At 69.7% G+C, this 56,489-nt stretch carries 54 protein-coding genes and 1 tRNA gene (2 of these 55 running past the window's edge); 22 read left to right on the top strand and 33 right to left on the bottom strand.

The genetic code is table 11. The features are described from left to right. Positions 1-412, top strand: the final stretch of a protein-coding gene (locus QSK25_RS13325) for a helix-turn-helix domain-containing protein (RefSeq protein ID WP_285638432.1). Its footprint begins 827 nt before the window's first position; the window shows 412 of its 1,239 coding nt (coding positions 828-1,239); its start codon lies beyond the left edge, outside the window; its stop codon occupies positions 410-412. Between the two features lie 243 nt (positions 413-655). On the opposite strand, the gene QSK25_RS13330 is transcribed toward QSK25_RS13325, so the two are convergent. Genes QSK25_RS13330 through QSK25_RS13340 form a run of 3 tightly spaced genes read right to left on the bottom strand, consistent with a single transcriptional unit; the run spans position 656 to position 3,749 of the window. Continuing rightward, positions 656-1,966, bottom strand: coding sequence for a response regulator transcription factor (locus QSK25_RS13330; RefSeq protein WP_285638434.1), 1,311 nt, complete (start codon positions 1,964-1,966; stop codon positions 656-658). Positions 1,967-1,995: 29 nt separating this feature from the next. Further along, positions 1,996-3,495 carry an AMP-binding protein gene (locus QSK25_RS13335; RefSeq protein WP_285638436.1) on the bottom strand — a complete coding sequence of 500 codons (1,500 nt, stop codon included), beginning with the start codon at positions 3,493-3,495 and terminating at the stop codon, positions 1,996-1,998. Positions 3,496-3,548: 53 nt separating this feature from the next. Next, the gene (locus QSK25_RS13340) at positions 3,549-3,749 is read right to left on the bottom strand and encodes a hypothetical protein (RefSeq protein ID WP_285638438.1); all 201 of its coding nucleotides are present in this window, start codon (positions 3,747-3,749) and stop codon (positions 3,549-3,551) included. A gap of 176 nt (positions 3,750-3,925) precedes the next feature. Here QSK25_RS13340 and QSK25_RS13345 point away from each other — a divergent pair, with 176 nt between their 5' ends. Further along, a complete protein-coding gene (locus tag QSK25_RS13345) occupies positions 3,926-5,113 on the top strand; it encodes an NAD(P)/FAD-dependent oxidoreductase (RefSeq protein ID WP_285638440.1) in 1,188 nt (395 codons plus the stop codon). Here QSK25_RS13345 and QSK25_RS13350 read toward each other — a convergent pair. Further along, positions 5,110-5,583: a MarR family winged helix-turn-helix transcriptional regulator gene (locus tag QSK25_RS13350; RefSeq protein ID WP_285638442.1), complete on the bottom strand. Its 474-nt coding sequence runs from the start codon at positions 5,581-5,583 to the stop codon at positions 5,110-5,112. The two genes, QSK25_RS13345 and QSK25_RS13350, sit on opposite strands and share 4 nt — an antisense overlap. A gap of 82 nt (positions 5,584-5,665) precedes the next feature. Between QSK25_RS13350 and QSK25_RS13355 the strand changes: the two genes are divergently transcribed. The 7 genes from QSK25_RS13355 to QSK25_RS13385 all read left to right on the top strand — a co-directional run bounded on the left by QSK25_RS13355 (position 5,666) and on the right by QSK25_RS13385 (position 12,972). Beyond that, on the top strand, positions 5,666-6,247 hold the full coding sequence (locus QSK25_RS13355; protein WP_285638444.1) for an FMN-dependent NADH-azoreductase: 582 nt from the start codon (positions 5,666-5,668) through the stop codon (positions 6,245-6,247). Positions 6,248-6,257: 10 nt separating this feature from the next. Then, the gene (locus QSK25_RS13360) at positions 6,258-6,650 is read left to right on the top strand and encodes an NUDIX hydrolase (protein ID WP_285638446.1); all 393 of its coding nucleotides are present in this window, start codon (positions 6,258-6,260) and stop codon (positions 6,648-6,650) included. A gap of 141 nt (positions 6,651-6,791) precedes the next feature. Further along, complete coding sequence (gene rox, locus QSK25_RS13365) at positions 6,792-8,219, top strand: rifampin monooxygenase (RefSeq protein ID WP_285638448.1); 1,428 nt, start codon at positions 6,792-6,794, stop codon at positions 8,217-8,219. Between the two features lie 80 nt (positions 8,220-8,299). Then, positions 8,300-9,253, top strand: coding sequence for a tetratricopeptide repeat protein (locus QSK25_RS13370; protein ID WP_285638450.1), 954 nt, complete (start codon positions 8,300-8,302; stop codon positions 9,251-9,253). Next, positions 9,253-9,576 (top strand): hypothetical protein, encoded by a 324-nt coding sequence (locus QSK25_RS13375; protein WP_285638457.1) that lies wholly within the window; start codon positions 9,253-9,255, stop codon positions 9,574-9,576. The genes QSK25_RS13370 and QSK25_RS13375 overlap by 1 nt, the downstream gene beginning before the upstream one ends. Positions 9,577-9,656: 80 nt before the next feature. Next, complete coding sequence (gene secD / locus QSK25_RS13380; protein ID WP_352235807.1) at positions 9,657-11,777, top strand: protein translocase subunit SecD; 2,121 nt, start codon at positions 9,657-9,659, stop codon at positions 11,775-11,777. A 34-nt stretch (positions 11,778-11,811) separates the two neighbouring features. Continuing rightward, a complete protein-coding gene (locus tag QSK25_RS13385; RefSeq protein WP_285638464.1) occupies positions 11,812-12,972 on the top strand; it encodes a lactate 2-monooxygenase in 1,161 nt (386 codons plus the stop codon). 46 nt (positions 12,973-13,018) lie between these two features. On the opposite strand, the gene QSK25_RS13390 is transcribed toward QSK25_RS13385, so the two are convergent. Genes QSK25_RS13390 through QSK25_RS13405 form a run of 4 tightly spaced genes read right to left on the bottom strand, consistent with a single transcriptional unit; the run spans position 13,019 to position 16,135 of the window. Continuing rightward, positions 13,019-13,798 (bottom strand): ESX secretion-associated protein EspG, encoded by a 780-nt coding sequence (locus tag QSK25_RS13390; RefSeq protein ID WP_285638466.1) that lies wholly within the window; start codon positions 13,796-13,798, stop codon positions 13,019-13,021. Between the two features lie 10 nt (positions 13,799-13,808). Further along, a complete protein-coding gene (locus tag QSK25_RS13395; RefSeq protein ID WP_285638468.1) occupies positions 13,809-15,134 on the bottom strand; it encodes a PPE domain-containing protein in 1,326 nt (441 codons plus the stop codon). A 4-nt stretch (positions 15,135-15,138) separates the two neighbouring features. Beyond that, positions 15,139-15,708: a DUF3558 domain-containing protein gene (locus tag QSK25_RS13400; RefSeq protein ID WP_285638470.1), complete on the bottom strand. Its 570-nt coding sequence runs from the start codon at positions 15,706-15,708 to the stop codon at positions 15,139-15,141. Positions 15,709-15,724: 16 nt separating this feature from the next. Further along, the gene (locus QSK25_RS13405) at positions 15,725-16,135 is read right to left on the bottom strand and encodes a hypothetical protein (RefSeq protein ID WP_285638472.1); all 411 of its coding nucleotides are present in this window, start codon (positions 16,133-16,135) and stop codon (positions 15,725-15,727) included. A 148-nt stretch (positions 16,136-16,283) separates the two neighbouring features. Here QSK25_RS13405 and QSK25_RS13410 point away from each other — a divergent pair, with 148 nt between their 5' ends. Then, positions 16,284-17,111, top strand: coding sequence for a hypothetical protein (locus QSK25_RS13410; protein WP_285638474.1), 828 nt, complete (start codon positions 16,284-16,286; stop codon positions 17,109-17,111). On the opposite strand, the gene QSK25_RS13415 is transcribed toward QSK25_RS13410, so the two are convergent. From QSK25_RS13415 to QSK25_RS13430, 4 genes are all read right to left on the bottom strand, one after another. Then, entirely contained in the window at positions 17,093-17,734 is a 642-nt protein-coding gene (locus QSK25_RS13415; RefSeq protein ID WP_285638476.1) for a helix-turn-helix domain-containing protein, read from the bottom strand. The genes QSK25_RS13410 and QSK25_RS13415 overlap by 19 nt on opposite strands. A 386-nt stretch (positions 17,735-18,120) precedes the next feature. Beyond that, positions 18,121-18,192 (bottom strand) — tRNA-Val (locus QSK25_RS13420). 55 nt (positions 18,193-18,247) lie between these two features. Further along, positions 18,248-19,627 carry a carbohydrate-binding protein gene (locus tag QSK25_RS13425; RefSeq protein ID WP_285638478.1) on the bottom strand — a complete coding sequence of 460 codons (1,380 nt, stop codon included), beginning with the start codon at positions 19,625-19,627 and terminating at the stop codon, positions 18,248-18,250. A gap of 135 nt (positions 19,628-19,762) precedes the next feature. Next, positions 19,763-21,406: a bifunctional 3'-5' exonuclease/DNA polymerase gene (locus tag QSK25_RS13430; RefSeq protein WP_285638480.1), complete on the bottom strand. Its 1,644-nt coding sequence runs from the start codon at positions 21,404-21,406 to the stop codon at positions 19,763-19,765. Between the two features lie 191 nt (positions 21,407-21,597). Between QSK25_RS13430 and QSK25_RS13435 the strand changes: the two genes are divergently transcribed. Further along, complete coding sequence (locus QSK25_RS13435; protein WP_285638482.1) at positions 21,598-24,006, top strand: tetratricopeptide repeat protein; 2,409 nt, start codon at positions 21,598-21,600, stop codon at positions 24,004-24,006. On the opposite strand, the gene QSK25_RS13440 is transcribed toward QSK25_RS13435, so the two are convergent. Both QSK25_RS13440 and pruA read right to left on the bottom strand, forming a co-directional pair. After that, a complete protein-coding gene (locus QSK25_RS13440; protein WP_285638484.1) occupies positions 23,993-24,916 on the bottom strand; it encodes a proline dehydrogenase family protein in 924 nt (307 codons plus the stop codon). The genes QSK25_RS13435 and QSK25_RS13440 overlap by 14 nt on opposite strands. Before the next feature lie 88 nt (positions 24,917-25,004). Beyond that, the gene (gene pruA / locus QSK25_RS13445; protein ID WP_285638486.1) at positions 25,005-26,630 is read right to left on the bottom strand and encodes an L-glutamate gamma-semialdehyde dehydrogenase; all 1,626 of its coding nucleotides are present in this window, start codon (positions 26,628-26,630) and stop codon (positions 25,005-25,007) included. 111 nt (positions 26,631-26,741) lie between these two features. Between pruA and QSK25_RS13450 the strand changes: the two genes are divergently transcribed. Further along, positions 26,742-28,250, top strand: a complete 1,509-nt coding sequence (locus tag QSK25_RS13450; protein ID WP_285638488.1) for a PucR family transcriptional regulator — start codon at positions 26,742-26,744, stop codon at positions 28,248-28,250. On the opposite strand, the gene QSK25_RS13455 is transcribed toward QSK25_RS13450, so the two are convergent. The 7 genes from QSK25_RS13455 to QSK25_RS13485 form a co-directional block, all read right to left on the bottom strand. Beyond that, on the bottom strand, positions 28,232-28,849 hold the full coding sequence (locus tag QSK25_RS13455) for a YidC/Oxa1 family membrane protein insertase (RefSeq protein ID WP_285638490.1): 618 nt from the start codon (positions 28,847-28,849) through the stop codon (positions 28,232-28,234). The two genes, QSK25_RS13450 and QSK25_RS13455, sit on opposite strands and share 19 nt — an antisense overlap. Positions 28,850-28,891: 42 nt before the next feature. Further along, positions 28,892-29,176: a DUF6412 domain-containing protein gene (locus tag QSK25_RS13460; protein WP_285638493.1), complete on the bottom strand. Its 285-nt coding sequence runs from the start codon at positions 29,174-29,176 to the stop codon at positions 28,892-28,894. 10 nt (positions 29,177-29,186) lie between these two features. Further along, positions 29,187-30,014 carry a hypothetical protein gene (locus tag QSK25_RS13465; RefSeq protein ID WP_285638495.1) on the bottom strand — a complete coding sequence of 276 codons (828 nt, stop codon included), beginning with the start codon at positions 30,012-30,014 and terminating at the stop codon, positions 29,187-29,189. A 151-nt stretch (positions 30,015-30,165) separates the two neighbouring features. After that, positions 30,166-30,798: a nucleoside/nucleotide kinase family protein gene (locus QSK25_RS13470; RefSeq protein ID WP_285638497.1), complete on the bottom strand. Its 633-nt coding sequence runs from the start codon at positions 30,796-30,798 to the stop codon at positions 30,166-30,168. After that, positions 30,750-31,307: a ribonuclease FAU-1 family protein gene (locus QSK25_RS13475; RefSeq protein ID WP_285638498.1), complete on the bottom strand. Its 558-nt coding sequence runs from the start codon at positions 31,305-31,307 to the stop codon at positions 30,750-30,752. Before QSK25_RS13475 ends, QSK25_RS13470 begins: the two co-directional genes overlap by 49 nt. After that, a complete protein-coding gene (locus QSK25_RS13480; protein ID WP_285638500.1) occupies positions 31,285-32,559 on the bottom strand; it encodes an FAD-dependent oxidoreductase in 1,275 nt (424 codons plus the stop codon). The genes QSK25_RS13475 and QSK25_RS13480 overlap by 23 nt, the downstream gene beginning before the upstream one ends. Positions 32,560-32,619: 60 nt before the next feature. Continuing rightward, positions 32,620-34,080 (bottom strand): GAF domain-containing protein, encoded by a 1,461-nt coding sequence (locus QSK25_RS13485; protein ID WP_502881840.1) that lies wholly within the window; start codon positions 34,078-34,080, stop codon positions 32,620-32,622. Between the two features lie 105 nt (positions 34,081-34,185). Between QSK25_RS13485 and QSK25_RS13490 the strand changes: the two genes are divergently transcribed. Beyond that, positions 34,186-35,523, top strand: a complete 1,338-nt coding sequence (locus QSK25_RS13490; protein WP_285638504.1) for an aldehyde dehydrogenase family protein — start codon at positions 34,186-34,188, stop codon at positions 35,521-35,523. Here the strand turns inward: QSK25_RS13490 and QSK25_RS13495 are convergent, their stop codons facing one another. Together QSK25_RS13495 and QSK25_RS13500 are read right to left on the bottom strand one after the other, a co-directional pair. Further along, on the bottom strand, positions 35,524-37,089 hold the full coding sequence (locus tag QSK25_RS13495) for a beta-N-acetylhexosaminidase (protein ID WP_502881841.1): 1,566 nt from the start codon (positions 37,087-37,089) through the stop codon (positions 35,524-35,526). A gap of 228 nt (positions 37,090-37,317) precedes the next feature. Next, a complete protein-coding gene (locus QSK25_RS13500) occupies positions 37,318-38,790 on the bottom strand; it encodes a CYTH and CHAD domain-containing protein (protein ID WP_285638506.1) in 1,473 nt (490 codons plus the stop codon). A 150-nt stretch (positions 38,791-38,940) separates the two neighbouring features. On the opposite strand from QSK25_RS13500, the gene QSK25_RS13505 reads away from it, so the two are divergent. After that, positions 38,941-39,750 carry a hypothetical protein gene (locus QSK25_RS13505; RefSeq protein ID WP_285638507.1) on the top strand — a complete coding sequence of 270 codons (810 nt, stop codon included), beginning with the start codon at positions 38,941-38,943 and terminating at the stop codon, positions 39,748-39,750. Here the strand turns inward: QSK25_RS13505 and QSK25_RS13510 are convergent. Both QSK25_RS13510 and QSK25_RS13515 read right to left on the bottom strand, forming a co-directional pair. Continuing rightward, positions 39,716-41,287, bottom strand: a complete 1,572-nt coding sequence (locus QSK25_RS13510) for an amidohydrolase (protein WP_285638510.1) — start codon at positions 41,285-41,287, stop codon at positions 39,716-39,718. The two genes, QSK25_RS13505 and QSK25_RS13510, sit on opposite strands and share 35 nt — an antisense overlap. Continuing rightward, positions 41,284-42,534: a lysine N(6)-hydroxylase/L-ornithine N(5)-oxygenase family protein gene (locus QSK25_RS13515; RefSeq protein WP_285638512.1), complete on the bottom strand. Its 1,251-nt coding sequence runs from the start codon at positions 42,532-42,534 to the stop codon at positions 41,284-41,286. Before QSK25_RS13515 ends, QSK25_RS13510 begins: the two co-directional genes overlap by 4 nt. A 93-nt stretch (positions 42,535-42,627) precedes the next feature. On the opposite strand from QSK25_RS13515, the gene QSK25_RS13520 reads away from it, so the two are divergent. After that, a complete protein-coding gene (locus tag QSK25_RS13520) occupies positions 42,628-43,575 on the top strand; it encodes a methionyl-tRNA formyltransferase (protein ID WP_285638514.1) in 948 nt (315 codons plus the stop codon). Positions 43,576-43,638: 63 nt separating this feature from the next. Beyond that, the gene (locus tag QSK25_RS13525) at positions 43,639-44,289 is read left to right on the top strand and encodes an HNH endonuclease family protein (protein WP_285638516.1); all 651 of its coding nucleotides are present in this window, start codon (positions 43,639-43,641) and stop codon (positions 44,287-44,289) included. On the opposite strand, the gene QSK25_RS13530 is transcribed toward QSK25_RS13525, so the two are convergent. Both QSK25_RS13530 and QSK25_RS13535 read right to left on the bottom strand, forming a co-directional pair. Continuing rightward, positions 44,286-44,747 (bottom strand): hypothetical protein, encoded by a 462-nt coding sequence (locus QSK25_RS13530; protein ID WP_285638518.1) that lies wholly within the window; start codon positions 44,745-44,747, stop codon positions 44,286-44,288. The two genes, QSK25_RS13525 and QSK25_RS13530, sit on opposite strands and share 4 nt — an antisense overlap. A 100-nt stretch (positions 44,748-44,847) precedes the next feature. Further along, the gene (locus QSK25_RS13535) at positions 44,848-45,528 is read right to left on the bottom strand and encodes a hypothetical protein (RefSeq protein WP_285638520.1); all 681 of its coding nucleotides are present in this window, start codon (positions 45,526-45,528) and stop codon (positions 44,848-44,850) included. A gap of 328 nt (positions 45,529-45,856) precedes the next feature. Here QSK25_RS13535 and QSK25_RS13540 point away from each other — a divergent pair, with 328 nt between their 5' ends. Then, positions 45,857-46,075, top strand: coding sequence for a hypothetical protein (locus QSK25_RS13540; RefSeq protein ID WP_285638522.1), 219 nt, complete (start codon positions 45,857-45,859; stop codon positions 46,073-46,075). Between the two features lie 196 nt (positions 46,076-46,271). On the opposite strand, the gene QSK25_RS13545 is transcribed toward QSK25_RS13540, so the two are convergent. Continuing rightward, on the bottom strand, positions 46,272-46,541 hold the full coding sequence (locus QSK25_RS13545) for a DUF2277 domain-containing protein (RefSeq protein ID WP_285638524.1): 270 nt from the start codon (positions 46,539-46,541) through the stop codon (positions 46,272-46,274). A 7-nt stretch (positions 46,542-46,548) separates the two neighbouring features. Further along, complete coding sequence (locus QSK25_RS13550) at positions 46,549-47,109, bottom strand: helix-turn-helix domain-containing protein (RefSeq protein WP_285638526.1); 561 nt, start codon at positions 47,107-47,109, stop codon at positions 46,549-46,551. Positions 47,110-47,159: 50 nt separating this feature from the next. Here QSK25_RS13550 and QSK25_RS13555 point away from each other — a divergent pair, with 50 nt between their 5' ends. Then, positions 47,160-47,975 (top strand): NAD(P)/FAD-dependent oxidoreductase, encoded by an 816-nt coding sequence (locus QSK25_RS13555; protein WP_285638528.1) that lies wholly within the window; start codon positions 47,160-47,162, stop codon positions 47,973-47,975. Here QSK25_RS13555 and QSK25_RS13560 read toward each other — a convergent pair. Together QSK25_RS13560 and QSK25_RS13565 are read right to left on the bottom strand one after the other, a co-directional pair. Then, positions 47,956-49,692, bottom strand: coding sequence for a sensor histidine kinase (locus QSK25_RS13560; protein WP_285638529.1), 1,737 nt, complete (start codon positions 49,690-49,692; stop codon positions 47,956-47,958). The two genes, QSK25_RS13555 and QSK25_RS13560, sit on opposite strands and share 20 nt — an antisense overlap. Continuing rightward, a complete protein-coding gene (locus QSK25_RS13565; RefSeq protein ID WP_285638532.1) occupies positions 49,689-50,354 on the bottom strand; it encodes a response regulator in 666 nt (221 codons plus the stop codon). Before QSK25_RS13565 ends, QSK25_RS13560 begins: the two co-directional genes overlap by 4 nt. Positions 50,355-50,434: 80 nt before the next feature. Here QSK25_RS13565 and QSK25_RS13570 point away from each other — a divergent pair, with 80 nt between their 5' ends. Both QSK25_RS13570 and QSK25_RS13575 read left to right on the top strand, forming a co-directional pair. Then, entirely contained in the window at positions 50,435-51,235 is an 801-nt protein-coding gene (locus QSK25_RS13570; protein WP_285638534.1) for a DUF3152 domain-containing protein, read from the top strand. A 58-nt stretch (positions 51,236-51,293) separates the two neighbouring features. After that, entirely contained in the window at positions 51,294-52,199 is a 906-nt protein-coding gene (locus tag QSK25_RS13575) for a LysR family transcriptional regulator (RefSeq protein WP_285638537.1), read from the top strand. Here QSK25_RS13575 and QSK25_RS13580 read toward each other — a convergent pair. Continuing rightward, complete coding sequence (locus tag QSK25_RS13580) at positions 52,156-52,917, bottom strand: AraC family transcriptional regulator (protein WP_285638540.1); 762 nt, start codon at positions 52,915-52,917, stop codon at positions 52,156-52,158. The genes QSK25_RS13575 and QSK25_RS13580 overlap by 44 nt on opposite strands. 89 nt (positions 52,918-53,006) lie before the next feature. Here QSK25_RS13580 and QSK25_RS13585 point away from each other — a divergent pair, with 89 nt between their 5' ends. Further along, a complete protein-coding gene (locus QSK25_RS13585) occupies positions 53,007-53,810 on the top strand; it encodes an NmrA family NAD(P)-binding protein (RefSeq protein WP_285638542.1) in 804 nt (267 codons plus the stop codon). Here the strand turns inward: QSK25_RS13585 and QSK25_RS13590 are convergent. Further along, positions 53,786-54,169, bottom strand: coding sequence for a hypothetical protein (locus QSK25_RS13590; protein WP_285638544.1), 384 nt, complete (start codon positions 54,167-54,169; stop codon positions 53,786-53,788). The genes QSK25_RS13585 and QSK25_RS13590 overlap by 25 nt on opposite strands. A 207-nt stretch (positions 54,170-54,376) precedes the next feature. On the opposite strand from QSK25_RS13590, the gene QSK25_RS13595 reads away from it, so the two are divergent. Further along, positions 54,377-56,489, top strand: the 5' portion of a protein-coding gene (locus QSK25_RS13595) for a DUF4082 domain-containing protein (RefSeq protein ID WP_285638546.1). Its footprint extends 647 nt past the window's final position; only the first 2,113 of its 2,760 coding nucleotides appear in the window; its start codon is at positions 54,377-54,379; the stop codon falls past the right edge of the window.

Genomic DNA, 56,489 nt, shown 5'->3' on the forward strand with positions numbered 1-56,489 from the left:
CCGCTGCCGGGTTCGCCTGGCCGGGGCGTCCATCGCCTTGCGCACGCCCGGCACGAACCTCGACGACGTGGTCGCGTTGCTGGACGACGTGGAGACGACGGCCGCGGCCGTGCGCCGCCAGGAGGGGCTGCTCGCGCAGGCCGGCGCGTTGCGCGCCGAACTCGCGTTGCGCGACGGCGAGGTCGACCGGGCGCGCACCCTCGCGGAGGGCGCGCTCGCCACGGGTCACCTCGACGCCGAACAACAGCTGCGGTGCCACCTGCTGCTGGTGCGGGTGGCCGACGAGGCCGAGTCGTCCGGCGGTCGTGACGCGCGGGCCGCGTTGGCCGGGTTGCTGGAGAACATCGACCCCGAGGGCGTCGATCCACTGCTGTGGCGGGACGTGGCACGCATCGCGCTGCGCAAGCACTAGTGCCGGTCGCAGCACTGGTGCGCAGCGGCGTTGCCTCACCATGACCGGCCCTCGCTCATTGACTGGACACGTTGTTAACGGAGCATGACACAGACCAGTTACCCATCACATCACCCAATTACGCTGTGCGTCAGTGGGTAAAACACCCGTGAACCGGCAGTTCCCGGTCAGCGGCAAGCGGCCGAACGGGCGATGGTCAACATCGCCGGACGGTCGAATTGTCAATAGCTTGACAATGGATGTCTACGCGGTGGTCAGGTTCATCCACCACACGATGGCGCCGGCCCGGCCGTTGACGTCCAGCGTCGAGTAGATGCGTTGCAGGTGGTTCTGCACGGTTTTGGGGGACAGGCCGAGCGACTCCGCGATCATCGCCGTGCTCGCTCCGGCCGCCACGAGTCGCAGCACCTCGATGCCGCGTTTGGTGAGTCCTGCTCGCAGCGCGCGGGCGATCCGGGTGTTCGTGTGCTCGGCGGTACCGGTCTCGTGGAGTTCGCCGGCGTTCGGCACGCGCACCGCGGAGTTCTCGCGCTTGGGCTCGAAACGCCTGTGCGCCAACTGTTCCACGAGTCGTGACGACAGGTCGTGCTCGCGCATCCGCAGCAGATCGCGGCCCTCCTGCAGCTCCCACAACCGGTACTGCTCCAGTTGCAGGCGCGCGTGGCGCAACGCGCGTTCGAGGTCGCCCGCGCGTTCGTGCGCCTCGCTGAGCTGCTGGTGCGCGTGCACCGCGACCTCACGGGCGAGGCAGCTCATCGCGAGTTCCGCGGCCTGGGTGAGCTGGGCGATCTGCTCGGGATGGCGCGCCCGCGCCCCGCTCAGCCTGGCCCGCGCCATCAACGCCTCCGCGCGGGCGACCGGCCGGTTCCTTCCGGCAAGCAACTGGTCAGCGCGCTGCCAGCTGCGGTGCGCGCGGTCAAGTTCACCCAGATCGATGCGCACGTGTGTCAGCAGGACGTTGACCATCGCCATCCGCACCGGGTCGCCGAGCGTCTTCCAGCGGTCGCGGACCTGGGCGCACAACGCTTCCGCGCGCCGGAGCTTGCGCACGCACGGCTCGCCGTCGAGGCTGCACCGGCTCTCCTCCGTCCGGATCATGCAGTGCTCGTGGTACTGCATGCGCATCACCCGTGCCTGTTCGAACAGCACGGAGCCGATCAGCTCGTTGTCGCCGGTGAGCTCCGCGAGGCCCAGCGCGCGGGCGAACGAGTTGAAGCTGCGTTCCCGAGAGTCGAGTCGCAGTTCCACCACGGCACGGGAAAAGCTGCACCGCGCCTGGAGTCCGATGTGGCGGTTGGCGGTCGCGATCTCCTGCACCTTGTCGATGGTGTCGAGCGCGCTCGGCCACAGCCCCCGCTTGCCCAGCGCCACCGACTGCGTCAGCACGCCTTCCGCGACGCCCTCGACGTCGTCCAGCCACGTGAACGCGGCCACCGCCTTTTCGGCGTGCTCCAACGCTTCGCCCGGCCTGCCCTCGTCCAGGGCGATCCTCGCCTCGCGCAGGTTGTGCACGGCGTTGGACCGCGGATCCGCGGTCCTGCCGGGAACCGTCATGGTGAAGCCCCCTCACTCCGGGGGCGAGCCTAGCGGTGGTCGCGGAGTTGACGTTTCAACACTTTTCCGGCCGCGTTGCGAGGCAGCTCCTCGACGAAGAAAACGTCGCGAGGAACGGAGTATCGCGCCAAGTTCGCCTTCACGTGGTCGCGGACCTGTTCGGCCGTAAGTGTTTTTGCGCCTACAACGAACGCGGCGAGGCGCTGGCCCCATTCGTCGTCCGGCACGCCGAGCACCGCGACCTCGGTGACGTCCTCCATCGTCGAGATGAGGTCCTCGACGTCGTGCGGGTACACGTTCTCGCCACCTGAGACGATCATCTCGTCGTCGCGTCCGGCCACGAACAGCAGGCCGTCCTTGAGGTAGCCGAGGTCGCCGGTCGACATCAGGCCGTTCAGCGACTCCTTGCTGGTGCCGTTGGTGTACCCGTCGAACAGCATCTCGTTGCCGACGAAGATCCGGCCGGTCTCGCCCGGCGCCACCGGTGTGCCGTGCTCGTCCACAATGGCCAGTCTGGTGCCGAGCGGTGGCTTGCCCGCCGTGCCCGGCTCCTTCAGCATCTCCTCGGGCGTCGCGATGCTGGCCCAGCTCACCTCGGTCGACCCGTAGAGGTTGTAGAGCACCGGGCCGAACTCGCTCAGCGTGCGGGCCGCGACCTTCGGCGGCAGGGCCGAACCGCTGGAGGCGATGACCCGCAGCTTCGGCCGGTGCCCGGTCTCCAGCATGCGTTGCAGCATCACGGGGACGACGAACATCGCGGTGCACCGGTCGGCGTCCCGCAACGCCTGCGCGGGGTCGAACTTGCGGCGCAGCACCAGGGTGGCGCCGAGCACCAGGCCGAGCTGGAACGCGGCGAGGCCCCAGGCGTGGAAGAGCGGCGAGGTGATGGAGATGACGTCGCCGTGCCTGAGCGGGATCCGCGACAGCAGGGCGGCGGCGGGGGCGAGGCTCGCGGGTTCCGGCCGGCGCGCGCCCTTCGGGCTGCCGGTGGTGCCGGACGTGAGGATGATCAGCCTGCCGCGCGGGGGCCGGCGGGGGAGTGAGGTGCGCGGGCCGTTCGCGATCAGGCCTTCGAGTTCGTCGGCGAAGAACGTGGGGAGGTCCGGGAGCACGCCGGCGAACTCGCGGTCGGCGACGATCCGGTCGATCTCCTGGTCCTGGGCGACCTGGGCCAGTTGTCCTCGGCTCAGACCGGTGTTGAGCAGAACGGCGTCCGCACCGACCTTGGTGCACGCCGTCATCGTCTCGATGAACGCGCGGCCGTTGCGCAGCAGCAGCCCGACGCGTTCCCGGGGGCGGAAGGCGTGCGCGAGCCGGCTGGTGCGCTCGTGCACCTCGGCGTAGGTGAGCACGCCCTCGTCGTCGACGATCGCGGCCCGGTCCGGGTGCCGTCCGGCGCCCGTCTGATACCCCCACGCGAGGGTGATGTCCCAATGCAGGTACCCGCGCACGGTGCCGGCGAGCCCACGCGGGCCCAACGGCCGGATCACTCCGGCTTTGACCAGGGTCAGCAGCACGCGGGTCACCATGCGACCCACTCTGCCATCTACCTACTTGCGAGTAGGTAACGGTGTGACGGCGGTCACGTGTCGGTGTTGGAGGCGCTCACGACGGCATCGCGCAGCGCCGCTCGCAACCGGCCTACCTCCAGTGGTGTCAGGACGGCGGCCTCGCCCGGCGGCACGGTGATCACGATGTGCCCCTGGCTGACGAACACCGTCATGTCCCGTCGGCGCGAAGCGATGTCGCGGCAGCTCACCTGCCACTCCTCTTTGGCTCCCACGGGGTTCTTCCTCCAGCTCACTCGGCGCGCCGGCGCGGTGCCACCGGCGCTCACGTCAGAGAGACGTGTGTCACCGTTCGTCATGACGACGGTTCCGGGTATTCCGTCAGGCGACCGCGCCGAGCTGCGGTTAGCGTCGCAGCTGGGACGAGAATAGGTCACCTGGAGGGGTGAAAATGGCGGAACCGCAACGCATCGTCATCGTCGGAACGGGGCTCGCCGGTGCCTCCGCGGCGGGCGCGCTGCGCGACCGCGGGTACGGCGGCAAGATCACGATGTTCGGCACCGAACACCACCGCCCGTACGAACTCCCCGCGCTGTCCAAGGACGTGCTGCTCGGCAAGGCCGCCGAACCGGCCTGGGTGCACGAGCCGAGCTTCTACGCCGACAACGAGATCGACCTCCAGCTCGGCGTCTCCGTCCTGGAACTCCGGCCGGACGACCACACGATCGTCGACTCGGACGGAGCCGTCCGCCCTTACGACCGGCTGTTGCTCGCCACCGGCTCGCGGCCCCGCGTTCTGCCTGGCGCTCAAGGACATGTGCTGCGCACCCTGGACGACTCGGTGGCGCTGAAGTCCGCGCTGCGCGAGGGCAGGCACGTCGTGGTCATCGGCGCGGGCTGGATCGGCTGCGAGGTCGCCTCCGCCGCCCGCACGCACGGCTGCCGCGTCACGGTCGTCGACCCGCTGGCCGAACCGCTGGTGCGCGTGCTGGGACCCGAGATGGGCGCGATGTTCCGCGGCCTGCACGAAGAGCACGGCGTGGAGTTCGAGCTCGGCACCGGCGTGGCGGGCTTCTCGCCGTCCGGCGTGCGGCTGGACGACGGCACCGAGCTGCACCCGGACGTGACGGTGCTGGCCGTGGGAGCGACGCCACGCCTGGAACTGGCGGAAGCGGCGGGGCTGTCGCTGGCCTCCGGCGGGGTGGCGGTCGACGCGGTGCTGCGCACCTCCGCGCCGGACGTGTTCGCGGCCGGTGACATCGCCGCGCAGGAACACCCGCGCTACGGCGGCCGGGTGCGCGTCGAGCACTGGGCGAACGCGAAGGACCAGGGCACGCACGTCGCCGGGTCGTTGATCGGCCTGGACGAGCCGTACGTGAAGTCGCCGTACTTCTTCACCGACCAGTACGACCTCGGCATGGAGTACCGCGGCCTGGCCGACCCCGACGACGAGCTGGTGGTGCGCGGGGACGTGGCCGCGCGGGAGTTCATCGCGTTCTGGCTGCGGGACGGGCGGTTGCGGGCGGCGATGAACGTCAACGTGTGGGATCACGGCACGGCGCTCAAGGCGTTGGTGGACGCGCAGGCGACGGTGACGGCGGAGCAGCTGAAGGAAGCCGACCTGGGAGCGCTCGTCTAGATGCAGGACCCCTGCAGCGGCCCCTCGCCCTTCGAGAGGTCCTGCAGCACCTTGCGGATCACGGCCATCTCCTCGGCCGAGTACCGGGCCCGGTAGGCGCGTTCGACCTCGGCGAGCGCGTCACCGGCCTCCTTCTGCAGCGCCCGGCCCTTGTCCGTGATGACCGGCGTGCGCACGCGGCGATCGTTCGGATCGGGCACGCGCATCACGAGGCCCGCGCGCTCCAGCTTGTCCAGCTCGCTCGTCAGCGTGGTCTTGTCGAGGCCGAGCATCGCGCCGAGCTTGAGCTGCGTGCGCTGGACCTCTTCGTTGGCGAGCGCCTGGAGCACGAGCTGGCCGCGCAGGGAGACGCCGAACTTGGTGATCTCCTCGGCGAACGACGCGCCGACCCGCTGGGCGGCGCGGTGCAGCAGCCAGTTGATGTCCCACTTCTCCAAGCAGGCTTCGATCAGTTCCGGCTGCTCCTCCATGTGTTCCATCCTACATCCCGGAAGAGATGTTCTCAGCTCAGAACATCTTGACTCGGAAGTTCTCTGCTCGTATGTTCCGAGTATGACCAATCTGCTGCACATCGACACGAGCATTCGGTACGAGGGATCCGTGACCCGCGAGGTGTCCGGCGCGTTCGCGGAGAGCTGGCGTGCCGCCAACCCCGGTTCCGGCTACACCTACCGGGACCTGCACGCGTCGCCCATCCCGCACAAGGACGGCACCGACCAGGGGATTTCGGCCGGCCTGATCGCGGAGATCGACGCGGCGGACGTGATCCTGCTCGGCGCGCCGATGTACAACTACTCGATCCCGTCGACGCTCAAGGCGTGGATCGACCAGGTCGCGACCTCCGAGCACTTCGCCCGTGAGGACGGCACGTTCGCGTGGGGCGGCAAGCGCGTCGTGGTCGTCACGGCTCGTGGTGGTTCCTACAAGCCGGGCACGCCGCGGGAGGGGTTCGACTTCCAGGAGCCGTACCTGCGGGCCGTGCTGTCGATGGTCGGGCTCGACCAGCGGCTGGAGTTCGTGCACGCCGAGCTGACGCTGGCGGACGTCGTGCCGCAGATGCACCAGTTCCGCGAGCTCGCCGTCGAGTCGCTCGCCGACGCGCACCGCGTGGTCAAGGAGCTGGCCAGCGCCTAATGTCGGTCTCGTGATCGACAAGGTGGCCTGGATCTATCTGAAGGACGGCCAGGTGCTCGGCACCCGGTCGCGGGGCAAGGACACGTACTACCTGCCGGGCGGCAAGCGTGAGCAGGGGGAGTCCGACGTCGAGACGCTCGTGCGCGAGATCCGCGAGGAGCTGTCCGTCGAGATCGACGCGGAGACGGCGGAGCACGTCGGGACGTTCGAAGCGCAGGCGCACGGCCACTCGTCGGGGGTGACCGTGCGGATGACCTGCTACACCGCGTCGTTCGACGGGGAACCGGTGGCATCGGCCGAGATCGAGGAACTCGCCTGGCTGACCACCGCGGACGCGGACCGCGTCTCGCCGGTGGACCGGATCATCTTCGCCCACCTGAACGAGGCCGGGCTTCTTCGCTGACCCCTGGAAACGCAAAAAAGGAGAGCAGCGCGCTCCTCCCACTTCAACATATAGCGCACCTGGGGTCTTGCCACAAGACCCCGGGTGTACTTCATCATTTCCCGGCCAACGTCATCTACCTGGGGAAATGGGGAAGACTCCATGATCGACGTCATCATCGCCGGCGGTGGACCGACCGGCATGATGCTGGCCGGGGAGTTGCGCCTGCACGGAGTGGGCGTGCTGGTGCTGGAGAGGGACGCCGAGCCGACGAAGGTCGTCAAGGCGCTCGGGCTGCACGCGCGCAGCATCGAGGTGATGGACCAGCGCGGCCTCGCCGAGCGGTTCCTGGACGCGGGCCAGACCCATCCGCTGGCCGGGTTCTTCGCGGGCATCGACAGGCCCGCGCCCGCGCAGCTCGACACGAAGTACCCGGTGGTGCTCGGCCTGCCGCAGCCGCGGATCGAGCGCCTGCTCACCGAACACGCCCTCGAAGCCGGCGCCGAGATCCGGCGCGGCGTCACCGTCACGGCGTTCGAGCAGGACGACGACGGCGTGTCGGTCACGCTCGAGGACGGCACGTCGTTGCGCGCGCGGTACCTCGTCGGGTGCGACGGCGGCCGCAGCACCGTGCGCAAGCTGGCCGGCATCGACTTCCCCGGCGAGCCGTCGCGAGTGGAGACGCTGCTCGGCGAGATGGAGATCGGCATCCCGTGGGAGGAGGCGATGCCGTTGATGCTGGAGGTCCGCAAGACGCAGAAGCGGTTCGGCATCGGGCCGATCGGCGGCACCGCGACGTACCGCGTCGTCGTGCCCGCGGACGGCGTGCACGAGGACCGGGCCGTCGTGCCGACCCTCGACGACGTGAAGCAGCAGCTGGTGAAGGTCGCGGGCACGGACTTCGGCGTGCACTCGCCGCGCTGGCTGTCCCGGTTCGGTGACGCCACGCGGCAGGCCGAGCGGTACCGGTCCGGCCGGGTGTTCCTCGCGGGCGACGCGGCCCACGTCCACCCGCCCACGGGTGGGCAGGGACTCAACCTGGGCGTGCAGGACGCGTTCAACCTGGGCTGGAAACTCGCGGGCGCGGTGCACGGGTGGGCGCCTGAGGGGTTGCTCGACACCTACGAGGCCGAACGGCACCCGACCGCCGAGGAGGTGCTGAACAACACCCGCGCGCAGATCGAGCTGATGAAGGTCGAACCGGGGCCGCAGGCGGTGCGGCGGCTGCTCACCGAGCTCGTGCAGTTCGAGGAGGTCAACCGCTACCTCATCGAGAAGATCATCGCGGTGGCGGTGCGCTACGACCTCGGCTCGGAGAACCCGCTGGTCGGGCGCCGGATCGGGGACCTGGCGCTGAAGCGCGGCGGGCTCTACGCGCAGATGCACGCGGGGCGCGCGATCCTGCTCGACCAGGCCGGGACGTTGTCCGTCGGCGGCTGGGCGGACCGGGTCGACCACGTCGTGGACGTGAGCGAGGAGCTCGACGCGCCCGCCGTGCTGATCCGGCCGGACGGGCACGTGGCGTGGGCCGGGGAGGACCAGGCGTCGCTCGAAGGGGAGCTCGCGCGCTGGTTCGGCGCGGCGGGCTGAGCACCTGACGGGTGACCTCGGCGACCCCCGCCGGAGGTCACCCGTTCGGGGGCGCGGACCGCTTTGTCACACTGTGCGGCGTGTCCGAGCCGATGACAGCGGTGCTCCTGCGTGCCGCCGAACTCACCGCCTCGGGGAAGCCGCGGCAGGCCATCGACCTGTTGCGGCCCCTCGTGGCGGCGAACCCTCGGCACTCCGAGGCGTGGTGCCGCCTCGCCGCCGCCCACCTCGACCTCGGTGAGGCGGACCAGGCCCTCGACTCCGCCAAGCGCGCGATGGTCCTCGACGGCGATCCCGCCTGGCCGCAGCGGCTGGCCGCGCTGGCGTTGAGCGACCTCGGCCGGCACTCCGAGGCGGCGGTCTCGGCCCGCGAGTCCGTGCGGCGCAAACCCGGCGACTGGCGCGGCTACGTCGTGCTCGCCGAGGTGCTCGCCGACGCGCCGGAGGGCGCCGTGGAGGCGTTCGACTCGGCCCTGCACGCCTCGCAGCTCGCCCCGAGCGAGGCGCGGGCGTTCCAGGTGCTCGGCGACGCGGCGCTGCGGATGCGCGACTGGGGCACCGCCGAGCACGCGTACCGGGCGGCGATCAAGCTCGATCCGTCCGACGCGGACTCGAAGGCGAACCTCGCGACCGTGCAACGGCGGCGTTCGGCCAGGCCTCCCGCGCCGTCGCAGTTGAACAAGGTCCAGGTGTGGCGTGCGCTGCGCACTCTCTCGTTGCTGCTCATCGGCGGCGGTTTACTCGCGTTGATCGCGGGCATGCCCCGCCCGACGCCCTACCTGGGGTTCTTCACCGGCGCGCTGGTGCTGTGCTGCCTGGTCGTGGGGCTGCGGCTGCGACCGTTCTCGCTGCTCTTCAGCCTGCGCAAGCTCGCCGTGACGGTGTCCCTGCTGGGCGTTTCGGCCCTCGTTCTCGTCGGCTGGACCATCGCGTTGTTCCTCGGGGCTACGACGATGCAGCCACTTGTGCTTTCCTGGTTGTGCGCTGTCGTGGGGGGAGCGCTCGTCTACGTCGGTGGAGGCAGGAAGCGGTGATGCGTCGCAACGCGGTCGCGCTCGCGTTCCTGCTGTTCCTCGGACAGCTGTTCATCGTCGGCGCGCCCGCGGAGCCCGTGGTGGCCGGTGCCGTCGTCCAGCACGGCCACGACGTCGCGAACCTCCCGGTCACCGCCCCCAAACCGCACAACCCGCACGCCGCCCAGGTGCCGCAGGCCCAGGTGGCGTCCGACGTGCCGCCGGTCGCGAAGCCCGCGCTGCCGATGCGGTTCGTCGTCTCGTTCGCCCGGCGCGTGCACCGCACGCCCGAGGGCATCCGCTGGACCCCGCAGCCCGCTCGTTCACCGCCTTCCGGTCGCTGAATCTCTCTTCCAGCAACCACTTTCCTCATCGGAAGGCTCTTTCACCCATGTCGCGCGAAAACGCGCGACGAGGGTTGCTCGTGCGCGGTCTCATAGCGCTCGGGGTCCTCGTCGCATCCGCATTCCTCCTGCTCACCACAGATCCCCGCCTCGGCCTCGACCTGCGCGGCGGAACCCAGATCGTGCTCCAGGCCCAGGGCGACTCCGACGCCGCCGACCGGTCGATGGAGGTCCTGCGCCGCCGCGTCGACGCGCTCGGCGTCGCCGAACCCGTCATCGCGCGCTCCGGCGAGAACCGGATCGTCGTCGAACTGCCCGGCCTGCAGGACCCCGAAGAGGCCGTGAAGGTCCTCGGCCAGACCGCGCAGCTCACCGTGCAACGCAACGGCCAGACCGTGATGACCGGTGAGGGCATCTCCGACGCCCAGGCCAACGCCAACCCGCAGGGCGCGGGCTTCGTGGTCAACATCCAGTTCCAGGGCGAGGGCTCGAAGACCTGGCAGAAGGTCACCGGCGAGGCGGCCTGCGAACCGTCCGGCACGCCCGGCCGCCAGATCGCGTTCGTGCTCGACGGCAAGCCCATCTCGTCGCCCGAGGTCAGCCTCGACACGCCCTGCGGCGGTGGCCAGGCGGGCGGCGCGACCACGATCACCGGCCGGTTCTCGCAGCCGGAAGCCAAGGAACTCGCCCTGGTGATCCGCTCCGGCGCGTTGCCCGTGCCGGTCGAGGTGATCGAACAGCGCACCGTCGGCGCCACCCTGGGTGCCGAGGCCATCGAGGCCAGCGCCAAGGCCGCGATCATCGGCATCGCCCTGACCTCGTTGTTCCTCATGTTCGCCTACCGGCTCGCGGGCTTCCTGGCCGTCGTCGCGCTGGTCGGGTACGCGGGTGTCGCCTACGCCGGGCTGCTGGCGGTGGGGGCGACGTTGACCTTGCCGGGCCTCGCCGGCTTCGTGCTGGCGATCGGCATGGCGGTCGACGCGAACGTCCTGATCTTCGAGCGGGCGCGCGAGGAGTACGCGCGAAAACCGAATCTCCGCCGTGCCTCGGAGAACGGCTTCCGCGGTGCGTTGAGCGCGATCGCCGACTCGAACGTGACGACGTTGCTCGCCGCCGGTCTGCTGTTCTGGCTGGCCACCGGCCCCGTGCGCGGCTTCGGTGTCACGTTGACCATCGGTGTGCTGGCCTCGATGTTCAGCGCCCTGGTCCTGTCCCGCGTGCTCGTCGTGTGGGTGATCGGCTCGCGTTTCATCGCCAAGCGCCCTCGGCTGAGCGGCCTGCACACGCTGGGCTACGTCCGCCAGCGCCTGTCCGTGGTGCTGTACCGGCGGCCGTCGCGGTGGCTGATCAGCGCCGGTGTGCTGGTGCTGGTCGCGTTCGCGGGCCTCTTCCTGCGCGGCCTGAACCTGGGCGTCGAGTTCACCGGCGGCCGCATGCTCGACTTCACCGCGGGCGGTGGCGTCGACGCGGGGCGCGTGCGCACCGCACTGGCAGACGCCGGCTTCTCCGACGTGGTCGTGTCGTCGTCGGGCAACGAGGTGTCGCTGCGCACCGGTCCGATCGACGACGCGACGTCCAACCGCATCGGCGAGGTCGTCTCGTCGGCCGTCGACGGCGGCGCCCGCCAGTCGAGCAACGAGCTGATCGGGCCGTCGCTGTCGTCCGAACTGCGCCGCAACGCCATCATCGGCCTCGCCATCGCCGTCGCCGCACAGCTGGTCTACCTGGCCGTCCGCTTCGACTGGCGCCTCGGCCTCGCCACGGTCACCGCCCTGATCAGCGACGTCCTGGTACTGATCGGACTCTTCGCGTGGATGGGCAAGACCGCGGACGGCGTGTTCCTGGCCGCGCTGCTCACCGTCATCGGCTACTCGGTCAACGACTCCGTCGTCGTCTTCGACCGCCTGCGCGAACTGCGTGGGTCGCGGTTGAAGGCCGCGTATCCGGACGTGGTGTCGGACGCGGTCGTGCAGACCGTGCCGCGCACCGTGAACACCGGTATCGGCGTGCTGTTCGTGCTGGCGGCGTTGCTGGTGCTGGGCGACGGCTCGCTCGCGGACTTCGCGATCGCGCTGCTGATCGGCCTCGTGGCGGGCACGGTGTCCACAGTGGTCACGGCCGCTCCGATCGCGATCTGGCTGGAGTCGCGCTGGCCCCGGCAGGCGGTGGCGCGGAAGCGCCCGGCGTCCGCGCGGGTCTAGTGCGTGCCGGGCCGTCCGTAGCAAAGTAGGCGGCATGACCTCTTTCGCCGCGTACCAGAACGAGATCTACCTCCAGGGGCTCGGCGGCACCGTGCCGCCGTTCACCACCGACCCGGACGCGCTGGAGCAGTCCGCGCGCGACCGCCTCGGCCCCGGTCCGTTCTGGTACGTGGCGGGAGGCGCCGGCTCGGGCGCCACCGTGCGGGCGAACCGCGAGGCGTTCGACCGCGTCCGGATCGTGCCGCGGATGTTGACCAACGCGACCGAACGGCACCTCGGCGTGTCCGTGCTGGGGACCGAGCTGCCCGCGCCGGTGATGCTCGCACCCGTTGGCGTGCAGTCGATCCTGCACCCGGACGGCGAACTCGCGACCGCCCGTGCCGCCGCCGAACTCGGCATCCCGATGGTGCTGTCGACCGCGTCCTCGCACACCATCGAGGAGGTCGCGGAGGCGTCCGGCGAGGGCCCGCGCTGGTACCAGCTGTACTGGCCGAACGACCCCGACGTGTGCGCGTCGTTGCTGGAACGCGCTCGCAAGGCCGGGTACACGGCGCTGGTCGTCACGCTCGACACGTGGACGCTGGCGTGGCGCCCGCACGACCTGGACCAGTCCTACCTGCCGTTCCTGCGGGGCGTCGGCACGGCGATCCCGTTCAGCGACCCGGTTTTCCGCGCCGGACTGCAGAAGTCGCCGGAGGAGGACCTGCCGATGGCGATCCTGCGGTGGGTGCAGCTGTTCACCGGCACCGACAAGTCGTGGGACCAACTCGAGTTCCTGCGCGCGCACTGGGACGGACCGATCGTCCTCAAAGGAATCCAGCACGCCGACGACGCCCGCAAGGCCGTCGAGTACGGAATGGACGGTGTCGTCGTCTCGAACCACGGCGGCCGCCAGGTGGACGGCGCGGTCGGGTCGCTGGACGCGTTGCCGTCGATCGTGGAGGCCGTGGGGGAGCAGGTCGACGTGCTGTTCGACTCGGGCATCCGCACCGGCGCCGACATCGTGAAGGCGCTGGCGCTGGGGGCCAAGGCCGTGATGGTGGGGCGGCCGTTCGCGTACGGGCTCGCGCACGGCGGGCAGGTGGGCGTGAAGCACGTGCTGCGCAGCCTGCTCGCGGACTTCGACCTGACGCTGGGACTCTCGGGTCACCGCAGCCCGGCCGACCTGGGGCCGGACGCGCTGCGGTTCTCCTGATCTGCGACAGAGGCCGGGGTGCTGGTGCACCCCGGCCGTTCTGCTCTTACGGCATGGTCGCGGTCATCCGCGCCAGCGTGCCGAAGTCGGCCGGCTGCACCCGCAGCCAGCCTTCGCTCTTCGCCGCCAGGTACCGCCCGCTCGGCGTGTCGATGTACGTCAGCGGGTTGATGCAGCGCTGCTTGCGGCCCAGGTGATCGCGCTTGGCCGAGAACACCTGACCGCCGCCCGTCCGCGGCTGCCCCATGATCTCCCGCAGCTGCGCGACCAACTGGTCGTTCGGCGTGCTCGTCGGCCTGCTCTGCTGCATGAACGACCCGGTGTCCTCATAGGACGGTTGCCGCTTCTGCTGCAACGCGTCCTCGGGAAGCGTGATCGGGTTGCCCTTGCCCGCCGGCGTCGGCGGCAGCGCGCCGACCAGTGCCTGCGGGGCCTCGTCGGCCCGCACCGGTTCGAGCACGAACTGCTGGTCCGGCGTGAGCAGGATCCGCAGCGCGTCCTGCCCGTTCGTCACGACGAGCACGCTCTGCTGGGGCCCGTCCTTCAAGCTGAAGAACGCCCAGTACTCCACCCCGGCCTCGACGACGAGCCGCAGCGCGTTGGCCAGATCCGGGTGGATCTGCCCGCCACGCGCGAGCCCGTACTGCTCGAGCTGCGCCCAAGCCGACCGTTGCAGCCGTTCGAGCTCACTCACGTCACCCGACTCGAGAAGTCCCTCGTCGAACTCGACCTGGGTGAGCAGCGCACGGTGCATCGTCGGCAGACCCGCGGCCTGCCACGCCTGGTAGAGCGCCGTGACAGGGATGGCGACCCTGCTCCGCAGCACGTTTTCCCCCTTATCCGCCGATGACCGGCGGAGCGACCATCGTTCCGTCGCCGAAGATGTCCTCGGTCTCCTGCAAGTACGAGGCGGACTTGTGCTCGCTGTCCTCGGCACCCTCGCCGCGACCACCACCAGCACCCATGCCGCCACCCATGCCGGCCGCGCCACCACGCCCGGCGGCACCGGCCGCACCGGCTCCGGCAGGCCCGAAGCCACCGGCACCACGACCACCTTCACCGGCGACGCCGGCAGCACCACCGAAGCCGGCCGCCCCAGCGCCCATGGCGCCGGGCCCGCCCATACCGCGAGCTGCCGCAGCACCACCGAGACCACCAGCGCCACCACCGGCACCACCGCCACGGCCGCCGCCGGCACCACCACCGCCGGGGCCGCCGGGACCGTTCAGGCCACCGGGACGGTTGCGCGGGTTGTTCGGGTCGAGCGGCCCGCCGGGACGACGCGGGTTGTTGGGGTCGAGCGGCCCGCCAGGACGGCGCGGATCGTTCGGGTCGTACCTGCCACCGGGCGGGACCGTCGGGTCGCCGATGTTGGTCGGCGGCCGGTTGCGGCCGTCGTCGGGCGGCGGGACGTTCGGGAACCTGTCGTCCACGCCGGCCGGGTTCGTGCCGTCGGTCGGCGGCTTCCAGCCGGACAGGTTGGTGCCGTCCTGGCCGGTGCCGGTGCCGACGCCGCTGCGGTCGCCACCGCCGGGGTTGCTGCCGATGGGCGGAGGCGTGTTCTTGCCGGACCCGACCTCGTCGATCTTGTACTTGCCGTCCGCCGGTCCCTCTTGGACGTTCGCGTCGTCGGCGTTGGGCGAGATGAACGTGGGCTGGTTGTCGGTGCTCGCGGTCACGGCGGAGGCGTACTGGTTGAACGCCCGCACGTTCTGCTCGCTGACCTGCTGGTTCTTCTCGACGGCCTTGTCGTAGTCGGTGTCCCACCAGGCCATGTCGTTGAGGAACGGCTTGTCCGGAACGGCCGGGGGCTGGGCCATGGCGTTGCGCGCGTTGACGTACGCCTCGCCGACGGCGTCCGCGCTCGTACCCGCCTGCGTGGCCGAGTCGCCCGTGACGGTCGCCCAGGTGGCCAGGGGCGAGGTCGCGCCACGTGCCGCGTCACCTGCCGAGCCTTCCCAGGCGGCACCGGAGTCGCGCACGGCCTGCTCGATCAGCTGGGCGACGTCACCGTGGCCGCTGGAGAGATCGCGCCAGGCCTGTGCGGTGACCGAGGTGCTCTGGCCGGGGCCGCTGCCGTTCTGGAACCACTTGTAGATCGTGTCGCCGCCCGCGAAGGGGAGTACGGCGAAACCGCCGATGTTCGGCTCATCCCCAGCCATCTCGCTACCCCTTCAGGTTTGTGATGATCAGTTGTGCGACCCGTTCCGCCTCGGGGCAGGCCTTCTTCGTGGCCTGCTCATCGGCGGCGAGGTTGACCTGAACCGTGACCGAGTCGGTCTTGGAAGCCTGGATGGAGACCAGGCAGGTGATCAGGCCGTCGAGTTGGTCGGTGGAGACCACCCGGACACCGTCGATCTTCTTGTCGTCGAAGACCGGGTTGTTCTTGACGTTGGCGACCATGTCGTCGAACGGCTTCTTCTCGGTCACGGAAACCGTGTACCGGGAGTTCTTGATGACGTCCTGGCCCTTCCACTCGCACAGCGGGCCGAGTTCCCCGGTGCCGGGCGCGGGCGCCCGCACAGAACCGAGCGTCGTGGTCTGGCTCGAGGTGAGGATGCTGCACGGGGCGCTGACGTACTTGGCGATGCTGAGGCCCGGGTCACTGCTGGTGGGCTCCGTGCTCGTCTGCTCGCCGCCGGTCGTCGGCGCGGGAGTGGGGTTGCCACCGGTCTGAGAGCTCGTGCACCCGGCGAGCGCACCGAACGCGAGCACGGCGGTCAGGAGGGCGGTCATTCGCTTCAAGATCGTGTCAGCCCTTCATGGCGGACTTCGCCGCGTCGTCGGTGGCCCGGTACTCGGCCAGGGCCTTCTCGATGTTCTTGATCGTCTGCTCGAGCGCTTTTCGTGCTTCGCGGTTCGCCCAGAGATAGCCGCCGGGCTCACCGCCGGCCGTCTTGCGCATGGCGAGCGTCGCGTAGCCGCTGTACGGGTCGGGGCCGGGAGCACCAGCGGACTGGATGCGGCCGCTCGCGTTTTCCAGGTCCATCAGTTGCTCGATGGCCTTCTTCAGGCCGTCGATCATCTTCTGGGCCTGGTCGGGGTCGACGCTGAACTTCGCGGTCCCGCCGCCGCCCGCACCCGAACCTCCGAGAGCAGACCCGACGGCTCCTCCCACGGCAGCGCCGGTCGCCCACGGAACGACCGCGTCGAACATCAGCATCCTGGCCAGCTCCCCTCAGAACTCAACACCCCGGTTAGAGGATTTTCGCATAGGACCGGTTCCCTGCGCGGGCGAACGAACCAGCTGATCAGGTCACATGGCCGATTCGTACAAGACCGGGGCACCCCCACGAGCATAGGTTCGGGGCATGATCGAGCAAGCGAGGAACTTCCTCTGGCACAACGCCCGCACGCTGGAACAACGCTGGTTCGAGCACGCCTTCGACGGCGGCAAGGCAGAACACGTGGTCCAGGCGGTGCTGGCCTACCGCAACGACGACGGCGGGTACGGCTACGGCCTCGAGCCGGATCACCGCGGGCCCACCAGCCAGCCGCTGCACGCACTGCGGGCCTTGCAGACCTTCGCCGACGTGAACGCCCCCGAGCATGCCGCAGGCATCCTGACCTGGCTGAACGCCACCTGTCCCGACGGGTCGGTGCCGTTCGGCCTGTCCACGTCGAAGGACCACCCGAAGGCTCCCTGGGTGCAGGCCGACGACCAGGGCGGGCTGCTGCTGACGTCCCAGATCGCCGCGACCCTGCACGCGCTCAAGCAGACGGACCCGTGGCTCGACCGGGCCACCGACTACTGCTGGCAGGAGATCGAGAAGCTCGAACGAACGCACCCGTACGAGCTGCGCGGTGCGGCGATGTTCCTGGACGAGGTGCCGGACCGGGCACGGGCCGAACTGGCGGCGGAGAAGCTCAAGCACCTCAAGCCCAGCACCGAGGGTTACGCGGACGGCGAGGGGCTGGAGCTGCACCAGTTCGCGCAGAGGCCGACGAGCCTCGCGACGGCCTGGTTCACCGAGGAAGAGCTGGCCGAGGACCTCGACCAGCTCGAAGCAGGGCAGCAGGAGGACGGCGGCTGGGACTTCCACTTCCCGGCCTTCACCCCGGTCGTCAAGTTCGAGTGGCGGTCCATCGCCACCGTCGACGCCCTGCTGACGCTGCGCCGCTACGGCCGGATCAGCTGACCCAGCGACACCCCGGCGAGCGCGCGGACCTCGCGGGCCAGGTGCGCCTGGTCCGCGTAGCCGGCCGAAGCGGCAACCGCGGCGAAGGACTCGCCGGACCACGCCAGGCGCAACGCCGAGTCGAAGCGCAGCACGCGTTGCAGCACCTTGGGCGGATAGCCGAACGCGTCCAGGCAACGACGACGCAGCTGGCGTGAGCTCAGCCCGATCTCCCAAGCCGCGGCAGCCACGTCAGAACGCCGCAGCAAAGACGCCGTAGCGGCCAACGCCGGATCGACGGCGACCCGCGACGCGCAGAACGCCACCATCGCGGAGAACGAGTCCAAGCGGGCCGAAGGAACCAGCTCGGCCAGAGGAACCCGCAGGTCGCGAACGGCATGAGCGGGCACCCCGAACACCGACGGAAACGCGCCGGGCGGCAACCGCACCCCGTACAACGTCCCGGCCGAAACGGAAGCCATCTGCGCGGCGGTGTCCGGCCCGGCCACCACCAGCGCACCGGAAGCAGGCGTCCACATCAGGTCCGTGCAGCCGTCCGGCACCACGCGCTGCACGGTCGGGGCCGACACCGTGCGCGTCCAGAGACAGGCCAGACCCGCGGGAGCTGGACGTTCGGCGTACACACCCCGACCGTACCTGCTTCCGGTCCCTGCAAACTTTGTCATCCTTGGTGTCAAAGGGACGCCGTCGCCAACGGAGGAGACGGCCGACGTCATGCGCGCCCAGGTCAACGTCGGCGCCCAGCCGCAGAAGCGCGCGTACGACGCAAAAAGATCATCGGCTTCTGGCACGACTTCGTCCACACGGGATACGGCCTGTCCGCCATCTCGCACGTGGCCGAGACCACGAGGATCCAGGGCGCCGACCTCTACCCGGAGATCGGCACGCGGCTGCGGGAAGCGCTCGGGTTCCAGGCGACGAACTGAACGGTCCGCCGTCGGCACGGCACCGACAACCTCGGGTAAACGAAAAACGGGGCCTCAGTCGAAACTGAGGCCCCGTTCTCAAGTGGACGATACTGGGATTGAACCAGTGACCCCTACCGTGTCAAGGTAGTGCTCTCCCGCTGAGCTAATCATCCGTGGTCGTGCGGATGGAAGCTTAGCGGATGGCCCAAAGGGGCCGCGAACCGAGGGTCAGGTTCCGAACTTCACCCAGTTCACGCTCACGTACGGCGAAGGCTGCCCGCTCGTGAAGGTGACGTACACGTCGTGCGTCCCGGTGATGTTCGAGATGTTCGCGGGGATGGTTCTCCACGCGTCCCACCCACCGGTGTTGCCGACCGCGATCGACCCTACGGGCGTGGCCGTGCGCGACCCGAGCCGCACCTCGACCAACCCGCTCACGCCACCGCCGGCACCCGACGCCACGCGGGCGTAGAACTGCCGGGCCGGGCCCGAGCCGAAGTTCACGCCGGAGAACTTCAGGTAGCCGCCGTTCGCGATCTGATGCACGCCCGAACCGCCATCACCGGGCGCAACGGAGCCACCGGACCGCTCGGACGCGTTCTCCGCCTGCAGCTCGTTGTACGCGGAACCCCCACCGCCGGGGTTCGACGTCGTGGTCGTAGTGGTGGTGGTCGGGACAGTGCCACCAGCCGAGTAGACCGCCACGTAGTCCACGACCATCGAGTGCCCGGATTGCGTGGCCGCGACAGGGGTCGGCTGGTTGTTGTTGAGCGCGTTCGGGAACGCGCCGCCCATCGCGAGGTTGAGCAGGATGAAGTGGCCGGCGTGCGACGTCATCGCGTTCCACACGTTCACGCCGACCCGGGCCTGCGTGACCTGGTGGAACGACTGGCCGTCGACGAACCACGTGAACGTCTTCGCGGCGTCGTCCCACTCGAAGCGGTACGTGTGGAAGGCGCTCTGGCACGACGAACCGGGGCACGCCCGCGAGTTGCCGATGCCGGTGAACTCACCGCAGGCGCCGCCGGGTGCGACGTCGCAGTGCAGCACGCCCCACACCGAGTTGAGGCCGTTGACGTTCTCCATGATGTCGAACTCGCCGATGCCCGGCCAGTTCCAGTAGTTGCCGCGGTAGGGCGAGCCGAGGGTCCAGAACGCCGGCCAGTAGCCGAGCGCGGCCTCGCCCGTGACGTTCGGCATCTGGATGCGGCCCTCGATGGCGAGCTTGCCGCCCGCCGGTGGCTTGAAGTTCGAGCGCTGGGTCTCGATGCGCGCCGACGTCCAGTTGCCCGCGCCGTCCTTCAACGCGGTGATGCGCAGGTTGCCGTTGCCGTCGAGCTTGAGGTTGCTGGTGCTGTTCGTGTAGTTCTGGATCTCGCCGGTACCCCAGTTGGCAGGGCCGCCGGGGTAGCCGTGGCCGGTGTCGATGATCCAGTTGGCGCTCGACGGCAGCGATCCGTTCGAACCGTTGAAGTCGTCACCCCACACCTGCGTCCATCCCGATGCAGGGGGTGGGATCGAAGCGTTGGCGGACATGGCGGCGATCGCCAGGGGTACCGCGGCAATAAGAGCTGTCGTGGCCGCGAGGATGCGGCGGCGTTGCCTCATGCGCGAGTGACCTCCTTGTCACGGGTGCAGTCCATTTATGAGAGCGCTCTCACGGTGCAAGAACAAGCGCCCGTTCGGACTAACGGAACAAATCGCGCCAGGACACGGCCTGGTCGCCAAGCGTCTCGTTTGGACTTACTTCGCGTCGGCGTAGCAGGTCACGGGCACGGCGTTCATCGGGAACCGCACGGCCGTGTCGCCGAACAGCAGCCGCGTCGCCTCACGGCCCGCGTCGGCGATCGCCTCGATCACGGCATCGGCGTCCTCGCGGGGGCAGTGCACCAGGACCTCGTCGTGCTGGAAGAACACGAGGTGCGCGTCGGCGGGCAGGTGGTGGCGCAGCACGGCCAGCAGTGCCGCCGTCCAGTCCGCCGCGCTGCCCTGCACCACGAAGTTGCGGGTGAACCGCCCCCAGTTGCGCGCCGCCTGCCGCGACGAGCTCGACACGTTCCCGGAGTCGTCCGCGCCCCCGGTCAGCTCCTGCCAGGCCGCGGACGGCGTGGGTGACGTGCGCCCGAGCCGCGTGCGCACCATCCGCCCCTGCTCACCGGCCTGCGCGGCCGCCTCCACGTAGCCGACCGCGACGGGGAAGCGTTTGCGCAGCACCGCGAGCAACGGCCCGGCCTCGCCCGAGGTGCCGCCGTACATCGCCGAGAGCATCGCGATCTTCGCGCGCGGCCGCTCGCCGGAGAACGAGTCCTCGGCCAGCGCCGCGTACAGGTCGTCGTCCCCGCACACCTCGATCAACCGCGCATCCCCTGACAGCGCAGCGAGAATCCGCGGTTCGAGCTGGGAGGCGTCCGCCGCCACGAGGCACCAGCCGTCGTCCGCGATCACGGCCTGCCGCATCAGCCGCGGGATCTGCAACGCCGCCCCGCCGCGCGAAGCCCACCGCCCGGAAACCACGCCTCCGACAACGTAATCCGGCCGGAACCGCCCCTCCGACACCCACGCGTCGAGCCACGTCCAGCCGTGCGCCACCCACAGCCGTGCGCGCTCCTTGTAGTCCAGAAGCGGTGCCACGGCAGGGTGATCGACCTTCTTCAGCACCCACCGCCGCGCCGACGGCACCTCGATGCCCGCCCGCGCGAACGCCTTCACGATGCTCGCCGGCGCGTCCGGGTTGAGCTCGCGCCCGCCGAAGGCTTCCTGGATCTCCTCCGCCAGCGCCTGCAACAGCTTCGGGCGCTGACCCGGCGCCGGACGGGGCCCGAGCACCTCCTCCAGCAACCGGTTGTGCACGTCCTCGCGCCACGGCAGCCCGTGGAACGTCATCTCCGCCGCCACCAGCGCCGACGCCGACTCCGCCGCGATCAGCAGCCCCAGCGCCGGATTCCGTTGCTGGGCGCGGAAAACCAGCGACAACGCCGTCAGCGGATCGGTGCCGCCCGGCAGCGCCACCGGTTCCGGCCCGAACAACGTCAGCGCGTCGTCCTTCTTCGGCGGCCCGACGTCCGCCGGCGCCGGCACGCCCAGCACCCGCGCCAACGCCCCGGCGAGCTCCTTCGGCTCCCGGTGCCGCCCCTCCGCGCCGAGCAGCAGCGACTCGGTCAGGTGCAGGTCCCAGCACCGGTCGACGCGCACCCCGGCCGCGAGCAGCAGCGGGTAGATCTCGGACGTGTCCGCCCACACCCAGCGCGGCCGGTGGGCGCGTTCCAGCGACGCGACGGCGGAGGCCAGCGACGAAGCCGCCATGACGGGCCCCGCCGCGGTCCCGTCGTCGTTCAGCTTCTGCCACCGACCCGCGCCGTCGCCCTCAGCGACCAGGGCGACCAGCACACCCCGAATTGTGCCGACAGGGTCTGACAATTTCAGTCCAGGCTGAACTGGAAACGTTTGCAGGGTTGTCGAGGAGCTACCTGTTGGACGTTCTCCAAGCCAGTAGGCGTTGGGGTGAAAGAAAAACAGGAAAAGACCACGATGGTGTGGTCTTGCTACCCCTGGCCTGACCTGCGACCGACTATGAAGGAGTGGACCGAGCACTCAGCGTCGCCGCACTGCTGGATCCCACCCATCAGGTGGTCCCCTTTCACGGCAGAGAATCCGAACTGCGCACACTCCTGCGGTGGCGCGACAGCTCGGCGCCCCAGGCCTCTCTGCTGCTGCACGGCGCTGCCGGCGCGGGCAAGACCAGGCTCCTGCGGCACTTCGGGGAGGAGCACTGGGACGACGCCGCGCACGGCAGACTGCTGCTGGTCGACGACGCCGACCGCCTCCCGTGGCAGGACGTCTTCCTGCTCCTGCAGGAGACCCTGCGCGGGGGCCCGGAGCGCACGCGGGTGCTGCTGGCGGCGCGGACCACGGGCTGGTGGTGGTCCTCCACCCGGCAGCGCATCGCCGACTTCGACCACGAGGTCACCGACCTCCCGCTCCCGGGCACGCTCGACGACAGGGCCGAGTCGTTCACGCTGGCCTGCCAGCACTTCGCGAAGCAGCTCATGGTCACCGCGCCGGACGAACCGCCGCCGAACATCGCCGACGAGACGGTGCTCGACCTGCACATGGCCGCGTTGACGGTCGTGCACGGCGACCCGTGCGACGTGAACCGCACCCAGCTCGTCCGCCAGCTGCTGCAGCGCGACGACGGCCGCGGCACCGGCCGCGTCGCCGAGGACTACCTGGCCGTCGCGACCCCGGACACCCCGGACCCGGACCTGCTGGCCCGCGCCGCCGAACGCTGGCCCCAGCTGCGCGCGAAGCTGGACGAACTGATCACCGGTGATCCCGAGGTCGTGCACGACATGGCCCGCGACAGCCTCCGCATCGCCGCCGAGACCGGCTCGGTCGCGACGCTGGAGACCATCGCGCGCAAGGTCTTCCGCGACGAGCGGTTCGCCACCGACGCGCTCGGCTCGATCCTCACCCGCCGCCTGCTCGACCGCGCCACCGACACCCTCGACCGGGCCGAGATGTACGGCATGCTCAGCGCCCGCACGATGGTGTGCGGCCTGCGTCAGGAGTCCGTCGACGCCTCCCTGGCCGAGGTCGGGTGCTACCGCGAGCTCGCCGAGCAGGACCCGGAGAACCGGCCGTTGCTCGCGGACGCGCTGGGCGACCTGGCGCTGCGGCTGATCAACGCCGGGCGCATGGGCGAGGTGCTGGAGGTCTCCGAGGAGGCGATCGAGCTCTGGCGCGAGATCTCGCAGACCGATCCCGAGAGCATCCCGCAGCTCGCGTCCGCACTGGAGCAGATCAGCTACCGCTACCAGGCGCTGGGCCGCGACGAGGACGCCACGAGCGCCATCAGCCACGCCACCCTGCTCTTCCAGGAACTCGCGAAGACCTACCCGGCGCTCTTCCGCGCCGACTTCGCGCGGGTCGCCGCCGTGATGGCCCACCGCTTCCAGTTCGAGGGCAACCGGCAGCACGCGGCCGACTCGATGCAGCTCTCCATCGCGAACTGGCGGGTCGTCGCGCGGGAGGACCCGAGGTTCGAGCCGGAACTCGCCCGCAACCTCGTCGCCGCGGGCACCATGTTCGTCGACCTGGGCCGGGCCGGTGCCGCGGACGAGGCGCTCAAGGAGGCCGTGGACCTCTTCCGCCACCTCGCCGTCGCGCACCCCGGGACGTTCGGCAGGGACCTCGCCGACGCCCTCGGCCGGCGCAGCCAGGCGCTGCTCGACCTGGCCAACGACGTCGACGCAGCCCTCACCGCGCGCGAGGCCGTCATGCTCTGGCGCGAGACGGGGGACCGGAAAGGCCTGGTCACCGCACTGCTCACCGTCGCCAAGGTCGTCGGTGACGTCGACGCGGCGGTCGAAGCCGTTGCGGTGCAACGAGAACTGACCGAGGAAGACCGGGTGCGCCACCAGGCCGGACTGGTGATCGCCCTGACGGCGCTGGTGGACCAGCAACTCCTGCGCGACCGGGACGAGGAGGCGTTGCGCACGGCCGACGAATGCCTTGAGCTCTGCGAACGCCTGCCGCACCAGCTCGTCGAGTACTTCGGCACGACTTTGGCGCCACCGCTGCAGAACACGGCCCGCGCGCTGTCCGATGCGGACCACCACGTCCGCGCCGTGCGGATGTCCGCGTTCAGCGTCGAGGTCTGCGCGGCACTGCGCACGAAGACGGCCCCGACGGTCTACCTCTCGGCGCTGCAACGCTACGTGTGCCGGCTCCGTGCCGCGGAACGCCGAGAGGAAGCGCGCAACACCGCCCACACCGCGGTCGTGCTCTGGCACCTGTCCGGCGTCGAACCGAACGTGGACTACGCGGACCTGGTCACGATCTACGGCATGCTCTGCGCCGAGACGAAGTTCCAGACCGCCCAAGCACTCCGGCTCACCCACCAGGCGGCGGAGATCCTCCGCGAGGCGGGTGAGCCGGTGAAGCTGCGGTTCGCGCTGGAGACCGCGGCGGAGCTCAGCTCTTCGTGAGCAGCGAACGCACGAAGAACGCGACGTTGGCCGGGCGCTCTGCCAGGCGGCGCATGAAGTAGCCGTACCACTCGTCCCCGTACGGGACGTAGACGCGCATCCGGTTGCCCTCGGCCGCGATGCGGCGCTGCTCCTCGGGCCGGATGCCGTATAGCATCTGGAACTCGTAGGTGTCCTTCGACCGCGCGGACGCCAGGTCGGCGGCGATCGCGATCAGGCGCGGGTCGTGCGAGGCGACCATCGGGTAGCCGTCGCCCTCCATCAACACCTTCAGGCAGCGCACGTACGACAGGTCGACCTCGTGCTTGTCCTGGTAAGCAACGGAAGCGGGCTCCTGGTACGCGCCCTTGCACAGCCGCACGCGGGAACCGGCGTACGCGAGGTCGCGGCAGTCCTGCTCGGTGCGGTGCAGGTAGGCCTGCAGCACCGCGCCCACCCACGGGAAGTCCACCCGCAGCTCACGCAGGATGCCCAGTGTGGAGTCCGTGGTGGTGTGGTCCTCCATGTCGAGCGTCACGGTCGTGCCGACGACACCGGCGGCGGCACAGATGCGCCGGGCGTTCTCCAGCGCGATCTTCTCGCCGTCGATCGCGAGCGATTGACCGACGGCCGACAGCTTCACCGACACCTCGGCGCCCTCGGTGAGCCCGAACGACTCCAGCCGCGCCAGCAACGTCAGGTACGCCTCGACGGTGGCGTTGGCCTGCGACTCCTCGAAGGTGTCCTCACCGAGGTGGTCGAGCGTGACGAGCCGTCCGTCGCCGAGCACCTCGGCGGTCGCGCGGATCGCCGCGTCCACATCGGCACCGGCGACGAACCGCTCGACGACGGGCCGGGTCAGCGGCGTCGACTCGACGAGCTTGCGGGCACCCGCGCTGCGGGACGCCAGAAGGAGGCTGGAGCGCAACATAGGTTCACGTCCTCAGGGTGTGAAAGGTGAGGGGAACGTCGAAGTGCTTGTGGCGCAACGACGTTCCCCTCACTCAGAAGGGCCTGGTCTAGCCCTGGTGCGGGTGGAGGTGGTTGGTGGGCGCCGCGAAGGTCTCCTTGATGGAGCGCGGGCTGACCCAGCGGAGCAGGTTGTGGACCGACCCCGCCTTGTCGTTCGTGCCGGACGCGCGGCCGCCGCCGAACGGCTGCTGGCCCACGACGGCACCGGTGGGCTTGTCGTTGACGTAGAAGTTGCCCGCGGCGAACCGCAGCTCTTCCTGCGCGTGCGCCACGGCGGCGCGGTCACGCGAGATGATCGAGCCGGTCAGACCGTACGGAGCCGCGCTCTCCATCTGCTTGAGCACCGTCAGGTAGTCGGCGTCCTCGAAGACGTGGACCGCGAGCACCGGGCCGAAGAACTCGGTGGTGAACACGGAGTTCGCCGGGTCCGAGCCGAGCAGCACGGTCGGCCGCACGAAGAAGCCGTCCGAGTCGTCCGCCGTACCACCGGCGGCGATCTCCAGCGACGAGTCGGCGCGAGCGGCCTGCAGCACGCCCGACAGCTTGTCGAACGAGCGGCGGTCGATCACCGCGCCACCGAAGTTCGAGAAGTCGGTGACGTCGCCGTAGGTCAGCGCCTCGACCTCTGCCAGGAACTGGTCGGAGATCTTGTTCCACACCGAGCGCGGCACGTAGGCGCGCGACGCGGCGGAGCACTTCTGGCCCTGGTACTCGAACGCACCGCGGATCATCGCGACGCGCAGCACGTCCGGGTCGGCCGACGGGTGCGCGAGGATGAAGTCCTTGCCGCCGGTCTCGCCGACGATGCGCGGGTACGAGCGGTAGTTCGCGATGTTCGCGCCGACCTGCGCCCACAGCTTCTGGAACGTCGCGGTGGAGCCGGTGAAGTGGATGCCCGCGAGGTCGGGGGAGTTGAGCGCCACCTCGGACACCGCGAGACCGTCACCGGGCAGCAGGTTGATGACGCCGGGCGGCATGCCCGCCTCTTCCAGCAGCCGCATGGTGAGGTGCGCGGCGAACGACTGGGTGGGCGACGGCTTCCACAGCACGACGTTGCCCATCAGCGCGGGCGCGGTCGGCAGGTTGCCGGCGATGGCGGTGAAGTTGAACGGCGTGATGGCGTAGACGAAACCCTCGAGCGGACGGTGGTCCGTGCGGTTCCACACGCCGGGGGAGGAGATCGGCTGCTCGCTCAGCAGCGTGCGGGCGAACTGCACGTTGAAGCGCCAGAAGTCGATCAGCTCGCACGCCGAGTCGATCTCCGCCTGGATCGCGGTCTTCGACTGGCCGAGCATCGTCGCGGCGTTCAGCGTCTGGCGCCACGGGCCGGCGAGCAGGTCGGCGGCCCGCAGGATGATCGCCGCGCGGTCGTCGAACGACATCGCGCGCCACGCCGGGGCGGCCTCGCGGGCCGCGCGCAGGGCGTCGGTCGTGTCCTGCTGGGTCGCGCCGGCGAGGGTGCCGAGGACCGAGCGGTGGTTGTGCGGCTGCACGACGTCGAACCGCTCGCCGCCACCCATGCGCTGCTCGCCGCCGATGGTCAGCGTCAGGTCGAGCGGCTCCTTCTGGAGCTCGACCAGCTTGGCCTGCAGTTCAGCGCGCTCCGGGGTACCGGGGGCGTACTGCAGGACCGGCTCGTTGACCGGGGCGGGAACCTGGGTGACCGCGTCCACTCGCAACTCCTTCTGGGCTTGTTCGGTACGCAAACCGTAAGTCCGCGCGACCCCGCCTCTGTTGTGCGAATCGCCAAGATTCACCAGGTCAGATGTACGATCGGACAGGTTATGAGTCTTCGGCACATCCTGATCGCACTCGGTGATCCACTCGTGGAACTCCAGGTCGCCCCGCTCGGCCTGGAGGTCGAGGTGCGTGACGTCGTGATCATGGACCCGGACGACCCGCCGGACGTGGCCCAAGGTGACCTCGCGCTGCTCATCGGCGCACGGGGCCGGGCCGCGTTGCCGCTGATCAGGGCCGCCGGCCGGGCTCGCGCGGCCGCCGTGGCCGTCAAGGAGAGCTCCCAGGCGCTCGAACAGGCCGCGACGGACGCGGGCGTGGCGTTGCTGGAGGTCAGGCCCGAGGTCCGCTGGGGACACCTGGAGTCGCTCGCCAAGAGCGTTCTCACCACGACCACCGACGACGGCGAGGTGCTCGGTGACCTGTTCGCACTCGCGCAAACGATTGCCACGCTGACCGGCGGCATCGTCAGCATCGAGGACACCGCGAGCCGCGTCCTCGCCTACTCCCGCTCGTCCGACGAGGTCGACGAACTGCGCCGGCTCTCCATCCTCGGCAGGCAGGGCCCCGAGCCGTACCTGAAGATGCTGCGCGAGTGGGGCGTCTACAACCTGCTGCGCTCGGGCGAGGAGGTCGTCCGCATCGACGAACGGCCTGAGCTGGGCATCCGCCGCCGCATCGCGGTCGGCATCCACGCCGGTCAGCAGCCGCTCGGCACGATCTGGGTGCAGGAGGGCGACCAGCCGCTGACCGAGCAGGCCGAACGGGCGTTGCTCGGCGCCGCCCGCGTCACCGCCCCGCACCTCATCCAGCAGCGCAACCAGCCCACGTCCCGGTTCCGGGAGAACCTGCTCGCCGCGTTGCTGACCGGCCGGATGGACGCCGCCACGGTCGCGGGCCAGATCGGCGCCGACCCGAAGAAACCCGCCGCCGTCGTGGTGTTCGCGGTGCGCAGCAGCGAGGGGGACCGCAGCGAGCACGAACTCCGCCGCGCCGAGATGACCGGCCTGATCTCCGTGCACGCGGCGGCGTACCGGCGCAGTGCGCTGGTGAGCGAGTCGAACGGCCGCACGTACGTCCTGCTGCCGGACCTCGCCCCGAACGCCCAGCTCCTCAACCTGACGCGGGAGATCGTCACCGCCGCGCGCCGGCACCTGCACGCGGCCGTGCAGGCCGCCGTCGGCTCCACGGTGTCCACTCTGGACGACGCGCAGATCTCCCGGCAGGAGGCCGAACGCGTGCTGGACGCGATGGCCCGCGACCTCGACGCCGAGGTGGCGACGCTCGCCGACGTCCGCTCGCAGGTGCTGGTGAGCGAGATCCTGGCGTTGCTGCAGGACAATCCGCGCATCCGGGACCCGCGGATCGACGCCCTCGGCCCCGAGTCGGCGAAGTCGTTGCTCGCCTACCTCGACGCGTTGGGTGACGTGCGCGCGGCGGCAGACCGTCTGCACGTGCACCCGAACACGTTGCGGTACCGGCTCAAGCGGATCGATCTGGACCTGGACGACCCGCTCGTCCGGCTCATCGCCCAGCTTCAGCTGAGGATGCGGTAGAGCAACGCCCGTTCCGCGATCGTCCAGGTCGTGGTCGTGAGCAGGTACAACCCGGCCGCCAGCGGCAGGTAGGCCGCGACCAGGATGGTGCCGTAGGGCAACACCTTGATCAGCCCGGTCATGAACCCCGGCTGAGGTGTCGTGGTCATCCGCGACTGCTGCCACCGCACGGTCAGATAGGCGACCACGGCGAGCAGTCCGAACAGCGCGAAGAACACCCACGCGAAGCCGGTCGTGAAGTGCGAGCCCAGCGAGATGCCGAACAACGTGCCGTCCAGCAACGGGTTCGGGGTCGTGACGACCTGGTAGACGACCATGAAGAACGGGATCGTCGCGAGCATCGGCAGCATGCCCGCGAACATCGACACACCGTTGCGCTTGTAGACCTTCTGCGACTCCTCGGAGAGCCGCACGAGGTCCTTGCCGTACTTCTTCTGCAGTTCCTGGATCTCGGGAGCGAGTTTGGCCTTGGCCTTCTCGCCGCGCACGGCCGCGCGGTAGAAGGGGTGCAGCGCGAGCCGCACGACGATGGTGAACAGCACGATGGCGAGCGCGGGCATGCCGAAGCTCGCCAGGGCAGCGCCCAGGTCAGCGAACAAGGGAGTGGTTCTCCGTCTTGAGTTGGGGATCTTGCGGACGTGTCAGAACGTCCGGCATCCCGGTGCTCGAGGACGGGCCTTGCCTGCCGCGTCGGGGTTTCGCAGGCGCAGCTGCGCCGTGCGCCTGGCTCGTTCGCGGATCGAGAGCGACCGCGCCGGTGCCACCGACAGCGGCACCAGCGCGACGACCACGATCAACGCGAGGGCGAGCGCGGTCACGGCCGCGACGACCTCGGTCGGCGAGGAGAACAGCGTGAAGGCGTAGAGGGCAGGCAGGAACACCGCGAGCAGCAACACCGCTCGCTGGTTGGTCTCCGGCCGCCACATGCCTCGCAGACTACCTGCGCTGGACGGGAATCGGGGCGGTCTGCAGCAGAGTGCCTGCTACGTCATAGAGCCTGACCTCCGTCGGCTTGCCCAGGCTCGGCCACCACGTCACGACCCAGCCGTTGCCGAGGCTCGCGGTCACGTCCAGCCCGTCCTCGGTGACGATGACCGCCTTGCCGACCTGCGGGCTCACCCGGCCGGTCAGGATGGTCGTGCGGGTGCCACTGTTCACGTCCGGCACGCCGATCTGCGGGGCGAAGTCGGCGAACGGGCGGTCGCCGAGCGGCTCGCGTTCCTCGAAGCCGCCGTGGGCGTTCATGCCGACGGCCGGCGGAGTTCCGTAGCACAAGGCCTCGGACTGCGGGCCGGTGAACACCACCATCGTCATGTCGCCGCGCTGGTCGGTGACCGCCGCCTCGCGCGGAGCCGGCCAGACCGGCTGCCCGTCCACCCCGCGTTCCGCGTCGTGCCGGTCGAGCGTCTTCGTGCACGCCGTTATCATGGGGCCCAGGTCGCTCGGCGCTTTCGGTTCGGCCGACCACGCGGCGGCGTCCTGGTTCGTCGGCGTCCACAGCACCAGCGTCACGGCGACAGCGGCGATCAAAGCCGTCGCGGGCACCGTGAAGCGCCACCAGCGACGGGACGGTTTCACACTGATCTCGTTGAGCAGTGCGTGCTTGCGGGCCTGAAGCCGCAACGGGTCGAGCTGCGGGATCTGCACCTGGCTCAGGTCCGACCACGCGGACATCTCCAGCACCTCCCGGTCGCCGGCGGGCAGCTTCTCCAGTTCCGCGATCACCTCTCTCGTGCGCGCTTCCGCGTCCACGCGCCGTGCCACGTCATCGGCGTGGTCGTCGTTGGCGTGCCGCGGCGGAACCTTGCCAAGAGCGGCCTTGTAGCGCGTGCGGGCGCGTTGGTGGTTGCGGGTGAAGCCGAGGGCGACGCTGTACAGCCACGGCCCCGCCTACGTCCGCGGGAGGAGGGCCGGTTCACGACTCGACCAGGCCCGGCCGTTCGGGGTGGTCGTAGCGCACGAAGAGGTCGGCCACCGGGTCGTAGTCGTCGAACGCGGGCAGCGTCCACTGCTCGGTGGTCTTGCGCTTCAGGGCACCGGGGGAGAGCCACAGGTGGACGGTGAGCTCGGCGGGCAGCCAGCGGTCCAGCATCAGGGTGCCGTCGACCAGCACGACGCCGTTCTCCGGCAGGGCGACGTACTCGGCGCGGCTCGCCCGGTCGGTCGCCGCGTTCCACAACGAGGGCAGCACCCTGCCGTCGAGCGCCGGGTCGAGGACCTCGCGCTGCAACCCCTTGTAGTCGAACCAGTCGTGCCGGTACGAGTACGAGTCGGTGCGGCCGTGTTCCAGCCGCACCGAAGCCGGGCGCAGGAAGTCCTGGAGGGACACCCGTCGCACCGCACGACCCAAGGCGCGCAACGGTTCCACGGCGGCGTCCGCGAGCTTGGCGGGATCGGCCGCGGGTGCGCCGTCGATGAGCACGCGCACCCGTCCGTCGAGCTCCGACACCTGGTCGACGATCACGGCGACGAGCGCGTCGAAGGTCAGCGGCCGGACCTTCACCGCCAGTCCACGGGTGGCTGCCAGTCCGCCCAGGCGGTGTCCCACCAGATCTCGCCGGACGCCAGCATCTTCTCGATCTTGAGACCCTCCGCCCGGATCTCCTCCGCCTCCTGGGCCGAGTACTTGCCCGCCGCGACCTGCTCCTCGAACTCGTCGAGGTCGCGCTGCGCCCACGTGCCGTCGGGCGCGAGGGTGTAGTCGAGCGCGTGGTCGAGGGTCTCGAAGCCGTCCTCGACGCGGCGGTAGGGCGCCTGGAGGTTCAGGTAGTAGTTGCCGAACGCCCTGTCGTCGCCCTTCCAGAACAGGTCGACCGAGTAGGCGTCCTGCGGGCGGTGCAGCATCAGCTTGCCGTGGCCGCGCCAGAAGCCGCGTTCGGGCTTGTCCCACGGGTGCGGGTGGTGGTGGTCGGGGTAGGTGAGCCGGGTACCCGGCTCCACGAACACCGCGAGCAGGCCCGGCTCGTCGACGATCACCCTGGTGGGCATCTCCGACCAGACCTTGCCGTGCAGCACCTCACGCCGCACCACGACCTCACCCGGCGTGAACGACCTCATGCGGAGAATTTACGTGATCACGCTCCGCCGCGTCCTCGGCCAGCATCTTCCGCTTGAGCGGCGGCACGGCGTTCGTCACGCGCAGGAAGGTCCGCTGGAACGCCGCCGCGACCCGTCCGATCACGGGCTTGTGGACCAGGCTGCGGCCGTCCATCATCTCGCGCGACGCCTCGACGGCGTGGAACCCGTACTCGACCATCTCGCGCTCGTACTCGCCGATGGCCTGCACGGCGTCCTTACCTCGGTGGGCCTCGACGAGCTTGCGGCACAACAACTCCGCGTCCCGCAGCGCCGTGTTCGCGCCGATGCCGCGGCCGGGCGTCATGAGGTGCACCGAGTCGCCGATCATCGTGACGTTGCTCGGCTCCCACGGCTTCAGGCGCTCGGACGTGCGGACCTTGATCTGGAACACGGTCTCCGGCGTGGCGGCGGCGAAGAGCGCGCGCAGGTCCGGGTGGAACCTCGGGGTGAGGTTCAGCACGACCTGCTTGAGTTCGGCCTGGCTCATGCCCTTCATGTCCGGGAACTTGTCGTGCGCGGCCGCGTAGCCCCACATGATGTAGTCGTCCTCGACGCCCGTGCCGTCGAAGCGCATGACGTGCAGGATCACGAACTCGCCCTGCGGCCCGAACAGCAGTGTGATCCCGCCGTCGGCCAGCGGTGGCAGCAGCTTCACGTTCTCGTCGGTCATCGGCAGCTTGCCGGCGATCGACGTGATGCCGGTGTCGGCCACCCCGGCGTGCGGCAGCCGCTGGCGGCGCACCTTGGACTGGGCGCCGTCCGCGCCGACCAGGACGTCACCGGTCTCGGACGTGCCGTCGTCGAAGAACGCGGTGACCGTGCCGTCGTCGTTCTGCGTGTAGTGCGTGAACGTGCGGTCGAACCGGACGACGTCGTCCAGGCCGTTCAGCAACGCCGTGCGCATCGCGATCCGGCTCACGGACTTCTCGCTGCGGCTGTCGTCGAGGTCCGTCGCGATCTCGCCGACCAGCAGCTCCTTGTACTTCTCGGTGCGCATCACTATGTGTTTCGGTGGCCTGGCCGTGGTGCGGACGAACTCCGCGAACACCTCGGGCGGCAGGCAGCTGTGCAGCGCCTTGCTGCCGTCCGGGCTGATCCCGACCCGGTAGCCGATCAGCATGCTGCGCGGCGTGCGGTCGCGTTCGAACAGCGCCACGTCCACGCCGGCCTTCTTCAACCCGTGCGCCAGGCACAGGCCCCCGGTCCCGGCTCCGATGACGAGCACGCGCATGACAAGCTCCCCTCAACCAAGTATCTTAGTTGGGAAGATATTCAGCTATTGAGACTCTTGTCAATCGTCCTGGCCGAGCCTCCGCAGCCGGGCCGTCGCGAGGGCGAGCCGGACGTCGTCCGGTGGCAGCAGCCTGACCAGCTGTTCCAGCGCCTCGACGTCGTGTTCGCCGGAGTCGGTCTGGGTGAACGTCCACAGGGCGTTCGCGTCGCCGCGCTGCAGGGCCGCCTTGCGCACACCGGTCGCGAGGTCGTCACGTTCGGCCAGCACGACCGGCGCCTCGGAACGGCGCAGCAGCGAGCCGCGGTATCGGCTGGTGGCGAGCGGCACGTCACCGTTCTGCAGGGCCGTGCGGACGCCGAGGAAGTCCGTCTCGACGTCGGCGGTCAGCCGGTACGGCCTGGTCGCCAGCACGTCGGTGCCCAGCTGGGCGCGCAGCCTGTGCAGTTCGGCGCGCACCGTCGTCGGGTTGCCGCGCTCGCCGTAGAGGTGCAGGGCGAGCTGGTCGGCGGTCAGCCTGCCCTGGAGCGTGAGCGCGCAGAGGATCTCCGCGTGCCGCAACGAGATCGGCACCTCACGGCCGTCCAGCACGACCTTGGGTTCGGGCAGCAGGAACGACAGCGACAGCATCCGGCGCCGGACGTGCCGCTGGCGTGGGACGCGCAGCAGGTAGCCGTTGGCGAGGGGTTCGAGCACCGCCTCGCGGCCGTCGGGGAGTTCGACGCGGTCCGCGGACACGTCCACGCGGGGCGGCAGCAGGCCGTACGGCTCGACGGCGACGACCCGGCCCGTCGGGCTGAGCAGCGCGCCCGGTTCGCCGCGCAACGCGATGAGGTGCCGCATGTTGCGCGCCCGCAGCTCCTCGTCCTGGGCGTGCATCCGGACGAGCATCTCCGACTCGGCGAGGCGGGCCGACGCCGAGACCAGCGCCACCATCGAGGGATGCACGGTCTCGATCGGGCCGCTCAGGTCGACGACCCCGATCGTGGTGCCCGTGTCGGGGTCGCGGATGGGGCTCGCCGCGCAGGTCCAGTGGTGGTACGTCCGCACCAGGTGCTCGGCCGAGTGGACCGTGACGGGGGCGTTGGTGGCGAGCGCGGTGCCCATGCCGTTCGTGCCCGCCGCCCGCTCTGACCAGAGCGTTCCCTCGGCCAGGCCGACGCCCTCGGCGTGGGAGCGGGTGTCCTTGGAGCCCTCGCACCACAGGATGTGCCCCTGGGCGTCCGCGACGATCATGATGTGCTTGGCCTCTTCGGCGAAGCCCAGCAACGTTTCCCGCAGGACCGGCAGCGTCGGGTGCAGCGGGTGCCGTTCGCGCAGGTCGGAGAGTTCGTCCGCGCCGAAGACCGTGGGGGCCGTGTGCAGGTCGGGATCGACGTTGGCGGCGAGTGACCGTTGCCACGACGCGGAAATCACTGAGCGTGGCGAATTGACCGTGCGAGTACCACTCAACACGGCATCTCTGACGCGACTCAGCAACAGTGCGTGTTGCCCGGGTTCGTGGGTCACTGATCCATCCACGGCTTGCAACGAGCATGCAACGTTCTGCTGCCTACTTTCTCATTTCTCCCACCCCGTTCAGCCGGTGGGCACCTTTTTGGCAAGGAATTCCGGCGAGGAGTCGACATGACGCAGTACGCGGCACCGGGGCGGCCCGGCAGCGTGGTCGCGTACCGGGCGAGGTACGACCACTTCATCGGCGGCGACTACGTGGCGCCCGTGAGCGGCGAGTACGTCGAGAACGTCACGCCGGTCACCGGCGAGGTGTTCACCGAGGTCGCCCGCGGTACCGACGCCGACCGGGCCCGCGCGCTGCACGCGGCCTCCGGCGCCGCCCGCGCGTGGGGCGGCACGACGCCCCGCGAGCGCGCCACCGTGCTGGTCGAGATCGCGGACCGCATCGAGGAGCACGCGACCGAACTCGCCGTCGCCGAGACCTGGGACAACGGCAAGCCGGTCCGCGAGGCCCTGGTCGCCGACCTGCCGATGCTGATCGAGCTGTTCCGGCAGTACGCCGCGATCATCCGCACCGAGAACGGTGAGATCGAGCAGCTGGGCCGCAAGGCCGTCGACTACCGCTCGTTCCAGCCGCTCGGCGTCGTGCACGAGCGCGTCTCCTGGGCGTTCCCGCTGATGAACGCCTGCCGCGTGCTCGCCCCCGCGCTGGCCGCCGGCAACGCCGTGGTGCTGGAGCCCGCCCTGCAGACGCCGGCCTCGATCCACGTCCTGCTGGGCGTGATCGCCGACCTGCTGCCGCCCGGGGTCGTCAACGTCGTCACCGGGTCGGACGACCACCCCGTGGTGGCGGGGCGGTGTCCGAACATCTTCTTCTCGGACGTCCTGGGGCAGCGTGACAACTTCCTGGACAAGGCACTGGAAGGCTTCGCGATGTTCGCGGCCAACCAGGGCGAGATCTCCACGGCGCCGTCCCGCGCGTTGATCCAGACCGCCGTCTACGAGGAGTTCCTGCAGCTCGCGACCGAGCGCACGCGGTCGTTGCGGCTCGGCGACCCGCTCGACACGGACACCATGGTCGGTGCGGTCGTGAGTCTTGCGCAGCGTGATCGAGTTCTTGCGTACGTCGAACGGGGCAAGGCCGAGGGCGCACGTCTGGTGCTCGGCGGCGAGGCCTCCGGCCACTACGTCCAGCCGACGATCTTCGAGGGCGACCACCGCTCCGCCGTGTTCGCCGACGACGTGCTCGGCCCGGTCGTCTCCGTGACGCGCTTCGACGACCGCGACGACGCCGTGAAGATCGCCAACGAGGCCGCCACCCAGCTCGGCGCGGGTCTCTGGTGCCGCGACCTGGTGCTCGCGCACAACGTCGGGCAGGACCTGCGCGCCGAGCGGGTGTGGATCAACAACTACTACGCCTACCCGGCGAACACCGCCGTGCTCGCCGAGTACCGGCGCGTGAAGCACCTGGTCGTCAGCTACTCGGACCGGGGCCAGGGCTACTTCTAGTCACTTCTTCCAGGGCACCTGGGGGCTCGCGTAGAACCCGATCCCCTGCACCTTCCACCGCGGCGCCTGCGCACCGAGCCGCGGCGCGAACCGCTCCCAGTTGTGCGTGCTCGCCTGGGCCCAGCCCAGTTCCGCCGCCACCGGGAGCCTGGGGAAGGCCATGTACTCGATGTCGCTCGAGGTCCTGATGGTCTCGGTCCACAGTGGAGCCTCGACGCCGCGGACGTTCTGCTCGGCCACGCCCTGCAGGTAGGCGCCGGGGTTCCAGTTGTAGGAGTCCTTCACCTCGACCAGCCCCGCCCAGTCCAGGCCGAGCTTGGTGTCCTTGTCGTACTTCATGTCGAGGTAGATCTTGTTCGCCGGCGACATCAGCACCTTGTTGCCGCGCCTGGCCGCCGCGGCCACGTTCTCGTCCGTCGTGGTGGTGCCCCAGAACTGCGGGATCGTGCCGGTGTCCTCGGTGGTCTTGACGAACTCGTGCCACCCGACCGTCGTCTTGCCGTACTTCTTCACCAGCGGCAGGACCCGGTCCATGAACTTCCGGTAGTCGGCGTCCGGCGTCGACAGCGCCTCGTCGCCGCCGATGTGGAAGTACGGGCCCGGCGTGATGGCGGCTACTTCTTTGATCACGTCCTCGACGAACCTGTACGTGATGTCCTCGTCGATGCAGAGGGAGCTGAACCCGACCTCGGTCCCCGTGTACAGCGGGCGCTTCTTGCCGTCGCAGTTGAGTTCGGCGTAGCTGGCCTGGGCTGCGTTGGTGTGGCCCGGCATGTCGAACTCGGGGATCGTGGTGATGCCGCGATCGGCCGCGTACGCGACCAGGTCCTTGTACTGCGCCTGGGTGTAGAAGAGCTTGCCCGTCCGGCCGCCCACCTCGGTGCTGCCGCCGATCTTCGTCAGCTCGGGCCAGCTCTTGATCTCCAGCCGCCAGCCCTGGTCGTCGCTCAGGTGGAGGTGGAAGTAGTTGATCTTGAACGCCGCGATCTGGTCGATGTAGCGCTTGACCTGGTCCGTCGTGAAGAAGTGCCTCGACACGTCCAGCATGGCGCCGCGGTGGTGGTACCTGGGGTGGTCGAGGATGCTGGCGCCGGGGACCCGCCACGGGCCCTGCTGCTTGGTCTTGGCTTCGGTTTTCGCCGGGAGCAGTTGCCTCAGCGTTTGGACGGCGTTGAAGTGGCCTGCCGGGGTGTTGGCTCGGATGACCACCTGCTTGGGGGTCACGTCCAGTTGGTAGCCCTCCGGGCCCGTTTTCGGGTCTGCGCCTCCGGTGAGGACTATGCCGTCGCCTTGGACCTGGTTTGTGATCGGCAGGGGGTAGCCCGTGCTCGGGCGGAGGATGCTCGCCAGCAGCTCGGCCGGCTTCCTGGCGTCCTCGGTGGCCAGTTGGATCTTGGCTGTTGTGGTCAGGGTGAAGGTGATGTCTGGGCGGGGTTGGACCTGGGCCGGTTGGGGGACCAGTTCCTGCAGGGTGGTGGCGGGGGCCGCCGCTGCTGTCTCGGTCACCAGCACTCCTGATCCGGCGATCATCAGCGCTGCCAGCGCTGCCTTGAGTTTTGTGGTCACGCCGTCCGTCCTCCTGGGTCCCTGGGGGTGCGGGGGCGGCGTTCGATCACCGTTTCAGGGGGTGCGGTGGGTGTCAAGGTTCAGACCAATTTCTGCGGGCGCACCGGGTCCGTGGCGTTCCCCTGTCGCGTAGAGCGGCTGCCGGTTGCGTTGGCGGTGGGGACCCCACCGCCAACCCCGCGCGTCGAGTGCGGCTCAAGGACGGCTCGCCCTCGGCTTCGCCTGCCGTCAGAGGTGTTCCTTGCTCAGCTTGTGCCACAGCGCCGGGAGTGCTGCCTCCGTCTTGTGCGCCAGCTCCACCTCCTGGCCGTACAGGAGGCCGAAGGTGAACCCGTTCGCGTCTCCCCGGCCCAGGTCCAGCAGGACCGGGCGCGCCACCACCGAGTCCTGGTGGTCGCCCAGCAGCGTTTGGACGTCCTTCGCCCGCTTGCGCAGGGCCTTGGCGTGCTTGCCCAGTGCGGGTTCCGCCACTTCGGCCGAGTAGCGCAACCGCTTGGCCGCCTTGCGGGCCTCGTGCAGCGGTTCGTCGCTGTCGGAGGTGGCCAGCGCGGCCTGCACTCGGGTGTCCAGGCGGTGTCGTGCCTTCTCCACCAGGCGGGGCAGCACCTCTCGTGCCTTGCCGGACGCCGCGTCGGTCAGGGGTGGGGTGGCCAGCAGCGTGTCGATCGCGGTGAGGAGGTCGAAGTAGCGCTCGCTGTCCAGCGCGGCCACGGAGTCCTTGTGCGCCTTGGCTTCCAGTGGTGCGAAGTGGCGGGTCAGGCGGGCGGCCACGTCGCCCAGTACCAGTTCGGGTGGGAGGGCGTGGAGGCCGTCGGTGAAGCGCATGCGGAGGACTTCGAGGTCGCGGGAGGTGCCCAGGACCGAGGCCAGCCACTTGAGTTCGTCGGTCAGGGTGCGGGTCTGGTCGCGGTCCACGATCTTGCCGAACGCCTGGAGGGCCGAGCGCATGCGGCGGGTCGCCACTCGCATCTGGTGGACGGCGTCGTCCTCGTTGCGGCGGACCCGCGGGTCCTGGTTCTGGAGGGCGGCTCGTTGTTCGTAGAGGTAGGCGAGGACCACTTCGCCCGCCGTGGACTTCTTGCCGATGGTGGGGCCGGAGTCGCGTTTGACGCCGATCACCTGGGAGAGCTTGGACTTCGAGGACGACGGGTGGATGCCCGCGTCGCCCAGGTGGCGTTCGACGGTGTCGAGCAGGTCGGCGGAGCCGCTCTCGCCCAGTTCCACCTCGATCTCGCGCCACGAGGTCGTGGTGGTGGAGGAGCCCAGGGTTTGGGCGGTGACCACGTCGTCGACGACCTCGGCGAGCATTTCGCCGTTGCCGTTGGTCAGCTGCCAGCGGCGGCGGTTCGTGCGGATTTCGGCCACCGGCGTGAGCGTGTCGCCACGGGTGTGGGCCTGCACGAGAGAGGAGAGGTCCTTCGGGGGCTTCTTCGTCGCGCGGCCCAGGGGGACGCGAAGTTCCTGGCGCGAGTCGCCGCCCGCCGGGAGTTTGAGGTGCCAGCCCTCGTCGGTGCCGCCCACCCGCCTGCGCAGCGTGACGCCGGCGCGGGCCAGGCGGTAGTCGCCGGTGTCGAAGTAGGTGGCTTCGAGGTCGAACTCCTCCGGGCCGGTCGCCACGCCGGTGATCTCGGTGAGGTCCGGCAGGCTCGCGTCCGATGGGGCCTCGTACTTGCGTTCGGTCTCAGTAACAGAGGTCGCCATTTCCTATTAATACCTCGTTTTGTCAGGATTCACCCCTGTTGTGACGGTCCGTGAGGACCGGTGCCACGGCTGGGCGGAACGTGGTCCCTAATGCGTGCATTCGGTGCCTGCCCGCTGTTGCCGCGTGCGCGCGTCCGGTTCGCTGGTCGCGTGCCCACGGAGAAGGAACGGCTCGACGTGGTCGAGCCGCAGGTCGCCACGTTGATCAGCCACGTCGGTCAGCTCACGGCCGAGCTCGAACGTGTCACGGCTCGGCTCACCGTGCTCGAACGGCGGCTGTCCGGCGCGGGCGACGGGCCGCTGGCCGATCTCGACGCCGTCAGCGGGGACGTCGAACCGCTGGTCGAGGCGTTGCGCAAGGCGTGGGACGCCGAGCAGGAGATCCTCGCCGACCCAGCCCGCGTCGAGCTGAAGCAGGAGGTCCTCGAGTTCGACGGCCTCAAGGCCCGCCGCGACGACGCCAGGTCCAAGTTGGACGGTGGGCGGGTGCCGCGGTTCGAACGGGACGCGCTGTCGCACGAGGTGCGGCAGATGGAGTGGCTGATCAACGCCAACGAAGCCAGCGCGCAGCGGGCCGCCGCGCGGCTCGAGGCCGACGAGGACGCCGGTGGCGAGGAGTGGCGCACCGAGGCCGTGCTCGCCGGCGGCAAGGCCCGCGCCGAGATCAGGGACGCCGCCGCGCGCCGCATCTCCGAGGCGCTCGGCCAGTACGCGCGCATGCCCGTGTGGTTCCGGGTCGGCCTCGGCGAGATCCCGACGCCGGACCCGTCGTTCTGGCTCGAGTCGGCGATCGCCGTGCTCGCCTACCGGCTGGAGTACGGCGTGACGGACGCGGTGTCACCGCTCGGTGCTGCACCGTCCGCCGCCTCGGGCAGCGAGAACTGGGTGCGCCGCACGAACGTCCACGCGGACATCACCGACCGGCTCACGACGCTGGCCGCGACGTTCCACCTGCAGTAGCCGCGCTGCCGAGCTCGTACCTGAACGCACCGCCCACCATCGTCGCGAGCACCGGGATCTCCGCGATCGCGTCGCTGGTGCGCGGGTCGTCGCCGAGCACCACGAGGTCCGCGAGCTTGCCCGGCGTGAGGCTGCCCAGCACGTGCTCCTTGCGGCAGGCGTAGGCGCTGCCGAGCGTGTACGCGCGGATCGCCTCCTCGACCGTGATCGCCTCGTCCGGACCGACGGAACGGCCGCCCGACGAGCGCCGGTGCACCATGAAGTCGATGGCGCGCAACGGTGCCCCGTCCGCGACCGGTCGGTCCGAACTGCCCGCGACGGTGATGCCGTGGTCGAGGAACGCCCGCCCGCGGTACATCCACGGCGCCCGCTGCGCGCCCATGATCTCGCTGTAGTCGTCGCCGTACGCCCACAGGAACGCCGGCTGGACCACCGGGACCACGCCGAGCTCGGCGATCCGCCCGAGCTGCTCGGGACGGACCAGGCCGCAGTGCTCGATGCGGTGCCGGGCGTCGGCGCGCGGCCGCCTGCGTTGCGCTTCTTGGAGCGCGTCCAAGGTGAAGTCGACGGCCCGGTCACCGATCGCGTGGACCGCGAGCTGCCACCCTGCGTGGTGGGCGTCGATGATCGCCGCCCGCATGAACTCCTCGGGTTCGGCCAGCTGACCGGCGTTGTCGATGCCGGCATAAGGCGCGGACAACGCGGCGGTGCGCGCCATCATGCCGCCGTCGGTCCACAGCTTCATGGCACCCAACGACAGCATGTCGTCGCCGAAACCGGTGTGCAGGCCGAGGTCGATCGCGCGCGGGATCCCGTCGGCCGGGTCGGCGGCGACGTCGTGCAGGACGTGCGCGGACACCATGAGCTGCACGCGGATCGGCAGCCGAGCCCGTTGGTAGGCGGCGGCTTCGAGCGGGCTGCTGGCGATCAGACCCGCGCCGATGCCCGCCTCCGCGCACATCGTGACGCCCTCGGAGAGCACCTGTTGTGCGCTCGTGTGCAGCTCGGCGGTGATCTCGTCGAGCGAGTAGGGGAGCCGCAACGTGCGGGCGGCCAGCTGCTCGTTCTCGGTCAGCCACCCGTCGCTGCTGATCTCCGGGAGTTGGTGCAGCACAACGGAGTTCACGACGCACGCGTGCCCGGAGAGATCGGCGACGTAGACGGGCCTGCCGTCGCTGATCCGGTCGAGGTCGAGGGCCGTGAGCGGGCGGTCCATGATCCGCCGGTCGTAGCCCGAGGCCTCGATCCAGCCCGTCCCGCCGACGTCGGCGAGCCGGTCGAGGACGCCCTCGACCGTGGTCACGCCCGTGATGTCGGTGGTGCGTCGCCCGTTCCACGCCAGGTGCGTGTGGGCGTCGACGAAGCCGGGCAGCACGACGGCACCGCCCAGGTCGACGGTCTCGGCGGCCGGGAGGTCGGCGACGTCGGAGTCCAGTCCGGCGATGCGGCCCTGCCAGATGCCGATCGTGTGCGCGGCGGGGCGGGCCGGGTCCATCGTGACGGCCCGGCAGCCCGTCAGCTTGAGGTCGAGTCTCACGTGGTCGCGAGGACCGGTACAGGGGTGTTCGTCAGCACGGACGCAAGGATCTCACCCGAGCGCACCGCGACGTTGGACAGCAACGACGACGTGATGCCGTGCGAGTGCTCGGTGCCGCCCTGGAGGTAGACGCCACCGCGCAACGACGTCTGCACGCGGTAGTCGCGGCCCACGACCAGACGGCCGGCCTCGTCCCGTGCGCACGCTTCTTCGAGACCGCCGAGAACGGGCGTGGCCTCGTCGTAGCCGGTGGCGAGCAGCACGAGGTCGGTGTCCACGAACTCCTGCTCGCCGGTGACCAGCGACTGGATCACCGCGCGGACGCCGTCCGCCGACTCCTCGACCGCGACGAGCCGGGTCATCTTCATCATCTTCAGGCGCTCGGTGCCGAGCACCTTCTCCCGGTACTCGGTGCGGTAGAGCTGCGCGATCAGGTCGACGTCGACCACCGAGTAGTTGGTGTTGCGGTGGTAGTCCATCAACCGCCGCTTCACGGCGTCCGGTGCGTCGTAGTAGTGGTCGACGGCCTCGGGGTCGAAGATCCGGTTCGCGAACGAGCTGTCGTCCGCGGGGGAGTAGCCGTAGCGGGAGAACACCGAGCACACCTCGGCGCCGGGGTACTCGCGGTGCAGGTACGCCACGGCCTCGGCGGCGCTCTGGCCCGCGCCCACGACGACGCAGCGCTTCGGGTCCCGCAGGCCCTGGACGCGGTGCAGGAACTCGCTGTTGTGCCACACGCGGTCCGACAGCGCGATGCCCTCGGGCACGGCCGGGCGCAGTCCGGTGGCGAAGACGAGGTTGCGGGCGTGGTACACGTCACCCGTGGCCGTCGTCACCTCGAAGAGGTCGTCGTGGATCGCTTCCACGCCAACGGCTTCGACGCCGTACGCGACCACGTCGTCGACCTGCGCGGCGGCCCACTCGAAGTAGTCGTGGAACTCGACGCGCAGCGGGAACAGGTTCTTGTGGTTGACGAAGTCGACCAGCCGGCCGCGGTCCCGCAGGTAGCAGAGGAACGAGAAGCGGCTGGTCGGGTTCCGCATGGTGACCAGGTCCTTGAGGAACGACACCTGCATGGTGGCGTCGTCCAGGAGCATGCCCCGATGCCAGCCGAACGCCTGCTGGCGTTCCAGGAACACCGCGGTGACAGGGGTTTCGGCCTGCTCGTTGTGCTCGGTCAGAGCGATGGCGAGCGCCAGGTTCGAGGGACCGAACCCGATGCCGACGATGTCGTAGATCGGATGCATGAGCAGTGAACTTAGGGAAGCCTAAGCTATCTGCGCAAGCCGTCAGTTAGGTTAGCCTGACCGTATCGCACCGGAGTAGAGGAGGACACCCCCATGAGGGTCGTCATGTTCGGGTTCCAGACCTGGGGTCATCGCACCCTGCAGGCACTTTTGGCGTCCGAGCACGAGGTCGTCCTGGTGGTGACGCACCCCAAGGGGGAGGGCGCGTACGAGAAGGTCTGGAGCGATTCGGTCGAGGACCTCGCCCGCGAGAACGGCGTGGACGTGCTCGTCCGCGAACGCCCGGAGGACCAGGAGCTGCTCGACGCGCTGAAGGCCGCCGAGCCGGACGTGATCGTCGCCTGCAACTGGCGCACCTGGATCCCGCCGCAGGTCTTCGCGCTGCCCAAGCACGGCACGTTGAACGTGCACGACTCGCTGCTGCCGAAGTACGCGGGCTTCTCGCCGTTGATCTGGGCCCTTCTCAACGACGAGAAGGAAGTCGGCGTGACGGCGCACATGATGGACGACACGCTCGACGCCGGTGACATCGTGCTGCAGCGGTCGGTTCCGGTCGGCCCGCGCGACACCACGGCCGTGCTGTTCGAGAAGACGCTGGAGCTCTTCGGCCCGATCACGGTCGACGGCCTCGCCGAGATCGCCTCCGGCCGCACGGACTTCACCAAGCAGGACCGGTCGCAGGCCTCGTTCTTCCACAAGCGCGCCGAGGAGGACCTGCGCATCGACTGGAGTTGGACCGCGGAGGAGCTGGACCGGCTGGTGCGGGCCCAGTGCGCGCCGTACCCGAGCGCGTTCTGCTTCCACCGCGGCCAGCGCCTGGAGATCATCGAGGCGGACGTCTCGGCCGAGGTCTACGGCGGCACCCCGGGCCGGATCTTCTACCGCGAGGGCGACGGCGTGACGATCGTCGCGGGAGCCGAGGCGCGCCGCGGCAGGAGCAAGGCGTTGCTGGTCAAGAAGGTTCGCACCGCCGATGGCACGGAGCTCAAGGCCCACGAGTACTTCAAGCACATGGGCGGCTACCTCACCTCGCGCCCGTAAGTCCGACACGCGGATCACGGGCCGGGTGACCGTCCCGTGATCCGCATGGTCGATCATTGCCGCATGAATCGCGCGGCGGTGACGTCACTGGTGGTCTTCGTGCTGCTGGTGGCAGTGGGCTGGTACCTCACGAATCTCCAGTCATCGCAGGAGAATTCGCCCACCACGCCTCCGACGACCGGGTCCGCTCCCGCCGGTTCGTCCGATCTCGGCGCACTCAAGATCGCGCCGGAGGGCAAGATGGCCGGCTACAGCCGCGACCGCTTCCCGCACTGGGCCTCGCAGGGGAACTCCTGTGACACCAGGGAGATCGTGCTGCAGAAGCAGGGCGCCGACGTGAAGTCGGACAAGGACTGCAAGGCCACGTCCGGAACCTGGACCAGCCCGTACGACAACGTCGTGATCAAGGACGGCGGCGAGGTCGACATCGACCACACCGTCCCGTTGGCCGAAGCCTGGCGTTCCGGTGCCGACAAGTGGACCGACGACGAGCGCAAGGCGTTCGCCAACGACCTCGGCGGCATCCAGCTCCTCGCGGTGACCGCGAAGACCAACCGCAGCAAGGGCGACCAGGACCCGGCGAAGTGGAAGCCGCCGGTCCAGGCCTACTGGTGCACCTACGCGCAGCACTGGATCTCGGTGAAGATCACCTACAAGCTGACCGTCGACCAGGCCGAGCACGACGCCCTCGCCGCGATGCTCAAAGCCTGCTAATCAGGCCAGAAACCGGGATTCCGCGTCGGCGTGAAGTCGATCAGCCGGCTGCGGATCTTCCCGGTGAGCAGGTCGAACAGGAACGCGGTCGTCGGCCCGTCGTAGCTCTCCCACTCGGCGAACTCCGCGTCACACCAGGTGATCGTCCACCGGTCGGGCTCGCCGTCGGTGCGCCAGAACAGGGTGCACCGACCGGCCTTGCCCCACTGCACGAGCCCGTCGAACTCGCGCGACTCGTAGACGTCGCTGAAGAAGACGTCGAGCGACTCCTCGTCCTCGACCGGCGAGACGACCTCGACGACGTGGTCGAAGACGCCGGTGCCGAACGTCCCCAGCAGGTCCTTGAAGTCGCCGGGGAACGCGAACCCCACGTGCTCCTCGGCATCATCCCAGGACAGCCCGGGTTCACGCTTGGCTTCCCAGCCCAGCAGCGCCACGAGGTCCGCGTTCCTCGACAAGAGATCCCCTTCCCGGTGTTGCCCACGACACGGCCCGACCCCCCAGACGGGCCGCGTCGTCCCCCTTGCGCCCGGCCTCCCCCGAGACCGGGCCTTCCCCCTACCCGACCTGAACGGACTCGAACAGGCCGGACAGCTTCCAGTGCGTCACGTACCCCATCGCCTCCGCGGCGATCAGCACGTCGAGCTTGCCCAGGTTCGTCCGCGCGGGCATCTGGTACGCCTTGCCGCGCCGCGCGTCGAGCACCATCGGCGTCGCGCCCGGCAGCGTGTCCGCCACCGTGTGCTGCAGGATCCGCAACGCCACGTTCGCCGCCTCACGCGTCAGCGGCGCCTCTTTGGTGTGCACGAGCACCGCGTACGACGTGCCGTCCTTCTTGCGCAGCCCGAGGTGCGGCCGCACCTTCAGGGTGAGCTCGCCGGCGCGGTAGGTGGCCCCCTCCACGGGCACGCCGGTCGCCTTGAACGCCCCGAGCCAGGGCAGGAAGCCGTCGGCGATCTGCTCGAACGCCCGCGGCTGGCCCGTGCGGTTGGCGCTCATGATCGCCTTCTTGAGCTCGATCTCCGGCTCGGTCGAGTTGACCGCTCGTCGCATGGCGTCGCGGATCGGGTTGTAGAACCCGCACACCCTGGTGTCGGCGGCGAGGTACATCCCCCGCTGTTCGGAAACGATGTTGATGCGTCCACGCTGGCCGCTCATGACGTACTCGGTGAACGACAGTGCGGTGACGCTGACGTTGTTGTCCGGCAACGCTTTCTCCCCTCGTACCGCGAACTTCACCTGACGTTATCGGAGGGGTCCGACAAAAACCGCGCTGCTCCGAACGGAGCAACGGTTACGTATTGTCGAACATTCGCTCGAACAGGTGACACGCAGAGTTGCGACGTAGATCGCAATCGGTAAACGGACGGTGACGGACCGGGAACCGATCACGCGGATGACCGTTCGTCTGCCGTTCGCCGACGCTCACCGAACGCTCACCGCACGACCAGCTGAAGTAACACTCCGTAGAAGATCAACTCGGGAGAATGGACTTCGTCAGGAGGAATCACGGCGAGGGAGCACGATGGCGGTAAAGGCGGAGCGTTCACCCGATAGAGCGGGTGACGTGGAGGTTCCGCAGCCGCGGCAGCAGCTGGAGAGGTGGCTGACGTCGGTCGGGCACTGGCCGCACGCCGTGCAGGTGACCGTCATCCTCGTGCTGATCGCACTGCTGCTGTGGGCCATCGCCGTGACGCTCGGCCCCGACCAGGCGTTCATCGTCGGCTCGGCGGGCATCGCGGCGAAGCTGATCTGCATGTACCTCGACACCCGCGTGCGCAACTAACGCGCGTACCTCTCCGCCGCGCGCCTGAGGGCCGTGTGCACCCCACGGCTGTTGGCGCCTAACGAGCTGTGCACATCCGACGGCCGGGCCGCCTCCGGTGGCCATGCCCAGCTGACGGGCCGTGCGCACCCCGGCAGCCGTGCCCACCGGACAGCCGTGCCCACCTCGCAGAGCCCGCGTCCCTGGCCGGCCGAAGCTAGCGCGCGTACCTCTCCGCCGACCGGGCCTTGGCCTTCGCGGCCTCCACCTCGCGGTCCTTGGGCGGCGCGGTCGTCACCAGCGCGTCCAGCAGTTCCCGCGTCGCCGCCGCCACGGCCGCGACCGCCTTGTCGTACGCGGCCTGGTTCGCCGCGGACGGCTTGGCCGCCCCGCCCACCTTGCGCACGTACTGCAACGCCGCCGCGTGCACCTCGTCGGAGGTCGCCGGCGGTTCGAAGTTGTGGAGCACCCGGATGTTTCGGCACATGCCCCCACTATGACCTGTTCGGCGGCGCCGCGCGGGTGTGGATGCGTTCGCCCTGCTTGCCGAACAGGCTGAGGATCTCCGCCGGCTCGCCGTCCGCGCTGCACAGCGCGTGCGGCTGGCGGCAGTCGAACTCCGCGACCTCGCCCGCCCGCAGCACGACCTCCTGGCCGCCGAGCCGCAGCCGGATCCGCCCGCTCAGCACGTAGAACCACTCGTAGCCCTCGTGCACGCGCGGTTCGTGCAGGTCGGCGTCGGAGAGGATCATCTTCCACGCCTGCAGCGGCCCGATCGAGCGGGTCAGCGGGATGCCGACCCGGCCGTGGTCGAGTTCGCGCGGCTTCATCACCACCCGCGGGTCGCCGACCTCCGGCGCGCCGACCAGGTCGTCGAGCGTCACCTGGTAGGTCCGCGACAGCGGCAGCAGCAGTTCCAGTGTCGGCTTGCGCTGGTCGGTCTCCAGGCGCGACAGCGTCGACTTCGAGATGCCCGTCAGTTCGGACAACGTCGCCAGCGTCAGATCGTGCTCGGCCCGCAGCGCGGCGAGCCGTTGCCCCACGGTTGTTGCCATAACGGCAACTTACTTTGCCAAAACTGGGCTGTCGACCGCACTCTCGAACCATGACGTACGACGTGGTGATCATTGGTGGGGGAGCGGCCGGACTCAGCGCCGCCCTGATGCTGACCAGGGCGCGCCGCAGCGTGCTCGTGGTCGATGGTGCCGAGCCGCGCAACGCCCCGGCCGCGCACATGCACAACTACCTCTCTCGTGACGGCCTTTCGCCGTTGGAACTCCTCAAGCACGGACGGGCCGAGGTCGAGGGCTACGGCGGCGAGATCGTCAACGACGACGTGCTCGGTGTGGCGAAGGTCGACGACGGGTTCGCGGTCGACCTCTCCGGACGCACGGTCGAAGCGCGCCGCCTGCTCTTCGCGACCGGCCTGGTCGACGAGGTGCCCGACAACCTGCGCGAACGCTGGGGCCGTGACGTCTTCGGCTGCCCGTACTGCCACGGCTGGGAGGTCCGCGACCAGAAGCTCGCCGTGTTCGGCGAGGAGATGAAGGTCGCGCTGGTCCGGCAGTGGTCCGACGACGTCACGCACGTGCCGTCCGTCGACGCGATCGAGGTCGAGGACGACCGCCTCGTCGCGGTGATCTCCGACGGCGAGCGCGTGCCCGCCGATGCGCTCGTGTACTCCGCACCGGTCAAGCCGCGCGACGAGCTCCTGCTGGCGTTGGGTGCCGAAACCGAGGAGACGATGGCCGGGCCGTTCGTGCGCACGGACGCAAAGGGCCGCACGAGCGTGCCGGGCGTCTACGCAGCAGGCAACGTCACGGACCCCACGGCCATCGTGATCGTCGCCGCCGCCCAGGGCGCCCAGGCCGGCGCGATGATCAACATGGACCTGCTCGGCCTCATGCCGGCGGCAGGCTGATCCGGAACGTCGAGCCCTCGCCGAGCGTGCTCGTCACCGACACCGTGCCGCCGTGCGCCTCCACGAGGTGCCGCGTGATCGCGAGCCCGAGCCCGCTGCCACCCGTGCGCCGGCTGCGCGACTTGTCCGCCCGCCAGAACCGGTCGAACACGTGCGGCACGTCCTCGGGCGCGATCCCCGTCCCGGTGTCCGAGACCTCCAGGATCGCCCGGTCCTGCCACTGGAACAGCTTCACGACCACCTCGCCCCCCGGCGGCGTGTAGCGCACGGCGTTCGCGACGAGGTTGCCGAGCGCCTGCCGCAGCCGCACCGGGTCCGCGGTGAGGTGCACCGGCGTGGTCTCGGCGCGCAGCAGGACCTCGCGGTTCTGCTGCGCGTTGACGACCTGGTCCACGACGTCGTCGAGCGCGATCGGCTCCGGGTGCAGCCGCAACGTTCCCGCGTCGGCCTGCGCCAGGTCGTGCAGGTCGTCGACGAGTCGTTGCAGCAGGAGGGATTCCTCCAGCAACATGCCGACCAGGTGCGGATCGGGTTCGGCCAGCCCGTCCTGCGTGGCCTCCAACCAGCCGGTGATGTTGCCCAGCGGCGTGCGCAGCTCGTGCGCGACATCGCTCACCATGGCCTGGCGCTGCCGTTCGGTCTCGGCGAGCTTCTCCGACATGGCGTTGAAGGACTTCGCCAGCTCACCGATCTCGCCCGCGCCCCCGTCGACCCGGGCGGTCCGATCACCCTCGGCCGTGCGTTTCGTGGCAGCGGTCAACGCGCGGATCGGTCGCACGAGCTGGGTCGCCGTGGCCCACGACGCGAAGCCCGCGATGGCGAGGATCCCCAGCGCCACCAGGATGATCCGGTTGGTGCCCGTGGTCGACAGGTCTATCGCCTGCGGCTGACCACCGGTCGGTTCGGTGATGTACAGGTGCGCGTACTCGGCCACGAACGGCCGCAACTGCTCCCGGCGCGCGCTCTCCATGCACTCCACGACGGGCGGGTCCGAGTACTGGACGGTCGTGACCTCCCAGTCGAGCGGGATCGGGCCGGTCAGCGGCTTCACGTAGTACCGCCCGGGCAGCCGCGCCATGCAGCCTTCGAACAGGGTGTGGAGGTCCGTGTACGCGAGGCTCTCGGTGTAGGTCACCGCGTAGAGCTCGTCGCCGGACGGGCAGTCGGGCCACTGCGACGTCTCGCCGAGCCGCAGGGTCGAGACCCTCAGCCTGCGGTTGGGCGACTCCACGATGGAGAAGTTGCCCCGGGAGCAGTTGAGGAGGCGGTCCGCGACCGTGCGCATCTTCGCGTACTCCTCGTCGGTGAGCCGGAACGGTCCCACCGCCCTCGGGTCGATCTTGCTCGTGGCACCGGGCTTGAGCACCGAGTCGACGTTGAGCGCGTCGATGGACACCTTGGGCGTGATGGGCAACGGCGGCGAGCCCGCGGTACCGGTGTCGATCAGCGTCTTGCCCCCGCGGTCGGTCAGCGCGAGCCGGCGGCCGTGCTCGCGCGCCAGACCGTCCACATCGGACTTCGCCTCGACCCAGGTCCTGTGCGTGGCGGCGATGCCGAGGAGCTTGTCGTAGATCTCCGCGTCGGTGCGCAGCGCGTCGCCCTGCTCCTGCCGGATCGCGCCGGTCGTCGCCTGCGACGCGAGCCACGCCGTGACCGCGATCGAACAGGCCGCGATCACCAGCGAGAACAGGAAGAACCGGACGAGGAGGCTTTTCATACGAGCTTGTATCCGATGCCGTAGACGGTGAGCAGTCGTTCCGGCCTGCGCGAGTCCTGCTCGATCTTGCGCCGCAGCTTCATCATGTGGACGTCGACCGTGCGGGCGGTGATGAAGCCGTCCTCCAGCAGCTGTTCGCGGGTGAACACGCGCTGCGGCTGCGCGGCCATCTTGGCCAGCAGGCGGAACTCGGCGGGTGTGAGGCTCACCAGTTCGTCCTTGATGCGCACCTCGTGCCGGATCGGGTCGACGGTGAGATCACCGACCTTGAGCACCGTGGCGCTCGTCTCCCGCGCACGGCCCGTGCGGCGCAGGATCGTCCGTACGCGCGCGACCATCTGCCGTGGCCGGAACGGTTTGGTGATGTAGTCGTCGGCGCCGAGGTCGAACCCCAGCAGCACGTCGTCCTCAGTGGACCGCGCGGTGAGCAGCACGATCGGCACGTCCGACTCGGCCCGGACGGCGCGCATCACGTCGATGCCGTCGACCAGCGGCATCATCACGTCCAGAACCAGCAGGTCGGGGTTGCGGCGCCGGGTCTCGTCGATCGCCGCCCGCCCGTCGTGGACGACCACCACGGAGTGCCCGTCGTGCTCCAGGTACCGGCGGACGAGTTCAGCCTGGTGAACGTTGTCCTCGGCGACGAGAATGTGGGCGCACACAGTTCGAAGTATGCAGTCCTTCACGACAGTCAAGTGAGACGTAAACAGGTTCTTCATCAGTTCCGGCGAGTGTTGCCGGCATGAAGGTCCATCTGGCTCTGGCGGCGGTCGGTCTCACGGCGCTGCTGCTGACGACGGCCCAGCTGGCGGGCGAGACCTCGCCCGCCGCCGCACCGACCACCGCGGTCCCGGTTCCCCCGTCGGACACCCCTGACCCGGTTCCGTCCGCCCCGGCCGCGCCGCCGCCCCCGCCGCGCGTGTACACGTCGAGCTCGGACCTGCCCGACGGGCCCGAGTTCCCGGTCGCCGGCAGCGGCACGTTCCACGTGGTCCCCGGCACCGGTGACGTCGTGGGCACGGGTCCGCTGCGCACCTACGCCGTCGAGGTCGAGGACGGCATCACCGTCGACGAGCAGGCCTTCTCGGTGTTCGTGGACCGCACCCTCACAGACCCACGCGGCTGGACGGCCCGTGGCGCGTTGTCGGTGCGTCGCGTCACCGGCGCCGCGTCTGTGCGTGTGCGTCTCACGTCACAACAGACCGCACGGAACGTGTGCGGGTTCGAAATCCCGGTCGACGTTTCCTGTCGTGACGGCAATTTCGTGTACTTGAGTGCGGCCCGCTGGACGCGCGGCGCAGTGGCGTTCCTGCCGGACCTCACCGCGTACCGGACGTACATGGTCAACCACGAGGTCGGGCACGCGTTCGGGCAGGGACACCGCCCGTGCGACGTGAACGGCGGGCCAGCGCCGGTGATGATGCAGCAGACGTTCAGCGTGTCCAACGACGAGATCGTGCGCATCACCAACGGAGTGCCCCAGGGCGCGGTCATCCCGCAGGACGGGAAGGTGTGCAAGGCGAACGGGTGGCCGTATCCGTGACCACCAACTCTCTCGTGTGCTCACTCGTGGTTGATGTCCGTCTTCCTAACCTGACGGCATGGACGTCGACACGAGGCTGCTGAGGTACTTCGCCGCCATCGCCGAGGAGGGAAACCTCACGCGCGCAGCGCACCGGCTCTTCGTGTCGCAACCGTCGCTGACAAAGCAGCTCAAGCACCTGGAGTCGCAGCTCGGCGTGCGGTTGTTCACGCGGTCCAGCACCGGGATGAAGCTGACCGAGGCGGGACACGTCCTCGCCGCGCGCGTGCCGCCGGTGCTCGCGGGCTGGGACGCCGCCGTGAGCGAGACCCGCGGTGCCGCCCGCGTGCTGCGGGTGGGTTTCCTGAGCAGCGCCGCGAACGACGCGACGCAGGACGTCGTGGCCGCGTTCGGGAAGGTCCGGCCCGGCTGGCGGGTCGACCTGCGGCAGGCGCCGTGGTCGGATCCGACGGCGGGGCTCGCGGCGGCGGAGGTGCCGGTCGCGTTGCTGCGCTTGCCGTTCCCGGGTGAGGAGACGTTCGGCGTGCGGACGTTGTTCAGCGAATCCCGTTGTGTGGCACTGCCTTCCACACATCGCCTCGCCGGGCGCGACTCGGTGCCGTTCCGCGAGGTCCGGGACGAACCGGTGATCGTCGCGCCGGCGTTGAAGGGGGCGTGGCGCGACCACTGGCTGGCGATGTCCGAAAGGGATGGTCGGGAGGTGCGCGTCGGTGCGGTGGTGGAACGTCCCGACGAGTTCCTGAGTGCGATCGCCGGCGGGTACGGCATCGCGCTCGTGCCGTCCTCCGCCTCGCACTTCCACTCGCGGCCGGACGTCGTCTACGTGCCGGTCACGGGCGTGAGCCCGAGCGAGGTGGCCGTGGCGTGGCTGCCGGACGCCGGTGAGGCCGCGGCCGACTTCGTGCGCTGCTGCCTGGAGGTCACGCGCTCGCGGCGCACCGGGTGCGGCACTCGCTGGGGCTGAAGCCGTGCACCCGTTTGAACGCGACGCTGAACCCGAACGCGTCCGCGTACCCGACCTGGCGCGCGACCGCGGCCACGGTCGCGGACGACTCGGCGAGCAGGTCGGCCGCCACCGCCATCCGCCACTGCGTCAGGTACGTCAGCGGCGGCACCCCGACCATCTTGGCGAACCGCCCGGCCAGCGTCGTGCGCGCCACCCCTGCCTCCCCGGCCAGCGAGGCGAGCGTCCACGCCTGCTCCGGCCGTGCGTGCATCGCCTGCAGGACCGGTCCGACGACCGGGTCCGCGAGCGCGGCCAGCCACCCGTCCCCGTGCTCGCGGTCGAACCACTCCCGCAGCGCGCACACCATGAACCAGTCGAGCAACCGGTCCATGACCACTTCCGGCGCGTCGACGTCCACCGACCCGTAGAACTCCGCACAGCCGTCGGTACCCGGCGCCACCAACGCGTCCGGCAACACCGCGGTCAGCCGTTTCGCCACGGCCCCCTGGATCCGGTACGACCCGCTCACGACCGACGCGCGTCCCCGCGCCGCGACGGATTCCTGCACCACCAGGATGTCCCCGGCCTTGGCGGTCCTGCCCTGCACGTCCAGCTCGCCGGAGGCCAAGGCGTACAACGTGAGCCCTGGCAGCACGTGCGTCCCGTCGATGTCGGCCCGGCACACCCCGGCACCTTCCGCGCGCACCCCGCGCAACAGCTCGTCGAACGGCTCCATGCCCCCCACGATACGGCCCGAACGATCGAACATCGTCGATGAACGCTCACCCATGTCCTCAGCGGCCCGTCCTGGGTTGGCTTGGTGCCATGACTGAAGAGATCCTCGTCCTGGGCGCCACCGGCAAGACGGGCCGCCGGGTGGTCGGCGCCCTGGAGACCGCGAACGTCGCCGTGCGCAAGGCTTCCCGCGCGACGGGCTTCGACTGGGCCGACCCGACGACCTGGAAGCCGTTCCTGGACGGCGCCACCGCCGCCTACGTGATCGCCCCGGAGGACCCGGCCGCCGCGAGCCCGTTCGTCGAACTGGCCGCCGCCTCCGGCTTGTCCCGCCTGGTCCTGCTCTCCGGCCGCGGCCTCGACCGAACCCCGCCGAACGTCTTCCGCGGCATGCACGCCGCCGAGAAGGCGGTGCGCGAAAGCGACCTTTCCTGGACCATCTTGCGCGCCAACAACTTCACCCAGAACTTCTCCGAGGAGATCTGGCAGCAGGACGTCCAGGCCGGCCGCCTGGCGCTCCCGGTGGACGACACCCCCGAGCCGTTCGTGGACGTCCACGACATCGCCGAGGTGGCCGCGCTGACGTTGCGCAGCCCCGAGCACCACGGCCAGACCTACGACCTCACCGGCCCCGAAGGCGTCACGTTCGAAGCGGCCGTGGCCAAGATCGCCGCCGCCACCGGCACCGAGATCGAACTCGTGCGACTGACCCCGGCCGCCTACCGGGAAGTCCTGCTGTCCCACGGCCTCCCCGAAGAGGTGGCCACCGAACTCAACGGCATGTTCGAGGCCATGCGCAACGGCCTGCTGGCCACCCCGGCGGACGACGTCACCCGGCTCCTGGGCCGTCCGGCGAAGTCCTTCGACGCCTACGTCTCCGAAGCCTGGCGCTGACGAGGCAGCAGCAGGTGCACGGCGAAACCGGAAGCCGTGGCCAGCACCGCCTGGTAGACGACCGAGGGCTGGTACTGCCCGCCGATCAGGAACGCGGCCTCCAGCCCGGTCGTCCACCAGCCGGCCAGCTCACCGAGCCCGAGCACGTGCCAGCCGAAGAACCCGGCGCACCACCCGCCCACGACCCAGGCGGCCTGCCCGCCCCGCTTGACGAAGAGGAACGTGGACACCGCCGCGACGGCGTTGAAGGCGAGGGCGATGCCGGTCAGCGTCGAGTCGGCGCTCCACAGCAGACTCGCTGCCGTCTGCACCACCAGCACGCCGACGACCAGCCAGGTGCCCAACCGCGTCTTGTCCACGTGCCCGATTATTCAGCACCGTCTCGCGGCGGCGTCACAAGCCCGTGGGTATCGCATTTTCTGAGCGGGCGTTATCCATTCCGCAAACGTGTCACCTAATCGGCGCATTCGAATCCAATGATTTGGCGACAGTCGTGCAACAGTGCCCCGACCTGTCCGTTTGCGGAGGTAGGGTCCGGTATGGCAGCTGATCAAGAGAATGGTTCAGTGGCCGCCGCCCAGGGGGGAAACCTGGTCGTCGCCGAGGGGCCGTACAGCATCTGGGGACCGTCGGACACACCCGCGGTCATTTCCGAAACCGACACCGGCTCCTTGGAGCTGGGCGTCCGGTTCCGCGCCGACAGGCCGGGCCGGATCACCGGTGTGAAGTTCTACAAAGGCACCGGCAACGGGGGCACGCACGTCGGTTCCGTGTGGACGACGAGCGGCACCCGCCTCGCGTCCGCGACGTTCACGAACGAGACGGCGACGGGCTGGCAGACGGCGATGTTCGCCACGCCCGTGCAGGTCCAGGCGAACACGAGCTTCGTCGCCTCGTACTTCGCGCCGCAGGGCCGCTACAGCGCGAGCTACAACTACTTCACGACAGCGAGGGTCAACGGCCCGCTGCAGGCGCCGAAGTCGGTCCCGGGGGCACCGAACGGCGTGTTCAAGTACGGGGCCGCCAGCGCGTTCCCGACCTCGACGCACCTGAGCGCCAACTACTGGGTCGACGTGATCTTCGAACCGACCGAGCTGGACCAGGGCTTCGGCGGCCCGGTGCTGCTCGTCAAGTCGGACGCGCACCCGTTCAGCCGCTACTTCGCCGAAGTCCTGCGAGCGGAGGGCATCGGCTCGTTCACCACCGCCGATCTGTCCTCTGTGGACGCGACCGTGCTCGGGCAGCACGACGTGGTGGTGCTGGGCGAGGTCCCGCTGACCGCGGCGCAGGCCACGATGTTCACCGACTGGGTCAACGCGGGCGGCAACCTGATCGCGTCCCGCCCGGACAAGAAGCTGGCGGGCCTGCTCGGCCTGACCGACCTCGGCACCACGCTGAACAACGGCTACCTGCTCATCAACCCGGCCCAGGTGCCGGGTCTGCCGAACACCACGATGCAGTACCACGGCACCGCGGACCGTTACACGGCGACGAGTGCGACCACCATCGCCACCCTCTACAGCAACGCCACCACGGCCACCGCGAACCCGGCCGTCACCCTGCGCACGACCGCGGGCGGCGGCAACGCGGTGGCGTTCACCTACGACCTGGCCCGCTCGATCGTCCTGACGAGGCAGGGAAACCCGGCCTGGGCAGGCGTCGAACGGGACAACGACCCGCCCCTGCGCCCGGTGGACCTGTTCTTCGGCGCGAAGACCGGCGACGTCCAGCCCGACTGGAACGACTTCGCCAAGATCGCGATCCCGCAGGCCGACGAACAGCAGCGCCTCTTCGCGAACCTCCTGGCGACGATCAACCGCGCCAAGAAGCCCATCCCGAAGACCTGGTACCTGCCCAAGGGCCTCAAAACCGCCATCGTCATGGCGTTGGACGACCACGGCACCCCCGGCGGCACCCAGACCTACTTCGAGGAGCTGAAGGCCAACACCCCGGCCGGAGCCTCGTTCGACCAGTGGGAGACCCTGCGCGCCACGTCGTGGATGTTCGTCGACGGCGCCACCATGACCGACGCTCAAGCCGCGGCCTACAACAGCCAGGGCTTCGACCTGGGCATCCACGTCAACACCGGCTGCGCCAACTGGACCCCGGCGTCCCTGGAAACGACTTTCACCTCGGAACTGGCCCTCTGGGCGACCACCTACCCGAGCCTCCCGCCGCAGACGGGCAACCGCACCCACTGCATCGTCTGGAGCGACTGGGCCACCCAGCCCAAGGTCGAACTGGGCAAGGGCATCCGCATGGACCTCAACTACTACTACGCACCCAGCTGGTGGGTGAACAACCGCCCAGGCATGTTCACCGGCTCAGGCCTCCCCATGCGCTTCGCCGACCTCGACGGCACGATGATCGACGTCTTCCAGGTCGTCTCCCAGCTCGTCGACGAGAACGGCATGACCTACCCGGCCGCTATCGACACCATGCTCGACCGAGCCCTCGGCTACGAGGGCTACTACGGCGTCTTCGGCACGCACTACTACATCAGCGGCGACAACTTCGGCACGCAGATCATCACCTCGGCCAAGGCCAGGGGCGTTCCGATCATCACCGGCAAGCAGATCCTGGACTGGACCGACGGCCGCAACGCGTCGTACTTCTCCGCGATCGCCTGGAGCGGCAACAACCTCACGTTCACCGCCACCGTCGACAACCGCACCAACG

Origin of the sequence: Lentzea sp. NBRC 102530 (assembly GCF_030269365.1) — a bacterium.
Classification (GTDB): domain Bacteria; phylum Actinomycetota; class Actinomycetes; order Mycobacteriales; family Pseudonocardiaceae; genus Lentzea.

Coding starts and splice junctions, on each gene's coding strand:
- QSK25_RS13460 (WP_285638493.1), bottom strand. CDS start 29,176: ATGTGGCGGCCGGAGACCAACCAGCGAGCGGTGTTGCTGCTCGCGGTG.
- QSK25_RS13355 (WP_285638444.1), top strand. CDS start 5,666: ATGACCAATCTGCTGCACATCGACACGAGCATTCGGTACGAGGGATCC.
- QSK25_RS13520 (WP_285638514.1), top strand. CDS start 42,628: ATGAGGGTCGTCATGTTCGGGTTCCAGACCTGGGGTCATCGCACCCTG.
- QSK25_RS13500 (WP_285638506.1), bottom strand. CDS start 38,790: ATGGCGACCTCTGTTACTGAGACCGAACGCAAGTACGAGGCCCCATCG.
- QSK25_RS13375 (WP_285638457.1), top strand. CDS start 9,253: ATGCGTCGCAACGCGGTCGCGCTCGCGTTCCTGCTGTTCCTCGGACAG.
- QSK25_RS13350 (WP_285638442.1), bottom strand. CDS start 5,583: ATGGAGGAGCAGCCGGAACTGATCGAAGCCTGCTTGGAGAAGTGGGAC.
- QSK25_RS13335 (WP_285638436.1), bottom strand. CDS start 3,495: ATGGTGACCCGCGTGCTGCTGACCCTGGTCAAAGCCGGAGTGATCCGG.
- QSK25_RS13555 (WP_285638528.1), top strand. CDS start 47,160: ATGACGTACGACGTGGTGATCATTGGTGGGGGAGCGGCCGGACTCAGC.
- QSK25_RS13405 (WP_285638472.1), bottom strand. CDS start 16,135: ATGCTGATGTTCGACGCGGTCGTTCCGTGGGCGACCGGCGCTGCCGTG.
- QSK25_RS13425 (WP_285638478.1), bottom strand. CDS start 19,627: ATGAGGCAACGCCGCCGCATCCTCGCGGCCACGACAGCTCTTATTGCC.
- rox (WP_285638448.1), top strand. CDS start 6,792: ATGATCGACGTCATCATCGCCGGCGGTGGACCGACCGGCATGATGCTG.
- QSK25_RS13410 (WP_285638474.1), top strand. CDS start 16,284: ATGATCGAGCAAGCGAGGAACTTCCTCTGGCACAACGCCCGCACGCTG.
- QSK25_RS13515 (WP_285638512.1), bottom strand. CDS start 42,534: ATGCATCCGATCTACGACATCGTCGGCATCGGGTTCGGTCCCTCGAAC.
- QSK25_RS13575 (WP_285638537.1), top strand. CDS start 51,294: ATGGACGTCGACACGAGGCTGCTGAGGTACTTCGCCGCCATCGCCGAG.
- QSK25_RS13580 (WP_285638540.1), bottom strand. CDS start 52,917: ATGGAGCCGTTCGACGAGCTGTTGCGCGGGGTGCGCGCGGAAGGTGCC.
- QSK25_RS13585 (WP_285638542.1), top strand. CDS start 53,007: ATGACTGAAGAGATCCTCGTCCTGGGCGCCACCGGCAAGACGGGCCGC.
- QSK25_RS13570 (WP_285638534.1), top strand. CDS start 50,435: ATGAAGGTCCATCTGGCTCTGGCGGCGGTCGGTCTCACGGCGCTGCTG.
- QSK25_RS13545 (WP_285638524.1), bottom strand. CDS start 46,541: ATGTGCCGAAACATCCGGGTGCTCCACAACTTCGAACCGCCGGCGACC.
- QSK25_RS13560 (WP_285638529.1), bottom strand. CDS start 49,692: ATGAAAAGCCTCCTCGTCCGGTTCTTCCTGTTCTCGCTGGTGATCGCG.
- QSK25_RS13525 (WP_285638516.1), top strand. CDS start 43,639: ATGAATCGCGCGGCGGTGACGTCACTGGTGGTCTTCGTGCTGCTGGTG.
- QSK25_RS13490 (WP_285638504.1), top strand. CDS start 34,186: ATGACGCAGTACGCGGCACCGGGGCGGCCCGGCAGCGTGGTCGCGTAC.
- QSK25_RS13345 (WP_285638440.1), top strand. CDS start 3,926: ATGGCGGAACCGCAACGCATCGTCATCGTCGGAACGGGGCTCGCCGGT.
- QSK25_RS13330 (WP_285638434.1), bottom strand. CDS start 1,966: ATGACGGTTCCCGGCAGGACCGCGGATCCGCGGTCCAACGCCGTGCAC.
- QSK25_RS13480 (WP_285638500.1), bottom strand. CDS start 32,559: ATGCGCGTGCTCGTCATCGGAGCCGGGACCGGGGGCCTGTGCCTGGCG.
- QSK25_RS13440 (WP_285638484.1), bottom strand. CDS start 24,916: ATGTTGCGCTCCAGCCTCCTTCTGGCGTCCCGCAGCGCGGGTGCCCGC.
- QSK25_RS13475 (WP_285638498.1), bottom strand. CDS start 31,307: ATGAGGTCGTTCACGCCGGGTGAGGTCGTGGTGCGGCGTGAGGTGCTG.
- QSK25_RS13395 (WP_285638468.1), bottom strand. CDS start 15,134: ATGGCTGGGGATGAGCCGAACATCGGCGGTTTCGCCGTACTCCCCTTC.
- QSK25_RS13550 (WP_285638526.1), bottom strand. CDS start 47,109: ATGGCAACAACCGTGGGGCAACGGCTCGCCGCGCTGCGGGCCGAGCAC.
- QSK25_RS13400 (WP_285638470.1), bottom strand. CDS start 15,708: ATGACCGCCCTCCTGACCGCCGTGCTCGCGTTCGGTGCGCTCGCCGGG.
- QSK25_RS13385 (WP_285638464.1), top strand. CDS start 11,812: ATGACCTCTTTCGCCGCGTACCAGAACGAGATCTACCTCCAGGGGCTC.
- QSK25_RS13450 (WP_285638488.1), top strand. CDS start 26,742: ATGAGTCTTCGGCACATCCTGATCGCACTCGGTGATCCACTCGTGGAA.